Annotated in this window: 52 protein-coding genes (2 of these 52 running past the window's edge); 23 read left to right on the top strand and 29 right to left on the bottom strand. The window is 68.9% G+C overall.

Features of this window, described 5'->3' with window-relative positions:
- The 6 genes in view from ACFYO1_RS17485 to ACFYO1_RS17460 are tightly spaced (at most 6 nt apart) and all read left to right on the top strand, a layout consistent with a single transcriptional unit that may run on beyond the window.
- Positions 1-723, top strand: partial view of an enolase C-terminal domain-like protein gene (locus tag ACFYO1_RS17485; RefSeq protein WP_387231604.1) — the 3' portion only. 615 nt of this gene lie to the left of the window's left edge; 723 of the gene's 1,338 nt are visible here — the last part of the coding sequence; the start codon falls outside the window, past its left edge; it ends in the stop codon at positions 721-723.
- Positions 720-1,817 carry a sugar ABC transporter substrate-binding protein gene (locus ACFYO1_RS17480; protein WP_387231602.1) on the top strand — a complete coding sequence of 366 codons (1,098 nt, stop codon included), beginning with the start codon at positions 720-722 and terminating at the stop codon, positions 1,815-1,817. Before ACFYO1_RS17485 ends, ACFYO1_RS17480 begins: the two co-directional genes overlap by 4 nt.
- A complete protein-coding gene (locus ACFYO1_RS17475) occupies positions 1,814-3,310 on the top strand; it encodes a sugar ABC transporter ATP-binding protein (RefSeq protein ID WP_387231600.1) in 1,497 nt (498 codons plus the stop codon). The genes ACFYO1_RS17480 and ACFYO1_RS17475 overlap by 4 nt, the downstream gene beginning before the upstream one ends.
- Entirely contained in the window at positions 3,307-4,305 is a 999-nt protein-coding gene (locus ACFYO1_RS17470) for an ABC transporter permease (RefSeq protein ID WP_387231599.1), read from the top strand. The genes ACFYO1_RS17475 and ACFYO1_RS17470 overlap by 4 nt, the downstream gene beginning before the upstream one ends.
- Positions 4,306-4,311: 6 nt before the next feature.
- Positions 4,312-4,641: an L-rhamnose mutarotase gene (locus ACFYO1_RS17465; RefSeq protein ID WP_387231597.1), complete on the top strand. Its 330-nt coding sequence runs from the start codon at positions 4,312-4,314 to the stop codon at positions 4,639-4,641.
- The gene (locus ACFYO1_RS17460) at positions 4,634-5,548 is read left to right on the top strand and encodes an aldo/keto reductase (RefSeq protein ID WP_387231595.1); all 915 of its coding nucleotides are present in this window, start codon (positions 4,634-4,636) and stop codon (positions 5,546-5,548) included. The genes ACFYO1_RS17465 and ACFYO1_RS17460 overlap by 8 nt, the downstream gene beginning before the upstream one ends.
- 17 nt (positions 5,549-5,565) lie before the next feature.
- On the opposite strand, the gene ACFYO1_RS17455 is transcribed toward ACFYO1_RS17460, so the two are convergent.
- Positions 5,566-6,234: a FadR/GntR family transcriptional regulator gene (locus ACFYO1_RS17455; protein WP_387231594.1), complete on the bottom strand. Its 669-nt coding sequence runs from the start codon at positions 6,232-6,234 to the stop codon at positions 5,566-5,568.
- A 40-nt stretch (positions 6,235-6,274) separates the two neighbouring features.
- On the opposite strand from ACFYO1_RS17455, the gene ACFYO1_RS17450 reads away from it, so the two are divergent.
- On the top strand, positions 6,275-7,156 hold the full coding sequence (locus ACFYO1_RS17450; protein ID WP_387231593.1) for an amidohydrolase family protein: 882 nt from the start codon (positions 6,275-6,277) through the stop codon (positions 7,154-7,156).
- Entirely contained in the window at positions 7,153-8,013 is an 861-nt protein-coding gene (locus ACFYO1_RS17445; protein ID WP_387231591.1) for a fumarylacetoacetate hydrolase family protein, read from the top strand. Before ACFYO1_RS17450 ends, ACFYO1_RS17445 begins: the two co-directional genes overlap by 4 nt.
- Positions 8,014-8,023: 10 nt before the next feature.
- On the opposite strand, the gene ACFYO1_RS17440 is transcribed toward ACFYO1_RS17445, so the two are convergent.
- Positions 8,024-9,073, bottom strand: coding sequence for an aminotransferase class V-fold PLP-dependent enzyme (locus ACFYO1_RS17440; protein WP_387231589.1), 1,050 nt, complete (start codon positions 9,071-9,073; stop codon positions 8,024-8,026).
- A gap of 75 nt (positions 9,074-9,148) precedes the next feature.
- The gene (locus ACFYO1_RS17435) at positions 9,149-9,631 is read right to left on the bottom strand and encodes a nuclear transport factor 2 family protein (protein WP_387231587.1); all 483 of its coding nucleotides are present in this window, start codon (positions 9,629-9,631) and stop codon (positions 9,149-9,151) included.
- A 171-nt stretch (positions 9,632-9,802) separates the two neighbouring features.
- On the opposite strand from ACFYO1_RS17435, the gene ACFYO1_RS17430 reads away from it, so the two are divergent.
- Together ACFYO1_RS17430 and ACFYO1_RS17425 are read left to right on the top strand one after the other, a co-directional pair.
- Complete coding sequence (locus ACFYO1_RS17430; RefSeq protein ID WP_387231586.1) at positions 9,803-10,060, top strand: three-helix bundle dimerization domain-containing protein; 258 nt, start codon at positions 9,803-9,805, stop codon at positions 10,058-10,060.
- Between the two features lie 145 nt (positions 10,061-10,205).
- Complete coding sequence (locus ACFYO1_RS17425) at positions 10,206-11,048, top strand: IclR family transcriptional regulator (RefSeq protein ID WP_387231584.1); 843 nt, start codon at positions 10,206-10,208, stop codon at positions 11,046-11,048.
- An 8-nt stretch (positions 11,049-11,056) separates the two neighbouring features.
- On the opposite strand, the gene hemC is transcribed toward ACFYO1_RS17425, so the two are convergent.
- Positions 11,057-11,986, bottom strand: a complete 930-nt coding sequence (hemC, locus tag ACFYO1_RS17420) for a hydroxymethylbilane synthase (protein WP_387231582.1) — start codon at positions 11,984-11,986, stop codon at positions 11,057-11,059.
- Positions 11,987-12,144: 158 nt separating this feature from the next.
- Between hemC and ACFYO1_RS17415 the strand changes: the two genes are divergently transcribed.
- Positions 12,145-13,287, top strand: coding sequence for an acyl-CoA dehydrogenase family protein (locus ACFYO1_RS17415; RefSeq protein WP_387231580.1), 1,143 nt, complete (start codon positions 12,145-12,147; stop codon positions 13,285-13,287).
- A gap of 187 nt (positions 13,288-13,474) precedes the next feature.
- Positions 13,475-14,419, top strand: a complete 945-nt coding sequence (locus ACFYO1_RS17410; RefSeq protein WP_387231578.1) for an expansin EXLX1 family cellulose-binding protein — start codon at positions 13,475-13,477, stop codon at positions 14,417-14,419.
- On the opposite strand, the gene ACFYO1_RS17405 is transcribed toward ACFYO1_RS17410, so the two are convergent.
- Positions 14,416-16,095 carry an FAD-binding dehydrogenase gene (locus tag ACFYO1_RS17405; RefSeq protein ID WP_387231576.1) on the bottom strand — a complete coding sequence of 560 codons (1,680 nt, stop codon included), beginning with the start codon at positions 16,093-16,095 and terminating at the stop codon, positions 14,416-14,418. The genes ACFYO1_RS17410 and ACFYO1_RS17405 overlap by 4 nt on opposite strands.
- A gap of 2 nt (positions 16,096-16,097) precedes the next feature.
- On the bottom strand, positions 16,098-16,736 hold the full coding sequence (locus tag ACFYO1_RS17400) for a TetR/AcrR family transcriptional regulator (protein WP_387231574.1): 639 nt from the start codon (positions 16,734-16,736) through the stop codon (positions 16,098-16,100).
- 165 nt (positions 16,737-16,901) lie between these two features.
- On the opposite strand from ACFYO1_RS17400, the gene ACFYO1_RS17395 reads away from it, so the two are divergent.
- The 3 genes from ACFYO1_RS17395 (at position 16,902) to ACFYO1_RS17385 (ending at position 19,196) form a co-directional block, all read left to right on the top strand.
- Complete coding sequence (locus ACFYO1_RS17395; protein ID WP_387231572.1) at positions 16,902-17,957, top strand: zinc-binding alcohol dehydrogenase family protein; 1,056 nt, start codon at positions 16,902-16,904, stop codon at positions 17,955-17,957.
- Between the two features lie 163 nt (positions 17,958-18,120).
- Positions 18,121-18,777 carry a cutinase family protein gene (locus tag ACFYO1_RS17390; protein ID WP_387231570.1) on the top strand — a complete coding sequence of 219 codons (657 nt, stop codon included), beginning with the start codon at positions 18,121-18,123 and terminating at the stop codon, positions 18,775-18,777.
- A 200-nt stretch (positions 18,778-18,977) separates the two neighbouring features.
- Positions 18,978-19,196 carry a hypothetical protein gene (locus tag ACFYO1_RS17385; RefSeq protein WP_387231568.1) on the top strand — a complete coding sequence of 73 codons (219 nt, stop codon included), beginning with the start codon at positions 18,978-18,980 and terminating at the stop codon, positions 19,194-19,196.
- Between the two features lie 115 nt (positions 19,197-19,311).
- On the opposite strand, the gene ACFYO1_RS17380 is transcribed toward ACFYO1_RS17385, so the two are convergent.
- Positions 19,312-21,324 (bottom strand): SDR family oxidoreductase, encoded by a 2,013-nt coding sequence (locus tag ACFYO1_RS17380; RefSeq protein ID WP_387231566.1) that lies wholly within the window; start codon positions 21,322-21,324, stop codon positions 19,312-19,314.
- Between the two features lie 315 nt (positions 21,325-21,639).
- Positions 21,640-23,343 (bottom strand): bifunctional metallophosphatase/5'-nucleotidase, encoded by a 1,704-nt coding sequence (locus ACFYO1_RS17375; RefSeq protein WP_387231564.1) that lies wholly within the window; start codon positions 23,341-23,343, stop codon positions 21,640-21,642.
- 128 nt (positions 23,344-23,471) lie between these two features.
- Between ACFYO1_RS17375 and ACFYO1_RS17370 the strand changes: the two genes are divergently transcribed.
- On the top strand, positions 23,472-23,948 hold the full coding sequence (locus tag ACFYO1_RS17370; RefSeq protein WP_387231562.1) for a hypothetical protein: 477 nt from the start codon (positions 23,472-23,474) through the stop codon (positions 23,946-23,948).
- Positions 23,949-24,044: 96 nt separating this feature from the next.
- On the opposite strand, the gene ACFYO1_RS17365 is transcribed toward ACFYO1_RS17370, so the two are convergent.
- From ACFYO1_RS17365 to ACFYO1_RS17315, 11 genes are all read right to left on the bottom strand, one after another.
- Positions 24,045-25,154, bottom strand: a complete 1,110-nt coding sequence (locus ACFYO1_RS17365; RefSeq protein WP_387231560.1) for a glycosyltransferase — start codon at positions 25,152-25,154, stop codon at positions 24,045-24,047.
- Positions 25,151-26,518, bottom strand: coding sequence for a glutamate-1-semialdehyde 2,1-aminomutase (locus ACFYO1_RS17360; protein ID WP_387231558.1), 1,368 nt, complete (start codon positions 26,516-26,518; stop codon positions 25,151-25,153). Before ACFYO1_RS17360 ends, ACFYO1_RS17365 begins: the two co-directional genes overlap by 4 nt.
- A gap of 181 nt (positions 26,519-26,699) precedes the next feature.
- Entirely contained in the window at positions 26,700-28,079 is a 1,380-nt protein-coding gene (locus ACFYO1_RS17355; RefSeq protein ID WP_387231556.1) for a GNAT family N-acetyltransferase, read from the bottom strand.
- Between the two features lie 6 nt (positions 28,080-28,085).
- Positions 28,086-29,423, bottom strand: a complete 1,338-nt coding sequence (locus ACFYO1_RS17350; RefSeq protein ID WP_387231919.1) for a glycosyl hydrolase family 28-related protein — start codon at positions 29,421-29,423, stop codon at positions 28,086-28,088.
- A gap of 44 nt (positions 29,424-29,467) precedes the next feature.
- Positions 29,468-30,748 (bottom strand): Wzz/FepE/Etk N-terminal domain-containing protein, encoded by a 1,281-nt coding sequence (locus tag ACFYO1_RS17345; protein WP_387231554.1) that lies wholly within the window; start codon positions 30,746-30,748, stop codon positions 29,468-29,470.
- A complete protein-coding gene (locus ACFYO1_RS17340; RefSeq protein ID WP_387231553.1) occupies positions 30,739-32,139 on the bottom strand; it encodes a hypothetical protein in 1,401 nt (466 codons plus the stop codon). Before ACFYO1_RS17340 ends, ACFYO1_RS17345 begins: the two co-directional genes overlap by 10 nt.
- Positions 32,140-32,148: 9 nt before the next feature.
- The gene (locus ACFYO1_RS17335; RefSeq protein WP_387231551.1) at positions 32,149-33,153 is read right to left on the bottom strand and encodes a glycosyltransferase; all 1,005 of its coding nucleotides are present in this window, start codon (positions 33,151-33,153) and stop codon (positions 32,149-32,151) included.
- A complete protein-coding gene (locus ACFYO1_RS17330; protein ID WP_387231917.1) occupies positions 33,150-34,433 on the bottom strand; it encodes a lipopolysaccharide biosynthesis protein in 1,284 nt (427 codons plus the stop codon). Before ACFYO1_RS17330 ends, ACFYO1_RS17335 begins: the two co-directional genes overlap by 4 nt.
- 73 nt (positions 34,434-34,506) lie before the next feature.
- Positions 34,507-35,688: a glycosyltransferase family 4 protein gene (locus ACFYO1_RS17325; protein WP_387231549.1), complete on the bottom strand. Its 1,182-nt coding sequence runs from the start codon at positions 35,686-35,688 to the stop codon at positions 34,507-34,509.
- A complete protein-coding gene (locus ACFYO1_RS17320) occupies positions 35,685-36,752 on the bottom strand; it encodes a glycosyltransferase family 4 protein (RefSeq protein WP_387231915.1) in 1,068 nt (355 codons plus the stop codon). The genes ACFYO1_RS17325 and ACFYO1_RS17320 overlap by 4 nt, the downstream gene beginning before the upstream one ends.
- 150 nt (positions 36,753-36,902) lie before the next feature.
- Positions 36,903-38,708, bottom strand: a complete 1,806-nt coding sequence (locus tag ACFYO1_RS17315; RefSeq protein ID WP_387231547.1) for an FAD-dependent oxidoreductase — start codon at positions 38,706-38,708, stop codon at positions 36,903-36,905.
- Between the two features lie 101 nt (positions 38,709-38,809).
- On the opposite strand from ACFYO1_RS17315, the gene ACFYO1_RS17310 reads away from it, so the two are divergent.
- The 3 genes from ACFYO1_RS17310 (at position 38,810) to ACFYO1_RS17300 (ending at position 41,853) form a co-directional block, all read left to right on the top strand.
- Complete coding sequence (locus ACFYO1_RS17310) at positions 38,810-39,505, top strand: TetR/AcrR family transcriptional regulator (RefSeq protein WP_387231545.1); 696 nt, start codon at positions 38,810-38,812, stop codon at positions 39,503-39,505.
- Between the two features lie 125 nt (positions 39,506-39,630).
- Positions 39,631-41,010, top strand: a complete 1,380-nt coding sequence (locus ACFYO1_RS17305) for a polysaccharide pyruvyl transferase family protein (RefSeq protein WP_387231543.1) — start codon at positions 39,631-39,633, stop codon at positions 41,008-41,010.
- Between the two features lie 3 nt (positions 41,011-41,013).
- A complete protein-coding gene (locus ACFYO1_RS17300) occupies positions 41,014-41,853 on the top strand; it encodes a glycosyltransferase family 2 protein (RefSeq protein ID WP_387231540.1) in 840 nt (279 codons plus the stop codon).
- 68 nt (positions 41,854-41,921) lie between these two features.
- On the opposite strand, the gene ACFYO1_RS17295 is transcribed toward ACFYO1_RS17300, so the two are convergent.
- Complete coding sequence (locus ACFYO1_RS17295; RefSeq protein ID WP_387231539.1) at positions 41,922-42,521, bottom strand: MspA family porin; 600 nt, start codon at positions 42,519-42,521, stop codon at positions 41,922-41,924.
- 233 nt (positions 42,522-42,754) lie between these two features.
- A complete protein-coding gene (locus ACFYO1_RS17290) occupies positions 42,755-43,867 on the bottom strand; it encodes a class I SAM-dependent methyltransferase (RefSeq protein ID WP_387231537.1) in 1,113 nt (370 codons plus the stop codon).
- Positions 43,868-43,923: 56 nt separating this feature from the next.
- Here ACFYO1_RS17290 and ACFYO1_RS17285 point away from each other — a divergent pair, with 56 nt between their 5' ends.
- Positions 43,924-44,475: a dTDP-4-dehydrorhamnose 3,5-epimerase family protein gene (locus ACFYO1_RS17285; protein ID WP_387231536.1), complete on the top strand. Its 552-nt coding sequence runs from the start codon at positions 43,924-43,926 to the stop codon at positions 44,473-44,475.
- A 13-nt stretch (positions 44,476-44,488) separates the two neighbouring features.
- Here ACFYO1_RS17285 and ACFYO1_RS17280 read toward each other — a convergent pair whose 3' ends face one another.
- Genes ACFYO1_RS17280 through ACFYO1_RS17265 form a run of 4 tightly spaced genes read right to left on the bottom strand, consistent with a single transcriptional unit; the run spans position 44,489 to position 48,244 of the window.
- Positions 44,489-45,535, bottom strand: a complete 1,047-nt coding sequence (locus tag ACFYO1_RS17280) for an NAD-dependent epimerase/dehydratase family protein (RefSeq protein ID WP_387231534.1) — start codon at positions 45,533-45,535, stop codon at positions 44,489-44,491.
- A gap of 2 nt (positions 45,536-45,537) precedes the next feature.
- On the bottom strand, positions 45,538-46,188 hold the full coding sequence (locus ACFYO1_RS17275; protein WP_387231532.1) for a PIG-L deacetylase family protein: 651 nt from the start codon (positions 46,186-46,188) through the stop codon (positions 45,538-45,540).
- A complete protein-coding gene (locus ACFYO1_RS17270; RefSeq protein ID WP_387231530.1) occupies positions 46,185-46,961 on the bottom strand; it encodes a glucose-1-phosphate cytidylyltransferase in 777 nt (258 codons plus the stop codon). Before ACFYO1_RS17270 ends, ACFYO1_RS17275 begins: the two co-directional genes overlap by 4 nt.
- A complete protein-coding gene (locus ACFYO1_RS17265) occupies positions 46,958-48,244 on the bottom strand; it encodes a class I SAM-dependent methyltransferase (RefSeq protein WP_387231528.1) in 1,287 nt (428 codons plus the stop codon). The genes ACFYO1_RS17270 and ACFYO1_RS17265 overlap by 4 nt, the downstream gene beginning before the upstream one ends.
- Before the next feature lie 493 nt (positions 48,245-48,737).
- On the opposite strand from ACFYO1_RS17265, the gene ACFYO1_RS17260 reads away from it, so the two are divergent.
- Positions 48,738-50,249 (top strand): sugar transferase, encoded by a 1,512-nt coding sequence (locus ACFYO1_RS17260; protein ID WP_387231527.1) that lies wholly within the window; start codon positions 48,738-48,740, stop codon positions 50,247-50,249.
- Here the strand turns inward: ACFYO1_RS17260 and ACFYO1_RS17255 are convergent.
- The 3 genes from ACFYO1_RS17255 to ACFYO1_RS17245 form a co-directional block, all read right to left on the bottom strand.
- Positions 50,243-50,899 (bottom strand): heme oxygenase (biliverdin-producing), encoded by a 657-nt coding sequence (locus ACFYO1_RS17255; RefSeq protein ID WP_387231526.1) that lies wholly within the window; start codon positions 50,897-50,899, stop codon positions 50,243-50,245. The genes ACFYO1_RS17260 and ACFYO1_RS17255 overlap by 7 nt on opposite strands.
- A 103-nt stretch (positions 50,900-51,002) precedes the next feature.
- Positions 51,003-52,439 (bottom strand): threonine/serine exporter ThrE family protein, encoded by a 1,437-nt coding sequence (locus ACFYO1_RS17250; protein ID WP_387231913.1) that lies wholly within the window; start codon positions 52,437-52,439, stop codon positions 51,003-51,005.
- A 206-nt stretch (positions 52,440-52,645) separates the two neighbouring features.
- The gene (locus ACFYO1_RS17245; protein ID WP_387231524.1) at positions 52,646-54,286 is read right to left on the bottom strand and encodes an FAD-dependent oxidoreductase; all 1,641 of its coding nucleotides are present in this window, start codon (positions 54,284-54,286) and stop codon (positions 52,646-52,648) included.
- A 127-nt stretch (positions 54,287-54,413) separates the two neighbouring features.
- On the opposite strand from ACFYO1_RS17245, the gene ACFYO1_RS17240 reads away from it, so the two are divergent.
- Both ACFYO1_RS17240 and ACFYO1_RS17235 read left to right on the top strand, forming a co-directional pair.
- Positions 54,414-55,046: a TetR/AcrR family transcriptional regulator gene (locus tag ACFYO1_RS17240; RefSeq protein ID WP_387231522.1), complete on the top strand. Its 633-nt coding sequence runs from the start codon at positions 54,414-54,416 to the stop codon at positions 55,044-55,046.
- Between the two features lie 49 nt (positions 55,047-55,095).
- Complete coding sequence (locus ACFYO1_RS17235; RefSeq protein ID WP_387231520.1) at positions 55,096-56,349, top strand: hypothetical protein; 1,254 nt, start codon at positions 55,096-55,098, stop codon at positions 56,347-56,349.
- Here ACFYO1_RS17235 and ACFYO1_RS17230 read toward each other — a convergent pair.
- On the bottom strand, positions 56,339-56,461 hold the final stretch of the coding sequence (locus tag ACFYO1_RS17230) for an LVIVD repeat-containing protein (protein ID WP_387231518.1). The gene runs 1,227 nt beyond the window's last position; the window shows 123 of its 1,350 coding nt (coding positions 1,228-1,350); its start codon lies beyond the right edge, outside the window; it ends in the stop codon at positions 56,339-56,341. The two genes, ACFYO1_RS17235 and ACFYO1_RS17230, sit on opposite strands and share 11 nt — an antisense overlap.

Genomic DNA, 56,461 nt, shown 5'->3' with positions numbered 1-56,461 from the left:
GCGCGGCAGGCGGTGGCCGACGGATTCCGGACGATCAAGATCAAGGTCGGCCGCGACGTCGAAGAGGACGTGCGCCGGGTCAAGGTCGCCAGGGAGGCGATCGGCCCGGACATCGGGCTGGCCGTCGACGCGAACCAGCGCTGGGACGTCGACGTCGCCGTGGACTGGATTTCCCGGCTGGCGCAGGCGAATCCGGCCTGGGTCGAGGAGCCGACCAGCCCGGACGACATCCTCGGCCACGCCGCGATCCGCAAACGCGTTGCGCCGGTGCGAATCTCGACCGGCGAGCACGGCCAGAACCGGATCCTGTTCAAGCAACTGCTGCAGGCCGGTTCGGTCGACATCTTGCAGATCGACGCGGCCAGGGTCGCCGGACTGAACGAGAATCTGGCGATCCTGTTGCTGGCGGCCAAGTTCGGCGTTCCGGTGGTGCCGCACGCGGGCGGCGTCGGACTGTGCGAGCTCGTCCAGCACCTGGCGATGATCGATTACATCGCGATCACCGGCACCACCGAGGGACGCGCGATCGAATTCGTCGACCACCTGCACGAGCATTTCCGGCATCCGGTGCGCGTGGTCCGCGGCCGCTACCTCGCCCCGCGCGAGCCCGGCTTCAGCGCGGAGATGCGGCCGGAATCATTGCGCGACTACACGTATCCGACCGGAGCCGCGTGGCGCGCGGATCCGCAGGCCCGCCCGACCCGACAGCAGGAGAACCCATGAAAACCGCCAGCCTCATCGGCATAGCCCTCGGCGCCACGTTGGTCATTGCCGCCGGCGCCGCCTGTTCCCGGGAGTCCACCGGAACCGGTCCCGGCGCCCCGGCCGTCACCGTCGGCAGCGGCGCGGAAACCGGTGTGCTCGTCGGCGCGGACCAGCCCCGTTCGGACTCCGACTTCTGGAGCGCCTACGCGGGCTATCTAGGCCCGAAAGCGGCTGCCGCCGGGGTGAAGCTGGAGAACACGTCCTCGGACAACGACGCCAACCGGCTCAAATCGAACGTCGACACCCTGCTGTCCAAGAACGTCAAGGCGATCATCATGGCGCCGCAGGACACCGCCGCGGTGAAGCCCGCGCTCAGCGCGGCGGCCGCGAAGAACGTGCCGGTGGTCAGCGTCGACACCCGGCCGGACAGCGGCGGCGTGTACATGGTCGTGCGCGCGGACAATCGGGCCTACGGCACCAAGTCGTGCCTCTATCTCGGTGAAACCCTGAAGGGCACCGGCAAAGTCGTGGAGTTCCAAGGTGACCTGAGTTCGATCAACGGGCGCGATCGGTCCGAGGCGTTCGCCGAATGCATGAAGACGCGGTATCCCGGCATCAAGGTGATCGAGATCCCGACCGACTGGAAGGGCGATCGCGCCGTGTCGGGCCTCCAGGACAAACTGCTGACCGACCCCGACATCAACGGCATCTACATGCAGGCGGGCGGCGTGTTCCTGCAATCGACGATGGCGCTGCTGCGGCGCACTGGAAAACTGGTGAAAGCCGGTGCGCCGGGCCACATCACGATCGTGTCGAACGACGGCATCAAGGCCGAGCTGGACGCGATCGAGGCGGGCGAGATCGACGCGACCATCTCGCAGCCGGCCGACCTGTACGCGCAATACGCGGCGTTCTACGCCAAGGCCGCCGTCGACGGCCGCAAGTTCGCCCCGGGCCCGACCGATCACGGTTCGACGATCATCGACACCGGGGTCGGCGGCACGCTCGAGGACCAGCTGTCCGCGCCCGTGGTCACCCGCGACGGCGGCAAGGTCGGCGAACTCGACACGGTGAACACCACCGCGCCCGGTCTGTGGGGTCACGGCGGATGACCGGCGAGCCGATCGCCGAGGCGATCGAGGTGTCGAAACGGTTCGGCCGCAACGTGGTCGCGCTCGACCGGGTCGGCCTGCGGGTCGAGGCGGGCCGGACGCACGCGCTGGTCGGCCGCAACGGAGCCGGGAAGTCGACGCTGGTGTCGATCCTGACCGGACTAGAGACTCCCGATGCGGGGGAGGTGCGGTTCAACGGTCTTCCGGCGCCGTCACCCGCCGACCGGGACGGCTGGCGGTCCCGGGTGGCGTGCGTGTATCAGAAGTCGACGATCATCCCGGACCTGTCGGTGGCGGAGAACCTGTTCGTCAACAGCCAGGGTTTCGGCGGCCGGATCATCAACTGGCGCACCGTGCGCGGGCGCGCCCGCGAGCTGCTCGAGACCTGGTCGGTGCCGGTCGAGGTGGATACCGTCGCCCGGGATCTGTCGGTGGAGCATCGGCAACTGGTCGAGATCGCGCGATCCCTCTCGCACGGTGCGCGTTTCATCATTCTGGACGAGCCGACGGCGCAACTCGACGGACCGGCGATCAAGCGGCTGTTCGGCCGTATCGAGGATCTGCAGAAGCAGGGTGTCACCTTCCTGTTCATCTCCCACCATCTGGACGAGACCTACGAAATCTGCCAGGACGTCACCGTTTTCCGGGATGCCAGGCACGTGGTGACCGCGCCGGTCGCCGACCTGGGCAAGCGGGAACTCGTCGCCGCGATGACCGGTGACTCGGTCGAGCTCGAGACGCCGGTCGCGCGGCGTGCTCCGGATGCGTCCGCCGCGCCGACGCTGCGGGTCGAAGGGCTCACTCGGGCAGGCGCATTCGATGACGTGACCTTCGAGGTCAGGCCGGGCGAGATCGTCGGTCTGGCTGGGGGCGGCAGCAGCGGCCGGATCGAGGTCGCCGAGACCATCGTCGGATTGCACCGGGCGGCAGCCGGTTCCGTTCTCGTGTCCGGTGATCGATTGCGCCGCAGCGGTGTGCACGCCGCGCTCGACGCGGGCATCGGGTTCGTGCCGCGCGATCGGCACGACGAAGGTCTGATCCCGGAGATGAGCGTCGCCGACAATGCGACGCTGACCGTGCCCCACCGGCTGGGCCGCCTGGGACTGCTGTCGCGGCGGACCCGGAACGTACTGGCGGGCAGGGCCATCGACGATCTGGGCATCAAGACCGAGGGCCCGGATCAGAGTGTCGCCGAGCTGTCCGGCGGCAATCAGCAGAAGGTGGTGTTCGCCCGTGCGCTCGCCACCGAACCCGCGGTCCTGGTGCTGATCACCCCGACCGCGGGCGTCGACATCCGGTCGAAGGAGACGCTGCGTGGCGTCGTGCGTAACGCCGCGGACCGGGGGACCGCCGTCCTGGTCGTCTCCGACGAGCTGGACGATCTGCGCGACTGCGATCGGGTCCTGGTGATGGTGCAGGGCCGGATCGTTCAGGAATTCGAGAAGGGCTGGGGCGACAAGGAACTCGTCGCGGCCATGGAAGGATTGTCATGACCGCGATCGCTGCGACCCGGCGCCGGCCGGCCGCGGTGCGCTGGGGCGCGCTGCGCGACTTCCTGCTCGTGCCGCCGATTCTGCTGGTGCTGGTGGTCGGGTACTTCATCAACACCAACTTCGTCTCCGCGGCCAACCTGACCAATGTGCTGACCTCGATGAGCGGCATCGCGCTGATCGTGCTGGCCGAGGTGCTGGTGCTGGTGGTGGGCCGGATGGACCTGTCGCTGGAGTCGACCTTCGGGCTCGCGCCCGGCGTCGCCATCTGGGCGACCATGGGTACCGCCAAGGTCGGGGCCTACACCTGGACCGCACCGTGGATGGCCATTCCGATCGCGCTGCTGGTCGGCCTCGCGGTCGGCGCGCTGAACGGGGTGCTGATCGTCCGGTTCGGGCTGAACGGCTTCATCGTCACGCTGGCGATGCTCATCGCGCTGCGCGGGCTGCTCACGTTCCTCACCGAGGGGTTCACGCTCACCAAGATCCCGCCGTCGGTCGAATGGCTCGGGAACACACGGATAGTGGGTGTGCCGGTGGATGTGGCGCTCTGCCTGGCGCTGTTCCTCGCCGGCTATCTCGTGCTCACCTATACGACCGCCGGGCGTGCCCTCTACGCCGTCGGCGGCAACGAGGCCGCCGCGCGGGCCGCGGGCATCCGCACCGGCAACGTCGTCATCGCCGTGCTGATCGTCGCGGGCGGGCTCGCCGCGATCGGCGGGCTCATCTACTCGGGGCAGTTCGCCAGCGTGCAGGTGAGCCAGGGCGACGGGATGATCTTCCAGGTGTTCGCGGCCTGTGTGATCGGCGGCGTGGCACTCAACGGCGGGCGCGGTTCGGTGCTCGGCGCGTTCTTCGGCGTCCTGATTCTCACGCTGATCCAGAAGCTGCTGTCCTACGGCGGAGTCAGCGCCGATTCGCTGAAGTTCATCAACGGTGCGCTGATCCTGGTCGCCCTGGTGATCACCCGCATCGCCAGCGGGCGACGGCAGGAGTGAGTGAGGATGCGAATCGCGTTGCACACCAAGCTGAAAGCCGGTGCCGAGGCCGACTACGAGGCCGCGCATCGTGCGGTACCGGCCGAACTCGTCGCCGCGATCACCGACGCCGGGGCCACGTCCTGGACCATCTGGCGCAGCGGAACCGACCTGTTCCACGTGATCGACTGCGCCGCCTACGATCTGCTGTTGAGCCGGTTGGCGGAACTGCCCGTCAACATCGCGTGGCAGGCCCGGATCAACGAGTATCTCGATGCGGTCCACGACTATTCGGCCGTAGACGCGCCGCTGCCGGTGATGTGGGAGCTGCATGCCCCGGGCGGTTCGGGTGAATGACGTAGCCGACATCGTGCTGGGCGGAGCGGGTTACGCGGGTTTGTTCCGTGCGGTGAGCGAGGAGGACGCCCAGGCCGGTCTGGCGGCGGCGTGGGACGCGGGCATTCGGGCGTTCGATACCGCGCCGCACTATGGCGCGGGCAGCAGCGAGGAGCGGCTCGGGCGGTTTCTGCGGTCCAGGTCGGAGTACACGGTGTCGACCAAGGTCGGACGCCTGCTCTACGACGATCCGTCGGCCCCCGACGGTGTGGACGACTTCTACGGAGCGCCGAAACGCGCACGGCTACGGGACTATTCGGCCGCCGGGGTGCGACAGTCCGTCGCGGATTCGCTGGACCGGCTGGGCTTGGACCGGATAGACCTGCTGCTGATCCATGATCCGGACGAGTATCAAGCCGAGGCGCTCGCCGGGGCGATGCCCGAACTGACGCGGATGCGCGCCGCGGGCGTCGTTTCCGGCATCGGCGTCGGCGTCAACGATGTGGATGTGGCGTTGCGCTTCGTCCGCGAGACAGCCATCGATCACGTGCTGATCGCCGGGAGATACACGTTGCTGGATCGGCGCGCCGAGACCGAGTTGCTCCCCGAGTGCGCCCGTCGAGGCATTCGAGTACTCGTCGCCGGCGTCCTGAACAGCGGAATCCTGGCCGACCCGCGACACGGGGCCACCTTCGACTACCGGCCCGCCCAGCGCCACACCATCGAGCGCGCACGAACCATGGACCGGCTCTGCGCGAAGTACGACGTCCCCTTGCGTGCGGCCGCATTGCAGTTCCCGCGCCGCAACCCCGCCGTCGCCGCCACCGTCATCGGCGCGGGCACCGAAACGGAAGTCGAGGACACCATCGCGATGCTGAACATCGCAGTCCCGGAAGACCTCTGGCACGAGTTGGACCGATGCGCATGACCCGCGGCACACCCGGGTCAGAGGGCCGCGCGCCGCAGCCACTCCATCACGCCGGCCACATGGGCCAGGGCGCGCGCGTGTGCCAGCTCCGGATCGCGGGCGGCGATCGCGTCGCAGATCCCGCGGTGCTCGGCGACCGTGCGCTCGAACGCCTTCTCCTCGGTGATGCCCCGCCAGATCCGCGCGCGCATGGTCGGCAGCGACAGCGAATCCAGCAGCGAGGCAAGCACTTTGTTGCCCGAGGCGGCGGCGATCGCGGCATGGAACTCGAGATCGAGCGCGACCAGCTCGGTCACCGAATTGGTCTCCGGCACCACCAGCGTGCGCAGGTGATCGATCCCGTCCTCCGGCATCGATCGCGCGGCAAGCGCGGTGGCGGCCGGCTCGAGGATGCGCCGGATGCCGAGGATGTCCAATACCGAGTCGTCCTGATGGAATTCGAGCAGGAAGCTCATCGCGTCGAGCAGCGACTTGGGCTCCAGGCTCGCCACGTAGGTGCCGTCGCCCTGCCGCACGTCCAGGATCCGGACCAGCGACAGCGCGCGGACCGCTTCGCGCAACGAGTTGCGCGAGACGCCGAGCTGCGCGGCGAGGTCCGCCTCCCTGGGCAGCCGCGCGCCCGGCTCCAGGTCGCCGGAGATGATCATCGCCTTGATCTTCGCTATCGCGTCGTCGGTGACCGACACCTGTTTCCTTCGCCTTCGGGAATGTGAACGTATGCCTCCGATGACTGTAGACTCCCACGTCCATATCTGGCGGATAGACGGCGGAATGTTCAACGTCGAGTACGACTGGTTAACCGAAACATCGGATGTTTTATACCGGAACTACACCCTGGCCGACGTCGCGCCGGAGCTCGCCGAGCACGGCGTCGGGGCCGTCGTGCTGGTGCAGGCGTCCGACTCGCTGGCCGAGAACCGGGCGCTGCTCGCTGCCGCGGCGGCGACGCCGCACCCGGCGGCCGTGGTCGGCTGGCTGCCGTTGCACCGACCGGACGTGGTCGCCGCCGAACTGCCCAGCCTGCGCGCGCGGCCGGAATTCGCCGGCGTCCGGCACATGATCCACCGCGACCCGGATCCGGAATGGCTGCTGCGCCCCGAGGTTTCGGCCAGTCTCGGGCTCCTCGCCGAGGCGGGCCTCACCTTCGACGCGGTCGCCGAACGGCCCGACCTGCTCGCGCAGGTGCCGCGGATCGCCCGCGAGCATCCCGAGCTGACCATCGTCCTCGATCACCTGGGCAAGCCGCCGATCGCGACCGGTGGTTGGCAACCGTGGGCCGATCTGCTCGCCGAGACGGCCGCCCAGCCCAACGTGGTCGCGAAGATCTCCGGACTGGCCACGGTCTCCGGCGCTGAAATCAGCTCCGCCCGTTGGCAACCCTACGTCGACCACGCGGTGGACGTGTTCGGGGCCGGACGGCTGATGGTCGGCGGCGATTGGCCGTTCACGCTCACGGCGGCGTCGTATCGGACCGTGTGGCACACCACGATGGGCACGCTGGCTCAGCTGAGTCCGGCCGACCGCGTCCAAGTACTGACCGAAGTCGCTTGGCGCACTTACCAGTTACCCCTCGCCCCGACCTGGATGACCGAAGGAGTACCCGAATGAAGTTGCAGCGCATCGGCGAACCGGGCGCGGAGCGGCCGATCGTCCTCGACGGCGACCAGGCCTACGATCTGCGCCCGCTCACCGCCGACATCGACGGCGACTTTCTCGCCGCGGACGGCATCGAAGCCGTCGCCGCGGCGCTTGCCGCGCAACGGCTTACCCGCGTCGACATCACGGGTGAACGCATCGGCGCCCCGATCGCCCGCCCGCACGCGGTGTGGTGCATCGGCATGAACTACGCCGCGCACGCCGCCGAATCGGGAGCGGAGCCGCCGCGAACCCCCGTGTTGTTCTTCAAGACCCCGAACACCGTCGTCGGCCCCTACGATGACGTGCTGATCCCGCGCGACTCCCAGCAAACCGACTGGGAGGTGGAACTGGCCGTGGTGATCGGACGCCGCGCACACTACCTCGGCTCCGTGGACGAGGCGCTGAATCACATTGCCGGATACACCATCTCCAACGACGTCTCCGAACGCGCCTTCCAGCTCGAACAATCGGGCGGTCCATGGTCGAAAGGCAAGTGCTGCGCGACGTTCAACCCACTCGGCCCCGCCCTGGTGCCGCGCGATCGGCTCGACGCCGGGAACCTGCGGCTGCGGTCGTTCGTGAACGGCGAACCGCGCCAGGACTCCAGCACCGCCGACCTGATCTTCGACGTCGGCTATCTGGTCTGGCATCTGTCGCAGTACGCGGTGCTCGAACCCGGCGATGTCATCAACACCGGAACGCCGGAGGGCGTAGCGCTTTCCGGTCGCTATCCCTACCTGCGGGACGGTGACGTGGTGGAGGTCGAGATCGAGGGGATCGGCCGGGCCAGGCAGCGCTGCCGCGATGCTGCGCCGGCGTCGCGGTGAAGCCGGTGGATCATTGCGCGGCAAGCACTTCCAGCGCCCGGTCCACCTCTTCGACGGTGTTGTACAGGTGGAACGAGAAGCGCAACCCGCCGTTGCGCGCGGAGGTGATCACGTCGGCCTCCTCCAGTCGTGGCGCCGCGTCGCCCGCGCCGGGCACGCTGACGATCGGTGACCGGTTCGCCACCGAGGACAGGCCGATCTCGGCCAGCCCCGCGCGGAAGCGGTCGGCCAGGTCGAGGTTGTGCGCGCCGATCTTCTCGATGGTCAACTCCTCGATCAGCGAGACGCCCGCGCTGGCGGAGATCACCCCGAGCCAGTCCGGCGTGGAATCGAAACGCCGGGTGGTGGTCGGCAGTTTGGTCGGGTTGTACAGTTCGGCCCACGGATCCGCGGCCGCGTACCAGCCGGGCCCGACCGGGCGCACCGACTCGGTCGCCTCCGGTCCCGCGGCGAAGAAGGCGACGCTGCGCGCGCCGATCAGCCACTTGAACGTGGCGCACACCCAGTAGTCGGCGTCGGCGAAACTCAACGGCAGCCAGCTCGCCGCCTGGGTCGCGTCCACCAGCAGCCGCGCGCCGTGCGCGCGGGTCGCCGCCCGCAGCGTCGGCAGATCGGTCATCCGCCCGTCCGCGGACTGCACCACGCTCACCGCGACCAGCGCGGTCTCCGGGCGCACCTCCTCGGCCAGCCGCTCCAGCGGCACCACCCGCACCGCGAGATCGCCGCGGTGCAGGAAAGGCATGGTGACCGAGGAGAACTCGCCCTCGGCCACCAGCACCTCGGCACCGGGCGGCAGCGCGACCGCGACCGGCCCGATCAACTGCGAGGCCGCGCTGCCGAGTGCGATATCGTCCGCGCTGGCCCCGGCCAGCAGCCCGGCGTAGGACTCGCGCAACTTGGGGATCAGGTAGTCGTTCGACATCGGGCCGCCGCGACCGGCCGCCCATCGGGCGGTCGCCTCGCGATCGGCGGCCAGCGCGCGGGCGGACGGCAGCCCGAACGAGGCGGTGTTGAGGTAGGTGACTTCGGTCGAGAACTCGCCGGGCGCAAGGGAGGACATACTTAGCAGCATCCGCCGCCGCCATGGCCGCGTCCAGCGCCAGCACCCAGAAAGTGGACCGCTCGCGGGTGACGCCTATTTCGGCGTCGGGGTCGCCCACATGTTGGTCAGGAGCTGATAGCTGGGGGTGTCGGCGAGGGACTGCGTCGACTCGTAGATGCGCTGGTAGCTGGTCGAGGTGATGCGCCAGCTGCCGTCGGCGTCGAGGCGGTAGGCGTCGGTGTAGTAGCCGGCGCCGCGGATGAGCACGCCGTATTCGGTGGCGATGACGGTGTCTTCGAAAGCCCATGAGCCGGTGGCAGTTTCGCCGTCGACCGCGATCTCGGGATGGGTCGCGATGTGCACCGTGACGATCGTGGGGCCGAGGTTTTCGCGCATGAACGCGGTGATGGCGTCGCGGCCGTCCAAGGTGAGTGGCTCGCCGAGGGCATGGGTGCCGTAGCGCCCGGCGGCGTCGACGGCGAGGGTGTCGCCGAACTCGTCCCACCGTTTGAGGTCGAGCGTCCGGAAATAGCGGTACTTGAGCTGACGGACGGCTTCGATGGCGACGAGATCCATTCGACCAGCGTGGCACGCCGCCGCCGGACAAACAATAACCTGTTCTACTTTTCTCGACCCGGATCGTCTGTGTGTCCCGGGCGGACCGTTGGGTACTCGACTCGATGAGGCATGCCGAGCCAGCGCATGCGCTCACCGCACCTACTGTCTCGTCACGATCGGGAGTCCGCTGTGCAGAGCCCTGTTACCTCGCCCAACCCCCACGATCCGTCGCTCGACCAAGCGGTCGCGCTGCATGCCGCCGCGGTCCGCCTGGAGGAGGAGTTCGAGGGTGTCGTCGACGACGACGCCATCGAGCAGTTCCTGCGCTCGGCCTACGATCACGTCGCCGACCACGCCACCATCGACACCTTCCTTCCGCTGCTGGCCGAGCGGTACACGCGAGAGTGGTTGTACGCCATGGTCGGCCATCGGGACGGCAGGGCATAGCTGTCAAGTTTCTTTCCCGGCTACCGAGAAGATCCGTAGTGGTCTCCGTAGTTTCCGGGATTCCACCGGGCGCGCGCCGAGGCACTGTGATGGGTGACACAAACGTGATCTAAGCTCTAGGCGAGCGCCACAGTGGAGGTGAGCTATGACAGTCGAGGCGGTGACTCCTCCCGAATCCGGCGAGTTGTGGGCGGGTTCGGCACCGGTGTCCGCCCGGCCGCCACAGCCGCCGGTCTCGATGATCGAGCGAATGACGTTGATACTGGACGCTTTCGACGGCGCGACGCCGACGCTCACCCTGCTCGGCCTGTCCGAGCGCACCGGCCTGCCGCGGTCCACGGTGCATCGCATCCTCGATCAGATGATCCGCCTACGCTGGCTCGCGCACGCCCCCGGCGGCTATCGATTGGGCATGCGCACGCTGGAGCTGGGCGGACTTGCCGCCGACCACAACGAGATTCGCGATGTGGTGAGCCCGCTGCTGCACGATCTCTGCCAGCGAACCGGCATGGTGGGACATCTCGGCGTGCTCGACGGCCGTGAGGTGCTCTATCTGGACAAGGCCGGCGGCCGGTTCGCCGCCACCGTGCCGACCCGGCTCGGCGGCCGGATGCCCGCGCACAGTACGGCTCTCGGCAAAGCGCTGCTCGCGTCGCTGGAACCGAGCATCGTCGAAACGTCCTTCCGCGATCACCTGCCGCAGTTGACCGCCCGAACCATCTGCGACAGAGCCGAATTGCATCGCGAACTCGCCCGCGTCCGGCAACGCCAAGGCGTGGCGGTCGACAACGAGGAATCGGTGTCGGGCATCGCCTGCGTCGCCGTGCCGATCCGCGGTCGTGGCGCCGCGGTGGCCGCGCTCTCGCTGTCCGGTCAGATCGGCGGCGAGCGAACGGCTTTGGACACCGCGCGACTGGCTCGCGTGCTCGTCGAGGTGGCGCACGAAGCCGGTCGTTCCCTGTTCCCGCGCCACGCCCGCTGGCGCTGACTACCCGCTCAGTGCGGGATCGCGTCGATGATCGCCCGGGCGCCCTGCCGCAGCAGATCCGCGCCGACGAAGAAGCCGAGCGCCTGCGGATCCTCCGGAACGCCCCACTGGTGCGAGTCCAGCCACTGCGTGCCGTCCTCGTTGAACACCTTGCCGTGCAGGGTCAACCGGCCGGTCGCCTCGGTGCTCGCGTAACCCGCGATGGGGGAGTTGCAGTGTCCTTGCAGCGCGTGCAGCATGGCCCGTTCCGCGTCGGCCTGCCGGTGGGTGTCCGGATGATCCAGGCGGGCACCGAGTTCCAGGAGCTCGGTGTCGTCGGCGCGGCATTCGAGGGTGATGATGCCCGCGCCGATGGGCGGGCACATGGTGTCGAGATCGAGGGTCTCGGTGATCCGGTGGGCCTGGCCGACGCGGTGCAGGCCGGAGACGGCCGCGATCAGCACGTCGATGTGGCCCTCTTCGAGCCGGGCCAGCCGGGTGTTGACGTTGCCGCGCAACGGTTTCACCGTCAGGTGCGGGTAGTGCAGGAGCAACTGGGCCCGTCGCCGCACCGAACTGGTGCCGACCACGGTGCCGGCGGGCTGCTCGGCGAGCGGAGCGCCGTTGCCGGTGATCACCGCGTCGTGCACGTCGTCGCGCGGCAGGTAGCCGGCGAACTTCAGGCCCTCGGGCACGGGGATGTCGCCGGGGATGTCCTTGAGGCAGTGCACCGCCAGGTCGGCGTCGTCCACCAGCAGCGCGTGGTCGATCTCCTTGACGAAGGCGCCCTTACCACCGAGCTTGGACAGGTCGCCCATCCAGCGATCGCCCGCGGTGGTGACCTTGACCAGCTCGCTGTCCACCCCGAGCTCGCCGAGCAGGGCGGCGACCTGTTCGGCCTGGGCCAATGCCATGGGACTGGACCGAGTGGCGATCCGGATGATGCGGGCACGCGACATGCCCGGCACGTTACTCCTGCCGCCATCGACGAGCCGCACGCCCTCTGATCTCCCCGCACGGAGAGCTGCCGAGATTCGCCCGGTGGAATCGAGAAATAGTGTGACGGGCGGTACTGGCGCAGCGACAATAGGGGCGAGGCAACTCGAAGTAGGAGCGCGTGATGTACAGCGACGAACATCAGGAGTTCCGGGCGATGGTCCGGCGCTACGTCGAGCAGAAGATCAACCCCCACATCGACGAGTGGGAACAGGCGGAGGCGATGCCGCTGCACGAGATCTTCGCCGACCTGGCGAAGCTCGGCGTCCTGGGGCTCGAGTACGACCCGGCCTACTCGGGGCAGGGTGCCGACCATCTGTTCACCGTGGTGCTGTGCCAGGAGCTGGGCCGCGTCGCGCACGGGTCGTTTCCGATGGCGCTCGGGGTGCACGTCGCGATGGCCACGCCGTCGCTGCACGCGCACGGCAGCGAGGAACTCAAGCGGGAGTACCTCGCGCCCGCCATGCGCGGTGAAACCGTGTGCGGCGTAGCGGTTACCGAGCCGGAGGCCGGGTCGGATGTGGCCGGGATCCGGACCAGCGCGCGCCGCGACGGCGACGACTGGGTGATCAACGGCTCGAAGGTGTTCATCACCAACGCCGTTCAGGCGGACTGGCTGTGCACCCTGGTGCGTACCTCGCCGGAGGGCGGGTACCGCGGGATGAGCCAGATCATCGTGCCCACCGACGCGCCCGGCTTCCGCGTCGACCGCAAGCTGGACAAGCTGGGCATGCGGGCCTCCGACACCGGGCTGCTCACCTTCGAGGACGTGCGAGTTCCGGTGCGCAACACCATCGGTGAGATCGGCAAGGGCTTTCAGCAGCAGATGTCGCAGTTCGTCATGGAGCGGATGTTCGCCGCCTACAGCGCGCCGATCAGCTGTGCGAGGCAACTGGAACTGACCCGCGATTACGCCAAGCAGCGCAAGGTGTTCGGCCAGCCGCTGACCGCGAACCAGTACCTGCAATACACCTACGCCGAGCTCGCCGCGAAGGTGGACATGCTGCGCGTCTACACCGAGGCGATCGCCCAGACCTACACCGCCGGAGGCGATGTCACGCGGATGGCCACGATCGCCAAGCTGGACGCGGGCCGGCTCTCGCGTCAGGTGGCGGACTGGTGTCTGCAGATTCACGGCGGCACCGGCTATATGACGGAGACCTGGACCTCGCGCGCGTATCGGGACAGCCGCCTGCTGAGCATAGGCGGCGGCGCGGATGAGGTCATGCTGCGGGTGCTTTCGCTGATGGACGGGTTCAGCTAGCCGGTGAATTTCCGGTGGGCTGCGGAAGTGTCCAGGAGGGTGCTGGGCATTTGCCCCACGCTTGCTGAAGCATGCTCCTTTCACTGCGGAGAATTTACGTTCAGGGCATGCGACGACCGTTCGGCTGCTTTCCTAGGGGCGTCAGGATGGAGAGTCCGTGAGTAGGTAGAGGCGTAGTCGGGGAGCGATGCACCGCATACCGATCAACCAACGACACTTCCGTTCGGGGTGGCTCTGGTCCGCGATCGGCTTGGTCGCCATCGCGGGCGTGGCCGTGTGGCTGACCCGCCCGGAGCCGGTGCGCTGCGATACGGCGAACGGGGGCGCCGCGCCGGCCACGTCGAATGTGCTGGTCCAGTCGGCGACATCGCGAACGCCGGTGGCCACCAACGGTATCGAGGCCACCGCCGCGCCCGCGCAGGAACCGCAGCCCGTCGTGGCGGGGGAGGCCCGCTTCTATTCGTTCAGCCAGGGCGTGTCCTGCTCGTTCCCCGGGCTGCCCATGGACGGCTTCTATGTGGGCATGTCGACTCAGGAGTTCGGCCGGGCCGATCCGTGCGGCGCGTACCTCGACATCCAGGGTCCGCGCGGCGACGTGCGCGCGCTCATCGTCGACCGTTGCCCGGCATGTGCTCCGGGACAACTGGATTTGAGCGTCGCCGCGTTCACCCAGCTCGCCGATCTGTCCGACGGGGTGGCCAAGGTCCGCTACAGCGTGGTGCGCAATCCCGAGCCGGTGCCGGAGCTGTTCTATCAGGTGAAACCGGACTCCAGCAGCGCCTGGTTCGCCATCCTGCTCAGTGGATCCGGAAACCCGTTGCGCGAGGTCGCGATTCGGCCCTACACCGGCGGCGCGTGGCAGAACCTGACCCGGGGCATGGACAACTACTGGTCCATCTCCGGCGCCGGGCCGGGACCGTTCGACGCGCGCGTCACCGACGTGCACGGCGATCAGGCGGAGATCCTCGGCATCACCCTCACCCCGGGCGTGCGCGCCACCGGCGCCCGGCTCTATGCCGGGACACCGCCGTTCACCGTGCCGGAGGCCACGCACGCGCCGGCGATCGCGCCGACCTCCGTGGCCGCCGCGCCGCCGCCCGCGTCGAAGCTGCCCGCGAGCTGCAGGCGCTAACCGAGTTTCGCGGCCAGCGCCATCCCCGCGGCACGCCCGGAGAAGATGCACCCGCCGAGGAAGGTGCCCTCCAGCGCGTTGTATCCGTGCACCCCGCCGCCGCCGAACCCGGCCACCTCGCCCGCCGCGTAGAGGCCGGGGAACGCGGTGCCGTCCGGGCGCATCACCTGCGAGTCGAGGTTGGTCTGCAAGCCGCCCAGCGTCTTTCGGGTGAGAATGTTCAACCGCACCGCGATCAGCGGACCGGCCGCGGGGTCGAGGATGCGGTGCGGCTTGGCCACCCGGCTGAGCTTGTCACCGAGGAACTGGCGCGCGTTGGTGATCGCCATCAGCTGGCTGTCCTTGGAGTACTTGTTCGCCACATCCCGGTCCCTGGCGACGATCTGGCGTTCCAGCGCGTCATGGTCGAGCTGCGGACCCCGCGCGATCTTGTTCATCCCCGCCACCAGCTCGCGCAGGTTGTCCGCGACCACGAAGTCGACGCCGTGCTGTTTGAACGCCTCCACCGGACCCGGAGCGCCCTTGGCCAGCCGGCTCTTGAGCGTGAATTTCAGGTCCTTGCCGGTGATGTCGGGGTTCTGCTCGGAACCCGAGAGCGCGAACTCCTTCTCGATGATCGACTGGGTGAGCACGAACCAGGAGTAGTCGTAGCCGGTGGCCAGGATCTCTTTCATCGTGGACATGGTGTCGAAACCGGGGAAACACGGTGCGGGCAACCGCTTTCCGTTCGCGTCGAACCACAGCGAGGACGGACCGGGGATGATCCGGATGCCGTGATCGGGCCAGATCGAATCCCAGTTGTTGATGCCCTCGGTGTAGTGCCACATGCGATCCCGGTTGACGATGGCACCGCCCGCGGACTCGGTGATGCCGAGCATCCGTCCGTCCACGTGCGCGGGTACGCCGGAGATCATGGTCTCGGGGCACTTGCCCAGTCGTTCGGTGGGCCAGTTGCGGCGGATCAGCTCGTGGTTGTGGCCGATGCCGCCGGAGGTGACGATCACCGCCTTCGCCCGGAACTCGAACTCGCCGACGATGTTTCGCGACGACGCCTTACCGCGCTCGAGGTCGGTCGCTTCGAGCACACTGCCGCGCACGCCGACCACCGCGTCGTCCTCCACGATCAGTTCATCGACCCGATGCCGGAAACCGAAGCCGACCAGACCTTTTCGCTCACCTTCCAGCACCGGCTCGGCGAACACCCGCACCACCTCCGGCCCGGTGCCCCAGGTGAGGTGGAAGCGCGGCACCGAATTGCCGTGCCCGTCCGCGAAGCCGCCGCCGCGCTCGGCCCAGCTGATCAGCGGCGTCACCCGCAGCCCGAGCTCGTGCAGGTAGTCGCGCTTGATGTCGGTCGCGAAGCGCACATAGGCCTCGGCCCACCGCCGGCCCCACAGGTCCTCGTCGTCGCGGTCGAAACCGGCGGAGCCGAGCCAATCCTGCAACGCCAGGTCGTAGGAGTCCTTGATGCCGAGCCGCCGCTGTTCCGGCGTGTCCACCATGAACAGTCCGCCGAGCGACCAGAACGCTTGCCCGCCCAGGTTGTTGCGGTTCTCCTGATCGAGCACGAGCACCTTGCGGCCCGCCTTGACCAGCTCGTGGGTCGCGACCAGGCCGGCCAGCCCGGCGCCGACGACGATGACATCTGCCTGCTCGGCGAATGCGGGATCGGACATGTTCATCCTTCGGTTTCGGTGCTGTAGGCCAGCACGACGTGATAGATGAGGTCGGTGCGCCGGCGCCGGGCGATCCGGCTGCGCGGTTCCATCAGCACCTGCACGCTGGTGCCGTCGTGCACCGCGACCAGCGCCTGCCCGAGCGCCTCGGGATCGGGCACGGTGCGCCCGACCCGGGCCAGTCCGGCGACGACGGTCGGCATGAGGGCGTTCACGATCGCCTCCTCGCGCGCGGCCATCACCCGGCGCAGTTCGGGATTGCGCAGGGCGTGTGTGGTGAACTCCGCGGTGATCCGGTACCAGCCCTCATCGACGGGTACCGCGCGTTCCAGGCGTTCGATCGAGGTGCGTACGTCGTCGGTGCCGACCGGGATCTCGTCGAGCATGCGCCGCACGTCGGCGAGCATGGCCGCCGAGCGCTGTTCCCACATGGCCAGGAACAGCTCGTCGAGCGAGCCGAAGTTGGAGTAGAACGCGCCGCGGGTGAATCCGGCCCGCTCGCAGACCCGTTCCACGGTCGCCTTGCCGAAGCCCTCCTCGGCGAACGCCTCGTACGCTGCGGTGAGCAGCCGATCCCTGGTCTCGGCGCGGCGGCGGGTGACCCGGGTTGCCGAGGTCTTGGCTTCGGCGGACGACGCCAACGGGCACCTCCTCGAGCGCGGCCGACGAGGGTCGGCGCAATGGATACAGAAATGTATTCAATACAAAAATGTATCAGAAGCGGAGCTGTGACGTGGCGAAATCGGACGAGTAGGGTGGGCGCAGCTCGATACGACCGTGCATCCTGACCATGAGGGGAGATCGGTATGAACGAGGTTGCCCGGACCGCATCGATGACCGGCTGGCGGGTGCGCCGCCCCGGGCCGATCGATGCGGCGCCGCTGGATCAACTGCGCGAACCGGTGCCCGAACCGGCCGCCGACGAGTTACTCGTGCGCGTGCTGGCCTGCGGTGTCTGCCGGACCGACCTCCATGTGGCCGAGGGTGACCTGCCGGTGCATCGCGTGGGTGTGGTGCCGGGGCACGAGGTGGTCGGGGAAGTGGTCGCGGTCGGGTCGGCGGTCGGTGCGGTCGCGGAGGACGCACGCTTCACCGAGGAGTTCGCGGTCGGCGATCGCGTCGGCATCGCTTGGCTGCGACACACCTGCGGTGCCTGCAAGTTCTGCCTGCGCGGTGCGGAGAACCTCTGCCCCCGTTCGGAATACACCGGCTGGGACGCCGACGGCGGCTACGCCGAATTCGCCACCGTGCCCGCGGCGTACGCGCTGCGGCTACCGGATGGCTACGCGGACAACGAACTTGCCCCGCTGCTGTGCGCGGGCATCATCGGCTACCGCGCGCTGCAACGCGCCCAGCTGCCGCCCGGCGGACGCCTGGGCCTCTACGGCTTCGGCGGCAGCGCGCACATCGCCGCGCAGGTGGCGCTGGCCCGCGGCGCGGAGCTGCACGTGATGACCCGCGATCCGGCCGCGCAGGAGCTGGCCCGCGAACTCGGCGCCAGCTCCGTGCAGGGCGCGGCGGATCCGCCTCCGGTGCAGCTGGATTCGGCGATCCTGTTCGCGCCCGTCGGCACGCTGGTGCCGCCCGCGCTCGAGGCGCTGGACCGCGGCGGCATCCTGTCCATCGCCGGTATTCATCTCAGCGACCTGCCGGTCCTGAATTATCAGCGGCATCTGTTCCAGGAGCGGGAAATTCGCTCGGTCACCTCGAACACCCGCACCGATGCCCGCGAATTTCTCGCTCTCGCAAGCGAACATCGCATAGAAGTCACCACCCGTGGGTACTCCTTGGGGATGGCAAATCAGGCCCTTGCCGACCTCGCGCACGGACGTTTCACGGGCGCAGCGGTTCTCGTGCCTTAGAAATAGTGCGCCAGGACACGATTCGGCGCTGAGTACGCATCGTTCGGGTCGTTGTGCTTGACGGGTCGCTCCGCCGTTCTTACCTTCGCAGATATAGCCGAGTGGCACTTGTCGCTGACAAGTGTCATTCGGCTTCTCACAACGGCGTGAGCAGGTGATCACAATGGCAGACCGGAAGGTAATTCATTTCGAAAAGCGGCGGGTGGTACGAGCATTCATCGTGCTACTGCTGGTCGCGGGATTCGGAACGACGACAGGATTGAGTGCGTGGGCCTCGCCTTGCACGGCGGTCGAGGTGGTGGTTGCCCGCGGCACGCAGGAACCCGGATACCTCGGCGCCGCGGTCGGTGATCCCCTGTATGGCACGCTGCTACAGGCGCTTCCGGTGAGTTCGAGCGCCTACCGCGTCGATTACCCGGCGGATCTGCTCGATCCGGCGTCGATCAGCCGGGGCACCCAGGACATGACCGCGCACATCGTGTGGCAGGCCTCGGCCTGCCCGGATCAGCGGTTCATCCTGGTCGGCTACTCGCAGGGCGCGGTCGTCACGCACGGCGTGCTCGGCACCGGCATCGTGACCGGCCTCGGCGGCATCGCCACGCTGCCCGGCTATCTCGAATCCCGGGTGGCGGCGGTGCTGCTGTTCGGCGACCCGCTCCGGCCGATCGGCTGGAACGTGCCCGACCGATACGGCTGGCGCACCGGAAACTACTGCACGGGCGGCGATCCCGTCTGCGGCGGTGGCGGCGATCCCGCCCAGCACGGCAACTACGGCTGGGCCATGTGGCCGGCGGCGCAGTTCGCGGCCGCGCGGGTCTGAGTTCCCGGCCGGGGAATCCGCGGCGGGGCCGGCGCAATGCCGGCCCCGCCGATCGCTGTCCGGCGCCGAATTGTGCACCGGCACAGCAAATTCTCTGAAACGACCGTGGTCCTTTTCGATTCGGATACGCTGCGGCGAAATCCTGTGGAACGCGCAGAGTTCGGACGGCGCCGGGCCTGGGTGCGTGATAGGAACAGCGAATGTCCGATGATTCCGACATCGCACAGGCCCGGGTATTTCTGGACTTGCTTGCCACGCACGCACGCACCCTCGCGCGTGCCATCAATACCGCCGAACGAACTTATCAAGCGCAGCGGCTGCGTGAACTCCACGCCGAACTGAGGACGGTGCGGCACTGCATCGAACGAATCCACTGCCGCTATCCCGATATCGCCCCACCGCACCACGCACGAATCTGACCCGACCCGCGACCGATTTGCCCGGCATCCACCGCCGCGCGCTTCCCGTCCCGCCGCGTACGTTATTGCCGGCCGATTTGTGCGCGGGGGGCGAGATGGTGCGCGGCGGTGGGGATCACCACTGGAGCCCGGGCACCACTCTGGCGACGCGGGCGGCGGGGGCGGGCATGGACATGAAGGGCATCAGAACGGGGGCGAGCACTTTCAGCGGACTGCGGCCCGGGTCGGCCGCAGTCTGCTTCAACGGCTTCTTGCCCTGTGCCGCGGTGGATTCGCCGAAGATGCGGAAGCCCTGATGCAGGATCGTCCGCTTCACCGAGGGCATCAGCAGATCGACGGCCTGCGCGAAAGTGCCGACCGGAGTGTCGATCCGGTGCGGGCGGTCTTCCAGCGCGCGCACCACGATGGCGGCGGCCTGATCCGGGTCCGGCACCGGCAGCGACTTGTAGAGATCGGTCGGCGCGATCATCGGGGTGCGCACCAGCGGCATCCGCACCGAGGTGAAAGTGATGCCCGCGTCCCGGTTTTCGACCGCGGCGATCTCGCTGAAGTTGTCCAGCGCCGACTTGCTCGCCACGTAGGCGGCGAACCGGGGCACCTTGGTCTGCACCGCGATCGAGGAGATGTTGACCACGTGGCCGAAGCGCCGGGCCCGCATCGAGGGCAGCAGCGCCAGGATCAACCGGACCGCGCCGAAGTAGTTGACCGCCATGGTCCGCTCGAAATCGTGCATGCGGTCGGTGGAGTTCAGCACCGAGCGGCGGATCGATCGGCCCGCGTTGTTCACCAGGTAGTCCACGTGGCCGTGCTCGGTGAGGATGGTCTGCACCAGCGTCTCGACGCCGTCCGCGTCGGTGATATCGCACGGATAGTCGTATGCCGCACCGCCTTCCGCGCGCACCGAATCGGCCGCGTCGGCCAGATCGTCCTTGCCGCGGGCCACCATCAGCACGGTGGCGCCGCGGCGGGCGACCGCGTGCGCGGTGGCCAGGCCGATGCCCGAGGACGCGCCGGTGATCAGCACGATCCGCCCGTTGAGCGGCTCGCTGGACACCGCGGGCTGCCCGCGATGCGGGTCGAGGTGCGCTCGCCAGTACTGCCACAGCCGGTCGGCGTAGCTGTCGAACGACGGCACCGACAGGCCGGTGCCGCGCAACTGCGCCCGGGTCGAGTCGGAGATGAACTCCGCCGCGAACGAGGTGTGCGGCGCGACGGCGGCCGGGATCCCCAGCTGCTCCAACAGGAAATCGCGCACGGCGGGCACGCCGGGCAGGTGCGACAGTCCGCTGAGGGCGCGGGCGCTGAGCGGCACCACGCCGATCCCGGCGGGCGCGCCGGCGGCCGTGGCGAGCGCCCCGTACACGTCGCTGAACGGCTGCGGCTCGGGGTTCACCAGGTGGAAGGTGCGCCCGTCCAGGCCCGGCTTGCGCACCAGCACGGCCATCGCGGCCGCCACGTAGTCGACCGGCACGATGTTGGTCGCGCCGAGATCGGGCAGCGGCATCGGGAGCTCGGCCGGCAGCGCGGCCAGCTTGGCGATCGCGGAGAAGAAGTAGTACGGGCCATCGATCTTGTCCATCTCGCCGGTGCGCGAGTCGCCTACCACGATCGCGGGCCGGTACACCCGCCAGCGCACGCCCCGCGAATCGCGGACGAGCTGCTCGGCCGCGAACTTGGTCCGGTGGTACGGCGAGGTGAGCTGCTGGCCGAGGTCGAAGTCCTCCTCGAAGAACTTGCCCCGGTGGTCGCCGGCCACCGCGACCGACGAAACATGGTGCAGCACAGCGCCGATCGAGCGGGCCAGGTCGAGTACCGACCGGGTGCCCGCGACGTTGGCCGCGTGCGCGGTGTCCTCGTCGGCGGTCATGTCGTAGACCGCGCCGAGGTGGATGATGTGGTCGGCCCGCGGCGCCTCGCGGGTCAGCCCGAGCCCGTCCGCGGTGAGGTCGCCGACCAGCGAGAACACCCGCTCGCCGCCGTCCCATCCGGTGGCCAGGTCGGCGAACTTCTGCAACGATTCCTCGCGCACGAGGACATGAATGACGGCGTCGGGCTCCCGATCCAGGAGCTCTTGAACGACCCGCCGGCCCAAGAATCCGGTACCGCCCGTCACGATGTAGGTAGCCATCGCCCTCTCCTGCTGTTCATTCGAACCGTGTTGTCGCACAAGTCATCCGGCATGCAACGGTGAATGCGGAGATTTCGGTTCGGCCGCGAGACGCAGACCTGACGCGGTAACAGCGATCGGGCCGAAAGTAGGAACCCCTTCGTCCTGACTTATGCAAAACTGTAATGGGTCCAGATCGACTCCGGCAAGCGTTCCGGACCGGATCACGTTGTGGGACTGGTCACCCATCGGCGCAGGTCAAAGGGTAAGTGTTACAACAATTTCCATATATCCTACTACTGGTCAACCGTCCAATTAAGTTGGGCTACTGCACAGTTATCGCTTCTCCACCCGAGCGGCAGGCAGCTGGACCGGTGACCCGTCCCGGAAGAGAGCCTCGAGGGCGACCAGATCGGTCGGGCCGGGGACGCTGTCGGTGCCCTGGGTGAAGACCGTGAAGCCGTCGCCGCCGGAGGCGAGGAAGCTGTTGGTCGTGATGCGGTAGGCGGCAACGGGATCGAGTGGCAGGCCCGCGATCCGGACGCTGTCGCCGATCACCTTGGCGCCCTTGGGCGCCGAGTCCGAATAGGCGTAGGTGAGGCCCGCGGGGGAGAGCGTCGCGGGCTTGCTGGCGTTGTCCCACTGCTGCTCGAGCAGGCGCAGGACCTGCTGCCCGGTGAGGGTGAGGGTGACGACCTGATTGCCGAACGGCTGGACCGTGTAGATGTCGCCGTAGGTGACCGGCCCCGCCTTGATATCGGCGCGGACGCCGCCGGGGTTCATGAACGCCGCCACCGCGGGAACCGGTCCGGCGGTGGCCGCGAGCATCGAGTCCGCGATGACCGCGCCGAGCGGCGAGACGCCGGCCGCGTCCGGATCGTGCGGCAGCGTCGCGGCGGCCGTGCCGACCACCCTGGCCGTGCGCGGGCGGGCCTGCTCGGTGTAGAAGTTCACCAGGGCGGTGGTGGACGAGTCGGGCGTGACGTCGCGGGTGACCACTCGATTGACCGCCGCGGCCCGCACGCCGCCGGGGGTGAAACTCAGTGTCAGGTCGGTGATCAGCCGGCCGTAGGAGGCCGCCTGGGTGACCGACTTGCCGTCGATGGCGCACACGTAGGACTGGTGGCTGTGCGCGGTGAACAGCGCCGTCACCGCCGGGTCGATGCGCTCGGCCAGATCGGTGACGTTCGGCGTGATGTCGGCGCAGCCGTTGTAGTCGACCTGGGCGCCGGCGGTGGTGCGCTGGCTGCCGCCGTCGTGCATCAGCGCGACGACCGTCTCGGCGCCCGCCGCCTTCAAATCCGGGACATAGCGGTTGATCGCCGCGGCCTCGTCACCGAAGGTGAATCCCCGAATGCCTTCGGGGAAAACAAGGTTCACGGTATCGGGGGTGACCGTGCCGACGAGGCCGATCTTGTGGGCGCCGACCTGCACGATGGTCCACGGCTTCAGCGCCGGCGGCAGCTTGCCCTCGGCGTCGGTGACGTTCGCGGCCAGATACGGGAACTTGGCACCGGTGAACGGTTCGCCGGGCGAACATCCGTCCGGCGCGCAGCCGCCCTGCTGAAGGCGCGCCAATTCCATTACCCCGTGGTCGAATTCGTGATTACCGACCGACGAGGCGGCGACTCCGATGGTGTTCATGAAGGTGACGGTCGGCTCGTCGTGGAAGAGCCCGGACACCAGCGGGCTGGCTCCGATATCGTCACCCGCCGCGACGATCGCGCTCGCCGGATAGGCCGCCTTCAGTCGCGCCAGATGCGTTGCCAGGTAGGCGGCGCCGCCCGCGTCGTAGCCCGCCACCTTTCCGGTCGAGCCCGCGGGCGGCTCCAGATTGCCGTGCAGATCGTTGAGCCCGAACAGGTGCACCTCGTCGGGCTTCGCCGCGGGCAGATCGTTCGTCGAGATGAGCGGGATCACCCCGGGCGCGGTCGAGGTCGTCGGACCGCTGCCCTTGTCGTTCGCGGTGCCGCAGCCCGCGAACAAGGCGACGCTCACGATTCCGGCAACAACAGCGGCAAGCCGACGGCGCGCGTTCATCCTCAGACTGTCCCACGCACGGCCCGCCGCTGTCAGCGGGAAACCGGTCATGCGGCCGTGTGAGTGACATACTGCCTAGTCAAAGGGACAGACATGTGCAGTTCACGACCACATGGAGGGCTCGTTCTTTGACATTCTCCGCCAAAACCGGGCTGGTGACGTGTGCGCTGGCCGCTACCGCGCTGCTGCCAGGAGCCCCAGCTCAGGCCGATGATTCGCTGTTCGGCGTCGCACCGGAGATCTCGCGGCAGATCTGCGACGGTAAGGATCACGACGACCGCTGGTATCAGGAGGTCGGCGAATGGCTGGAGTTGTCTCCGGCCATTTTCGACAAACCGGTGCACAGCGAAACCCGCGCCGAACTCTTTCGGAATCCCGCGTTCGTCCACGACACCCGGCAGGCGACGTGTGACCAGGAAGACGCCTATAACGGGAAACTGAAGGAATTGATCACCAAGTACTACAAACCGGGAAATCTGGCACCGGACTGCGGCACCACCCAGGGGCTGCAACGCTATATCGATCGGCGGCTGGCCGTCTTCCACTGGGTCGCCGCGAATGACTGGAGCGCGCCGAAACCGTCCGCTCCCACCTGCTCGGCCTGAACCGTCGTTCACGGCCGGCGTTGAGCCGCACCGCGTTTCGCCCGGTGCGGCTCAACGGAGGGTATCGCCGCGGCCGCTGGTCGACTGCGTGCTCGGTCAGCGCAGGTACTGGGCGACGGTGTCGGCCATCTGCGAGCGAAACGCGGCAGGGGAGAACGACTCGGCGTGCGCCCGAATCTTCGCGGGGGTGTAGCGGGACGGCTCGAAGTCGCGCATCGCTGCGGCGAGGTGATCGATGACGGCCTCGTCGGACCCGTGCGGGATGTGCTCGCCGGTCACGCCGGGGTCCACCGTGTCCAGCGCACCGCCCTGATCTACGGCGAGAATCGGTGTGCCGCAAGCCATTGCCTCCACCGGGACGATGCCGAAGTCCTCGACGCCGGGCATCAGCAGGGCTCGCGCGCGGCGATAGGTATCGAGCAGCACCTCGTGCGTGGTCGCGCCGAGGAAGGTCGTTTCCGGACCCGCGAGCGTTTCCAGCTGTGCGCGGAACCGGCCGTCGCCGAGGACGACGAGCCGGCAGCCCGCGCGCTGGGCCGCGAGAACGGCCAGATCCGCGCGCTTGTAGGGAACGAGCCGGCCGGCGAAGAGGAAGAAGTCGTCCCGCGGGATGGACAGGTCGGGAGTGAAGCGGTCGATCCGGACCGGAGGATAGGTGACCGTCGAGGCCAGCCCCCACCAGTCGGCGACCCGCCCGGCGACGGCGCGCGAGTTGGCGACCACATGGGAAAGCCGTGGGGCGGCGCGCAATTCATTGCGACGCGCCAAGCTGCCCAGCGCGGCAAGGGCTAGTTGGCCCGCGCGTCCGCCGGCCTCCTGCGCACGGAAGTCCTTGTCCCAGGCCCATCGTGCCGGGCTGTGTACATAGGCGATGACCGGGGCGTCGGTGGCGAGGGCCGCCTGGCTGGCGAAGGCGTGATGACTGACGACGACGGCATCGAAACGGTTCCCGAGGGGCAGGCGCCGCAGCGCGCGCGGAACGAACGGCAGTAGCGGAGCGTGCGAGCGGCGACCGGAGGCGGCGTAGGCCCGGCTGAGCCAGGTGTCGTGCACCGTGGTCAACGGCGGCCGGACGCCCGCGGGATCGACGATCGGCGCGAAAACCTCGGTGCTGGGCCAGGTTTCGGCCAGCTCGCCGACCACCGCCTCGGAACCGCCGAACTCGGTGAACCGCTCGTGCACGATCGCGATGCGCGGCTGGGTCATCGGTGCTCCGAGGCGATCCGGCGCGGCTCGGCGCGGCGGCGGATGGCGGGGGCGACCGGGCGGCCGGCCAGCAGGCCGTCGGCGCTGCCCTGTTCGATCGCCTTGCGGTACACCGCCGCCGCTTCGCCACAGGCGGTGATCGTCTCGTCGACGTCGGCATCGGTGTGCGCGGCCGAGGTGACGAAGGACTGGCCGAGCACGCCGCGGTGCAGCAGCTCTTGGAGGAACAACGTGCGGAACTCTTGCGACGGTTGGCCGTTCGGATCGCGGGTGACGAAGATCAGGCAGGACGGGCGGCCCAGCACCTGCAGGTAGTCGGCGATGCCGAATTCGGCGGCCAGCGCGTTCACCCCGTCCGCGAGCCGACGGCCCGCGTGTTCCATCCGGCCGATCGGGTCGCCGGTCCGATACTCGTGCACGACCGCGCGGAAGGCGGCCAGCGAACCCGATTCCGGGCCGTGTGTGGTGGACAGCAGGAACACTCGGTCCTGATCGGTGCGCAGCCCGCCGAGTTCCATGAACTCACGCTTACCGGCCAGCGCGGACAGCGGAAAACCATTGCCCATCGCCTTGCCCCAGCAGGACAGGTCCGGCCGCACCCCGTACACCGCCTGCGCACCACCCGCCGACCAGCGGAAGCCGGTGATCATCTCGTCGAAGACGAGCAGCGTCCCGTGCCGGTCGCACAGGTCTCGAACGCCTTCCAGGAAGCCGGGTTGGGGCTCGGACAGCGCGGTAGCGGCCTCCAGGACGACGGCGGCCACCGTTCCCGGTTCGAGCGCGGCGGCCAGCGAAGACAGGTCGTTGTAGCGGAATCGAACAGTGCTCGAAGCGATTTCGGCGGGGATGCCGCTGTCCATCGCGGTGGTGCCGATGAACCAGTCGTCCACCGAGAAGAACGGCTGATCGCACACGGCGATGACGCTGCGCCCGGTCGCGGCCCGGGCGAGGCGCACGGCGGCGGTGGTGGCATCGGAACCGTTCTTGGCGAACTTCACCATGTCGGCGCCGGGCACCAAGGTCAGAAAGTCTTGGGCGGCAAGCAGTTCCAGCTCGGTCGGCCGGCTGAAGCTGATGCCGTCGGCAAGCGCGCGGTGCACGGCGTCGAGCACCGGGCGGCAGGCGTGGCCGAGGGTGACCGAACGCAGCCCCATGCCGTACTCGATGTAGCGGTTGCCGTCCGCGTCCCAGACGTGACAGCCGTTGCCGCGCACCAGGATCGGCGCCATGAACTCGGGATACTGGTCCGCGCCCCTGGCGTAGGTGTGCGCGCCACCCGGAACCAGGTCGTGCAGGCGGGCTTGGAGCTCGTTGCTGCGGGTGAAGCGGCGGGCGCCCGCCGGTTCGGCGGAAAGAGGCTCCATGGTCTGGCTCCTGGCGGGATGGTCTGGCGCCTGGCGGGTCGGGTCGCACTCGCAGCGGAACCGCCTGGGCGAATCCTCCCTGCGCGCACCGGGTTCTGCGCACAACTGTACGTCGGCCGGATCGGCTTGTCCGCGCAACCGGGTCGCCTGTCGGTCGTTTGGTATACAGCCCCGCGCGTGGTCACTGATGCTCGGTGGAACCCGGCGTCCGTTGCGCGGACGGCGCCGAGGACTCGATGTCCGATCCGGGGACCGGGCACGACGTGATCGCCCACAGGTCGTGGTCGTTCCGGCGGCCGGTCGCGCCGACGTAGCAGCGCATGCGACCCTCCCTGGTCATGCCCACCCGAGCGGCGATGTCGGCGGAGCGGGTGTCCGCCGGCTCGACCGCGGTGGATACCCGGCACAGACCGAGCGGCCCGAAGGCGTGCCCGAGCAGGAGGCGGGTGGCCGTGGCCTGGACGTCGTCGGGGTGCCCCGGTTCGGTCCAGACGAACATGCGGGCGTTGCGGTCGAACATGTCGAGGTCGAACAGCCGGGCCTCGCCGGCGTACGCGCCGTCCACCTCGATCGCCAGCACCAGTCCGCTCGGGGAACGCAAACCCGGACGGGCACGGACGAATTGGCGCAGCCAGCGGACTCGGCTGTGCTGCTGGACCCACGTGTCGTCGGCCGCCACCGGGTACGGGTCCAGCGTGGTCCGGCCGCGCAACCGCGCGTCGCGCCACCGGCGCCAGTCGGACAGTCGCCGGCTGCGGACGACGATCCGCGCGCCGTCAGCCTGCTCGAGCCGGACCGGCCGGGCGGCGCGCAGCGGGTCGAGCAGATGCAGGACCCGGCCCGCGTAGAAGCGCGCGGCGGCGGCGACCACGGCGGTCCTGGGGAAGGCGCCGGTCGCGTCCGGCTGCGCGTCCGGCGCGTGCGGGGCGTGCCGGTCGTGGCGGTCGAGCCAGGACCGGGCGAATCCGCCGGCCGGAACGTCGGCCCTGGTGACCGCCCACAGTTCGTGGTCGCGCCGCGCGCCACCCACGTCGAAGTAGCGCCCCATCAGGGCTTCTCGCTGGAACCCCAGCTCGGCGGCGCCGTGCGCGGCGGCGACGTTCTCCGGCGAGATCGGTGCGGTGATGCGTTCCAGGCCGATCTGCTCGAGGCCGTAGTCCATCAGCAGCGCCGCCGCCATGCCGCCGATCCCGTGCCGGGCGACCTCGGCGTCGACCCAGATGCCGAGTTCGGCCGAACCGGTGGCGGTGTCGATCGAGCCGAGTTCGACCTGGCCGGCGAACCGGCCGTCCATCTCGATCACCGTGGCCAGCCTGCGGCCCGCGTTCGCCTCCGCCCGGCTGGTCAAACACTCACGCACCCAATGGGTTCCGCAATGGCGCGCGGCCCAGTCCAGCGTGGAGCTGTACCAGAACGGCTCGATGAAGCGCCGGTCCCGTAGCCGGATCCGCCGCCAGTGTGGGTAGTCCGCGATGCGCGGTGGGCGCAGCACGACGGTATTGCCGTGCAGTGACACCGGGCCGAGACTGATGCGCGCCAACGATTTCGGACTGGTCGACATCGGCGCCTACTCGCGAGGTCGGTTTTTGCCCAGTGACATCGTCTTGAGCACGCCCTCGGTGGAGACGGACAGCCGCCAATATGTCCCTGACGCGTCTTTGAGTACGATGCCGCCCTCGGTTTGCTCGGAAAGCCAAGTCCCGCTGGACAGTACCGCCGACCGCAGTGCGCCGTCGGCCGATTGGGTCTGGAAGACGTCGGTGTCGCCGCGTCCGGCCTTGCCGACCATGGTCCCGGTGAACGTCGGCGCGTGCATGCTGGTCCGGCCGAGCACGTGCCAGTGCGGTGGGAACAGCGTCGGGTTGAGATCGTCCGCCGCCGTGGAGATCAGGTTCACCGCGGTGCCCTCGGGGCAGCCGTTCGGATCGATCCGCAGCTCGATCGGCGGCTTCTCCAGGTCCTTGTCGAACTGGACGTTGGCGAGATAGGGCTGGCGGCAATAGATCAGGTCGAGGCCGACGGTGCGCGCGGCGACCTTGCAGTTGATCATGCCGAACTGCGCGGGCCCGCCGCCGCCCGCCTTGCCGACGGACAGCGCGATGTCGGCGCCCTCGAACCAGACGTTGGTGAGCCACCAGTCGTTGGCCGCCCCGTCGATCAGGATGTGCTTGTCGGTGGTCTTCGGATCGGAGTCGGAGACGAATTCGACGTTGGTGAGCGCCAATCCGGCATTGTGGTCGTTACCGGTGCCGAGCACGCCGACATAGTTGCTGGTGAGCTTGCACGCGGTGACGTAGTTCTGGATGCAGGAGGTGACGATGCCGATGCCGAAATTGTTGATGTCACAGTTGAGGAATGCGGTGCCGCCGGTGTTGCCCTCCAGCACCACGCCGCGTTGCTGCAGATAGCGCGGATGGTTCTCGGCGATGTGGTTGCCGCGGATCACCACCGAATCGAACGAGCAGCGAAAGCATTCCGAGAGCAGGACCGCGGTCGCTTTCGGCCCGGCTAGGTAGAAGCCGAGCCGGGCGAACCGCACGCGGCTGCGCCGGCGCAGCGCGATGAGCGTGGTGTCGGCCATGCAGTTGACCACCGTGACGTCGGCGCCGTCGCCGAGAACCGTGGCGTAGTCGCCCAATTCGGGCCAGGCGGTCACGTTGTAGTGACCCGCGGGCAGGTACATCACCAGTGGCGCGTCCTTGACCGCGGCCGCGGCGGCGATGGCCGCCGTGTCGTCGGCGATGCCGTCGCCGACCGCGCCGAAGTCGCGCACGTTGCGCGCGGCGGGTGCGTCGGTGACGTGCGGGGAACGGAATTCGATGTCCGGCGCCGCCGGGGACTCGGTGGAGCTACAGGACGCCAGGACCGGTACCGCACCCACCGCGCCGAGCGCGGCGGCGAGCATGCTCCGCCGAGCGACCGTCTCGTTGCGACGAACCAATTCGTTGCTCAAAGCCGCAGCCTCCCGGTCAGTCGCTGCAACCGGTTGCCCGGCTGGCTGTACGCTACCGCGCCGGTCAGCTTGTTGTCGCCGAATGTGGCCAGGGCGCCGCGTAATTGCGGCGCGCTGGTGCTGCCGAGCAGCACGACGGCGATGGTCTGTTCGCACAGCGGGGCGAGTGCGATGGCGTCGGCGGCGTGGGTGATCGGTGCGGTCTGCACCACGACATGGTCGTAGTCGGTGCGGAGTTTCGCGACGATCGCCGCGAATCGGTCCGACGCGAGCAGGTCCGGAGTCTGGTTGTCGGCCTCGCCCAAGGGCAGCACGGAAACACCGGTCTCGGCCCATCCGGTCAACGCGTCGTGCACCGGCGTGGTCCCGCGCAGCACCGCGGCGAGACCGGCGCCGGTGTTCGCCAAGGCACGCGAACTGCCGTTGCCGGTGGTATCGGCGTCGATGAGCACCACGTTGCTGCCCATGTCGGCGAACGATTTGGCCAGGGTCATCGCCACGTCCGGCTCGGATCGTGCCGAAAGACTGGTCAGCAGAATGGTTCTGGCTTCTCCCTCGCGCAGTAGCCGGGTGCGCAACCTGCGGGTCTCGTCGGGTGCGCCGGGGCGGCCCGCGTCGATGATGCCCAGGATCGGCACCGGCAGAATGGCTTCCAGGCTGTTGGAGGTGCGCAGCGTGCGGTCGGTGCGGTCGCGGACGAAGGCGCCCGCGCAGCCCAGCACGAGACCCGCCAGCAACCCGAGGAACAGGATGCGCTTGGACTGCGGCCCGCTCGGCCCGGACGGCACCTCGGCGCGGTCGACCACGGTGATCCGGGCGGCCGGTGCGGCGTCGCGCTCGATGGTCTCCAATTCGTCGATGAGCCTGCGGAATTGGGCGACCACCGAGTTGGCGAAGTCACGCGCGCCCTCGGCGGTCGAGGCCTGCACGGTGAGCACGATGTTGGTGGTGGCCGGCGGCGAGTACGCCTTGATCTTGCTCTGCACCTCGGCGACCGGCATCTTCAGTCCGAGGTCGTCGATCACCCGCTTGGCGACGGTGGTGCTGGTGGCCAGGTCCAGGTAGGAGCGCACGCGCTGCTGGGCGGCCAGGCCGCCCTGGTAGGAGTCGTTGACCGAGGTGCCGGTCGCCATCGAGACATACATGCTGCTGGTGGCGACGTAGGTGGTGGGCAAGGTGCTCAGGTATCCGGCCGACGCGCCTAGGCACAGCACCACCACCGCGACGATGATGACCCAGCGCCGGCGCGCGATATGCCAATAGTCGATCAACCCCATGGGGACTCTCTCTTTTCGATGGTGGATGCCCCGACGAATTGCGCGCTGCGCGCGTCTTGCCTTGCGGTAGAAACTGTTTCGATCCGGGTGCGCCGCCGGTATTCGCGGACCACCAGTGCGATGAGCCAGGCCAGCACGGCGGCCTGCAGGAATTTGCCGAGATTCTCCATACTGCCGAGGATTCCGCGTTCGAACAGCGCCGAGGCGCCGGTCATGGCGAGCCCGAGCACCACGACGGGGAAGAAACGCGAGTACAACGCCTTGGCCCAGGCGAGCAGCAGCAGGAAGGTGAACGCGGCGCAGACGACCACGCCCGGATAGCCGCCGAGCACGAAGCCCTCGTTGAGATTGCCCTCGGCCAGCGACACCGACACCTTGGTCATGTCGACCGAGGCGCCGCGCACCTCCATCGCCCACTCGGTGCCGGACTGGAACTTGGTCGTGCCGAGCAGCTGGCTCGGGATCAGGCTGTAGGTGGCGTGTTGCAGCGCCTCGGCGGGCGTCAGCCAGAACCCCGGCTGGTGGAAGTAGGCGTCGGTGGCGGCCTCGAGCAGGTCGAAGCGGCGCAGGATGCTGAGGAACGGTTGCACGGTCGGCGGATAGCCGGAATCGGTCAGCGACGACTCGGCCTTCGCGTACTGGGTCTGCTTCAGCGATTGCAGCCAGCCGAACCCGCCGATGCCGAGCACGGCGATGGCGGCGACCGAGACCGCCTTGCGCCTGGTCCAGCCGAGGATGGCGAACCGGACCGCGATGGCCATGGCCGCGCCGATGATCGGGGTCTTCGATTCGACGATCGCGGTCCAGGCCAGCTCGCCGAGCAGCAGCCCGCCGATGATCAGCCAGGTCGTGCGCGGGCGCTCGGTGCGGACGAAGATGATCAGGCCGAGGGCGGCGATGGTGGCCAGGATGGCGACGAAGGCCAGGATCGGATTGGCGCTTTCCACATCGCCCGCGCTGCCGATGGAACCGGAGACGTAGGACGCGGCCCGGCCGAGCAGGCCGACGCCGTACATCGCGGCGAGGGTCGGCACGAAATCCGGGTCGCCGGTGAGCGACGGCAGTTCGAGGGGCGGGTGCCGTCGCGCCCAGAGGGCATAGGCGACAACGAATCCCGCGTACACCCAGAGGCCGAAGACGACGTGCTGCAGCACCAGCGCGATGCCCCGGTCGTAGCCGAGCTGGGCCAGGCGCGGGTCCGGCACGTTGTCGCCGAAATGCGGTGCCGGCTGCACCCACAGCAGTACCACGGGCCGCGCGACGTAGGACAGCGACCAGAATGCCGCCTGCGCGATCAGGAACACCCGGGCGACGCCCGGAACCCGGGTGCCCGCCACCGCGATGGTGACGAGCGCGAGGGCGATCAGCAGCACCTCGGTGGTCGCCGTCATGACCGGGGCTCAGCTGATCGCATGGATGATCTCCCGCGCCCGGTCGACATAGCGGTGATCGCCCGCCAGGATCCGCTGATAGCCGGCCTCGGCCACGGCGGCGGCCTTGTCGGGATGCGCCGCGCACCAGTCGAGGATCGCGGACAGCTCGTCGGCGGTGCTGAACAGGAAGCATTCACCGGTGTCCTGCAACAGCTCCGCGTGCTCGTCGGTGCGCTCGCCGACGAACAGGCCACCGGCCGCGGGCACTTCGAACGTGCGGCAGGTGTGGGTGTCGCGGTTGTCGGAGTTGAGCAGGACCAGGTTGGCGGTGACGCTCGCGACGACCTCGGAGTACCGCTCGCCGTAGACCGCGCCGCCGATTTCGGCTCCGGTGGAACGCAATTCGGGGACGCGACGCCATCCGGGTCCGCGCACGAGCATGCGGGAGCCGTGCGTGCGGGCGAGGGCGACCAGATCGGCGCGACGGTCCGGGCGGCACACGCCGATGAAACCGACCAGGAACTGGCGGGTTCCGCGCCGTGCGGCCGGATGATGCCACGCCGGATCGTAGGCGCTGCGCACGAAGGTGACCGCGCGGGCGCCGCGGTCGCGCAGCTCGGCCACATTGTGCCGCTTCGTGGTGACGATGTGATCCCATTCCGCCTCGTGCGCAAGATATTCCGCGCTGGTGTTCGCGGGATTGGCGACATCGTCGGGGCTGTAGTGCACGTGCAGTGCGGCGGGCAGCTCGAGCAGCCTGCGCTGATCGAGGTGAATGCTCTTGAACGCGAACACCATATCCGGCCGGAATGCCGCGGCCGCCTGCTCGAGCTCGGCGTGCAGGCCGTTGACATTCCACGGCGCGCGCCGCCGGGCGAGCTTCGAATAGACCCAGGGCGGAGACAGCCTGGCCGGCAAGGTGACTCGGGTGGTGTCGATGACTACCACGTCGTGCCCGGCCTGTCGGAAGCCGTCGGCGAGCGAATGCGCGTTGCTGCCGACCCAGTCGTCTCCCAGATAGAGAATTCTCATGTCCCGCCCTCCTCGCGCATCAGCACAATCGCGGGGCCGGGGGCGGGTGTTACGCGCTCGCGGTTGATCAACGTGCGGATTCGCAGCAGATACCAAGCGGCGACGGTGAATTCGACGACCACGGTGCCGTAGACCAGCGTCCACACCGAGTGTGTGCGGAACGCGATGCCCAGCGCCACGGCGGCCACGCAGGTGCCGAGCACGGCGCCGATGAGCACGCCGGTGGTGTCCTGGCGCACGGGCAGTACCGCGGTGGTGACGAACGAGGTGATCGCGGTCGCGGGCAGCACGAAGATCTCGACTCGCAGCAGTCCGGTCGCGGCGGCGAAGTCCTCGCCGAACACCAGGTGGATGAGCCAGGGCGCGGTCAGCCACACCCCGGCGGCCGCCACGGCCGCGGTGCAGACGCAGGCGAGCAGGGCCTGCAGGGCGTGCCGCCAGAAGTTGTCGTCGGCGCTCTTGCGCGCCATCCGCGGTAGGAGCGCGAAACCGATGGGGTCCAAGGTGGATTGGATGGCCCGGACCAAGCGGTCCCCGGCGGAGTACAAACCGAGCGATACCGCGTCGAGGACCGCGGAGTAGACCGCCGCCGCGCCCTGCCCGTAGGTCGTCACCAATAGTCGGGAGATGAAAACCGGTGCGCCGGTACGCAACACGGTCCGCACGCCGCGCGGCCGGGTCGGCGGCCCGAAGGTGCGCAACGAGTCCCACCAGGTGAGCACGACGGTGGGAATGGACGACACCAGCAGGCACAGCACCGCGACCTGGGCGTTGGGCATGCGCGGCAGCACCGCGACCAGCAGCACGAGATAGCCGATCCGGCCGACGCCCTGGTAGGCGGTGGAGGCGCCGAAGCGGCCCTGCCCGATGAGCAGCCAGTCCTCGGAGGCCGACCAGAAACCGCCCGCGAACAGGCCGAGCAGGATCATCTCCAAGTGAATGGGCGCGCCCACCGCGTAGCTGAACAGCAGCGCCAGCCCGAGCACGCCGAGCGAACTGGCGCGGATGGCGAGGTAGTCGCCGCGCAACTGGTTGATGTGCTGGACGCGGTCCCCGCCCAGGCTCGCGTCGTGCACCCGGGCGGCCAGATACGAGGTGATGCCCAGGTCGACGAGCAGCGAGCCGATGAAGTAGGCCGACATGCCGATCGCGAGCAGGCCGAGGCCGTGCGTGCCGAGCACCCTGGCGGTGAGCGGAACGGTCACTATCGTGACGACGTACTGCCCGTACTTGCCGAAGCTGACGTAGCCGATATCGCGGATGATGCCGAGAAAGCCCATGCGGTGCTGCGGAGTTCGGCGCTCGGGGGCGCTCGGCGCCTGCGATCGGTCGGGGATCTCGGGGGCGGGGTGTTCAGCCATGCGGGGCTCTCTCCGATGCATGTGATGTGCCCGCGGCGTCGTTGCGTTGTGCGATGTCGTCGAGGAAGGCGGCGACCGTGCGCGCCGTTGCGGTGATGTCGAAGTCCTTGGCGCGCAGGCGGGCCGCCGTGGCCAGGCTGCGGCGCAGGGCCGGGTCGCCGATGAGGGTGTCGAGTGCGGTGCTGAGCTGGTGTTCGTCGCCGCCGGTGACCAGCAGTCCGTGCACGCCGTCCGCGACGATCTCGGCGGGACCGCCGGGGCCGGAGGCGATCACGGCGCAGCCCGCGTGCATGCCTTCGACCACGACCTGCCCGAACGGCTCGGGCAGCACCGAGCAGTGCACGAGAATGTCGCTGGCGCGCAGGTATTCGCCGGGGTCGTCGACGTGGCCGGTGAAGGTCACCGGCAGCGCCAGTTCGCGGGCCAGCTGCTCGAGTCGGGCGCGGTAGGGCTCCTCGTCGAAGAACGTGCCGCCGATCAGGAAGACCTGGCGTGGGCGCACTTTCGTGGCCGCGAGGGCGCGGAGCAGGACGTCCTGTCCCTTCCACGGGGACAGCCTGCCGACCACGGCGACGACGGTGTCGGCGGGCTCGCGCTGGTCGGCACGGGGGAGTTCGGTGCCGAGTTCGACGCCCGGATAGGCGACGATCGCGGGCGTGCGCCCGATCGGCAAGGTAGCCAAGGTCGTTCGGCTGTTGGCCAGATATCCGCGGCTGCACAGCCGGCCGAGCAGGCGCAGCACGAGCGTGGGCAGCCGTCCGAAGTAGTCGGCGGCGATGCGATCGTGCACCTGCCAGACCAGGGGAATCCGGGCGCGGCGGGCGGCGACCGCGCCCATCACCATGGCCTTGCTGCTCTCCGCCACCAGGACGTCGGCGCCGAGTTCCGCCGCGGTGCCACCGAGTGCCCAGCCCAGCCGCAGCAGGGCGGCGAACCCGGCGACCAGGCGCAGCGGCCCGGAGCCGATGGTCATCGCCCGGCTGTCGAATTGCCCGCGCACCACACGGGTTTCGACGCCGCGGGCGCGCATCCGCTCCACCATCGGACCGTCCTCCGTGTAGACCATGGCGACCTCCGTGCGCCCCTGCTCGCGCAGGGCCGAGACCAGCCGCAGCGTGGCCAGCTCGGCACCGGACGGCGCCGCGGTGTGTGCGAGGAACAGCGCGGTACTCATCGCCTGATTGCCCGGTACATCGCGAGATGTCGCTCGGCTGTGACATCCCAGGAGAAAGTTTCCGCGTGCGCCCGGCAGTGCGCGGGGCTCGGCACGGCGCCGTGCAGCGCGGCGGCGAGGCGCGCGCCGAGCGCGTCGGCATCGCCGGCCGGCACGATGAGCGAGGGATCCAGCCCGCGCACCGAATCCGGCAGTCCGCCACAGTCGGTGACGATGGGCGCGCGGCCGGCGGCGAGCGATTCGAGCGCGATCAGACCGAATCCTTCGAGGGCGGTGGTCGGCACGACGGTCAGTTCCGCCTGTTCGTAGAGTTCGGTCAGACGCTGATCGGGGATGTGCCCGGCGAAGGTGACGGTATCACCGAGCGACGCTGCGGTGGAGCGTAATTCGGCTTCCGCGGTGCCGGTGCCGACGATCACCAGGCGGGCCGCGGGGTGTTCGGCGAGCACGGCGGGCCAGGCGCGGAGCAGAATGTCGATGCCCATCCGGCGTTCGAGCCGGCGAACACACAGCACCGTGCGGGTTTGCGCCTCGGGTATGGGTGCGGCGTGGAAGCGGTGGAGATCGACGCCGGGCGGGATGACCGCGACGCGATCCGGGGAAACCCGGTAGTCGGTATGTAGTACATCGCGAAAGTGGTTGGACAACACCACGAATCGGTCCGCACCCGAATAGCGGACGCGTTCGAGCAGATACTTCGCGCGCACGGCCGTTTCACTCTGTCCGGTGAGCCGGCTCTCGGCGGCCCACGGTCCGTGGAAATGGATGACGAGCGGCAGCCGTCCGCGCCGGGCGACGGCGGCCGGACCGTAGAGGCAGAAGTGCCGATCGAGCACGGTGTCGCGGTGCAGTTCGCTCCGGTCCAGGAAGGCGGTGCGCGCCCGGCGCAGCGTGGAACCGCCTAAGCCGCCCCATGATTGGGCTCCAGGCGCCGCGGGGGAGTCCGTGCCGAAAGCCGCGGCCGATACCTCGGCCGCCGGCTGTCTGGTGAGCGCGTGGAAGAGCTCGGTGAAGTACCGATTGAGGCCGCCGGGCGCGGACGCGAACCACTCGGAACCCGTCATGTGCACCCGGACCGTGTCGGTAAAACCCGTCACCCATGCCCCCTACTGGCGGTGATGGCGGACGAGTCGCTGTCGGTGAACTCGCCTCTCCCGCAGAAGTCTAGGGGACTGTGGCACTTCTGGTCGGGCAGTCGGCGAGCTACCGACGGGTCACCCCAAATCGAACAGATTCGGCTGCCCGGCGCGGAAGCGCTCGGCGTCCAGCTGACGCAGCGGTTCGAACGCGGGAATCGACTCGCGGGTGAACATCTGGACCCGCGGGGCGGACGAGCCCGCGGCCTCGAGCAGTGCGTTGACCGCGGTGCGGCCGGCCTCGTTGGCGCCCTCCATGGTGGCCAGGTCGAAGTTGGTGCGCACGTAGTCCGCGGCGAGGAACAGGTTGGGAATCGCGGTATGCGCTTCGGGCCGCGCCGCCCAGGAGCCGATCGTGTTGATCAGCAACGGCTCATCGCTCTGGTTGCGCCCGTTCTGCCAGGTGATGCCCGGGTCGAGCAGCCATTCCCGGACGATGCCGTCCTTCAGCTGGATCTTGCCGTCGTCGTTGAGCGCGGCGGTCAGCTGTGCCCAGGTCTCCTGGTAGATCTCGTCGTGGGTGCAGTTCTTGGCGGTCTTGCCGAACAGGATGCCCGGGGTGTCCCAGTCGGAGATGTCGATGGTGAGGCCGTCATGGATGGTGCCGTCGCCGTACTTCGCGGCGTAGTCGACGTCCCAGAACGCGCGCTGGGAGTAGGAGGTCAGCCGCCACGGCGCGTCGAGGTAGATGTTGTATCCCGCGCCGAGTTCCAGCTTTTCGGTGACGAACATCTGCAGGCCGCTCATCCAGTCGACGGTCAGTTCGTCCATTCGTGCGAGAGCCGGGTCCAGCCCGCGGATTTCGGGCGTCCAGAGCTGTCTGGCCCGATCCGTCGGCACGGCGCAGACATACCAGTCGGCTTGATGTAGCCGAGTTGACCCGTCCGGCATACGAATTCGCGCCCCGCCGAGCTGCCCGCCGGCGATCTCGAACCCGTCCAGCGCGTGTCCGGGCCGGAACTGCACGCCCATGCCGCGCAAGTGGGTGAGCCACGGATCCAGCCAGGCCTCGTTGGTCGGGCCGTTGAGCACCTCGTACACCTTGGGCCCGCCGGTGAGCTCTCGCAGCAGGGCGAGGAAGAAGCCCTCCATCATGTTGCCCATCGTCCTGGTGCTGGCCACGTACTCCTTCGCGGCGACCAGCGCGCGTGTCAAACCCGTTGCGGCCAGGGCCTGGAACTGGGGCGACCGGCTCGCCGCGCCGACGAAGTCCCACCAGCTGACGTGCTCCCACTGGCCGGAGCGGCGGTCCTCGCTGGAGGTCAGATAGGTGACGACCCGGCCGGCCATGTGGATCGCCTCGGGCAGCGGAATGAGATTGTTCTTCAGGAATCCCTCGATCAGGATGCGCTGCAAGCCTTCCGGAGTGAGCGCCTGCCGCGGATCGAAGTAGAACCCGAACATCAGCGGGAAGCCGTCGGGGAGACCGTGCGCGCGGGGATAGCGCGGGTCGTTGACCGAGAACGGAACCAGGTTGTCGTGCACCGTGTTCCGGGTGCCCGGCAGTGGGATACGGCGCATGGTGTCGTGCACGTGGTGATAGAACGAGGTGAAACCGCGCGCACCGTGCTCGCCGGGCAGCGGCGCGCGGCCGTCACCGCCGGTGCCGGGCAGGGGGATGGTGCGGGACTTACCGCCGAGCTCCTTGCGGTCGAAGACGGTCACCTCGAAACCGCGCTCCGCGAGTTCGTGCGCCGCGGTGAGCCCGCCGATGCCCGCGCCCAATACCGCCACCGTGTTGCGGGCCGGGCCGTTTCGCCTGCGTGCCACCTGTGCGGTCGCCGGGCCCGCGGTCGCCGCCAAACCGGCGGCCCCGGCCAGACCGGCCGCTCCACGCAGTACCGCTCGCCGGCTGACCGTGCTGTCCCGATATTGAGCTGTCACTGTCCGACCTCGTTCGCATTTCTGACTATCCTGATAGTCATATTTAGCAGATAGGCGGCCGAGATGGGAGACAATGCGGAGATGACGAGTGGGGACCGCCGATGAGCGGTGACGCCAAGCAGCGGCGACCGATCCGGCCGTACGGCGGGGTCGGCGCGGCGGATCGGGTGGCGGCGCGGCGGGCCAAGCTGCTGGAGGCCGGTCTCGAACTGTTCGGGACGCGGGGCTACTCGGCGACCGGGGTCAAGGATCTGTGCCGTGCGGCCGGACTGACCGACCGGTACTTCTACGAATCGTTCGGTGGCACCAAGGAACTGTTCGCCGCCGTGTTCGATCACGTCATCGACGAACTGTTCGCGGCGGTGGCGGTCGCCGTGGACGCGCAGCCGCCCGAGGGAACCCGCAAGCTGCGGGCGGGCATCGGCACCTACCTCTTCGCGCTGGCCGAGGATCCGCGCACCCTCCGGATCGTCTTCGTCGAACCCACCGGGGCGGGCGCGGAACACCGCATGCGCGAGGCGCTGTGGCGGTTCGCGCGGCTGGTCGCCGCGACCGCGACCGGCGCGCGCCCGGAAACGCCGCCGCCGGCCGAACTGGTCGACATCTACGCGCTGTCGGTCGTCGGCATGCTCGAGCGCGTGCTGGTGGAGAAGCAGGGCGGTCGCCTGACCGTCCCGATGGACGAACTCGTGGACTATTGCACGGCATTCGCCGGCGCATCGCTCAGCGCGCTCTACGCCGGGCGGATCAGCAAACAATCCGGTCGGCACGAAGTGCGTTCGCGCGCAATGGAGTAAGTTGCCCGGAGCTGGCGGGTAACTCCGCGAGCGGTAGCCGCGATGCATAGCGTGGGGTAGATTTCAGGACGGGTTCGTGCTCGGCACGGACCGACCCGCGGGGGGCTGGCGGGAGGGTATGGACAGTGGGGACCGTAGGTTCCGAGGCCGAGCGCGCCGACATCGCCGAGGGTGATATCCGGGTGCTCGTCGAGAACGGCGAATATTGGCTGCGCAACCGCGGCGATATCGCGATGATGGCCGTGACGGTCGAGCGGCTGCGAGCACGCTGGCCGCGGGCGCGCATCGGGGTGCTCACGCACCAGCCGGGCATTCTGCGGGCGCTGCTACCCGAGGCGGAGCCGCTGTGCGGACCCGGCTGGAGCTGGGGCGGCGACGGCTGGTCCGGACGCCTATCCCGCACGGCCGGAACAAGGTTGGCCGGCCCGGCAGCACTGCGCTGGCGGGCGGCGACCGACGGGCCGAAGGACCGGCTACGGGCGCTGCGCTCCGCGGCCCGGCGCCGGGCCAACGGTCCCGGCATCGCCGAGCACGTCGCGACGCCGGAAGAGACCGAGTTCCCGGTCGAGATACCGGCCGCGGTCGAGCAGGCGTCGCTGGTGCTCGCGCTCGGCGGCGGATACATGACCGACGTGGACCGCTACCAGGCGCACCGCACCTTGAACCTGCTCGAACACGCTCGCGCGCGGGGCATTCCGACCGCACTGGTCGGCCAGGGCCTCGGACCGCTACGGGATCCGGCGCTGGTGCGGCGCGCGGCCGAGGTGCTGCCCGGCGTGGACTTCGTGGCGCTGCGCGAGGGACGGCGCGGGCCGGAGCTGCTCTCGCGGTTCGGTGTCGCGCCGGAACGGGTGCTGGTCACCGGCGACGACGCGGTCGAATTCGCCTACCGCCTGCGCAAAGCCACGATCGGCGCGGACCTCGGGCTGTGCCTGCGGGTGGCGGACTACTCGCGGGTCAGCGCGGCCGCGCAGGCCACGCTGGGCCGGGTCGTCCGGACCTGCGCGCGGCAACTCCAGGCGGGCGTGGTGCCGCTGATCATCTCCGAATATGCCTCGGAGGACCGGCTTTCCACGCTGCCGCTGCTGGCGGGGGCGGCCGAAGCGCGACCGGCGGTCGGGCGGGGCGGCACGCCGCACGATGTCGCCCGCCAGGTGGCGGGCTGCCGGGTGCTGGTCACCAGCGCCTACCACCTCGCGGTTTTCGCTCTGTCCCAAGGGATTCCGGCGATCGGCATCACCGCCTCGGAGTACTACGACGACAAGTTCCACGGGCTGTCGCAGATGTTCGGCACCGGACTGCGTGTGGTGCACCTGAACGATCCCGCGCTGGAGCAGGCGCTGACCACGGCCGTGCGCGAGTCCTGGTCGGAAGCTCCGGAGCTTCGAGAAAGCTTGCAGCAGAAGGCTATCGAACAGATCGAAGCCAGCCGGGCCGGACTCGAACGAGTCTTCCGCCTGGTGGAGAGCGGCCCGGTGCGACCGGGCCATCATCGAGGTGGATAAGTCATGACACGACTGTCGGTCTGCGTACCGGCCTACAATTCGGGCCGCACGCTGGCCACCACACTGCGTTCGGTGCTGGACCAGGACGTCGATTTCGAACTCGTCGTGCTGGACAACGCGAGCACCGACGACACCGGCGAGATCGCGCACGCGGTGAACGACTCGCGAATCCGGGTGCTGCGCAACGAGATCGTGCTACCGATCGGGGACAACTGGAACAAGGTGATCGCCGCGTCCACCGGCGACCTGATCAAGGTGGTCTGCGCCGACGACGTGCTGCGTCCCGGTGCGCTGGCCGCGCAGCTGGCGGTGATGGCGGACGACCCGTCGATCACCATCTCGTCCAGCCGGTTCGAGGTGATCGACGAGGACGGCGCGCTACTCGAGTCCGGACTCGGCCTGGCCGGGCTGCTCGGCAGGCAGAGCGCGCGGGCACTGGCGCGGGTCATCGTGCGGCGCGGCCCCGCCGATTTCGGGCCGACCGCGGCGGCGATGTTCTACCGCAAGCACTTCGATCAGGTCGGCGGGTTGCGCGGCGATCTGGTGTTTCCGATGGACGTCGACCTGTTCGCCAGGGTCGCGTCCTTCGGAGCGTTCTTCGGAATGTCGGAAACGCTTGCGGCGTGGCGCAATTCGTCGTTCAACCTGTGCAGCCGCACCTCGACGGTGAGCAAGCTGACCGACATGTACCGGTTCCATCACCGCATCGCGGGCGACTACCCGCATCTGGTCAGTCGCGGCGACGTGCTGGCCGGGGACACCCGGTTGGCCCGGGCGGCGCTGTACCGCCTGCGGGTTCGCACGGTGGCGACCGTACGCAACCGGCCGGATCTGCTGGTCTGAGCGGCCTGTTACGCGACGAAGCCGCCCCGGACCGATCTCCGGGGCGGCTTCGTCGCGTTCGGCAGCGCTCAGATGCTCCAGAGCCGCCCGTAGGTGTACACGGTGTCGCCGCTACCGCTGACCAGCTTCACGAACGGCCGGATCGTGGTCTGGCCCACCACACCCGTGACGGTGCCGTGGAAGCCGCCGATCCGGATGAAGCCGCCGGTGCCGGCGACATCGCCGCCCGCGAATTCGACCGTCTGGATCCCGGGGCCGAGGCCGACCTCGAGCTCGATGCCCGCCCGCGGGATCAGGCCGTTGAGCTTGAGCAGCGCGCCGCTGTCCCCGCCGAGATCGACGCCGAGATCCGGGGTCGAGTAGCCGAACTTCAACCGCCCGCTCAGCGTCGCCGGATAGCCGACCTGGTAGCCGACGGTGATGTGCCCGCGCCAGTCGTCGGCGCCGGGGCCGCTGACCTTGAACGCGGCCTCGCCCATGTGGAACCACTCACGGGTGAACGGATTTCCATCCAACGGCGGCACGAAGTCGATCCGCGTGTCGGATTGGATCGCCTCGATCGAACGATCCTTCCGATCGACGATCTGGTTACTGCTGTCGACGACCGCTCCCGCGGTGCCGGTCCCGAACGCCAGCCCCGACGCCAACACCGTGGCGATCGCGAACATACGGACGCTTCGGCCGCATTGCTGCGGTATTTCCCTCATCAGGTTGTCCCCTCTGCACACACACCTGGCCGAGCGTGGTGGTTCGCTCGACGCCCGCTCCCCGGCACGCAGGAGCGAAGAAACTCAACGACAATCAAGGGCAATCAGGTGTTCGGTCAACGAAATCATGTCAGATCAAGCGCATCGAGCAAACGGACAACAAAGGGGCTGGGGGACAGCGAATTCGAGGCAACTCATCCTCCCTTGACGGCCGAGTCGGCGGGGTCGTCGACGATCCAGCAACCGTCGAGTTCGGGGTAGCGGGCGCGCACCTCGGGTAGCAGGTCGGGCAGCGTCAGCAGCACCAGATCCGGCCGGGCCGCGACGAGTTCGGCGGGCGCGATGATCGGCACGTCGGTACCCGGCATCCGGCGGCCCTGCTTGGCCGGCGACGCGTCGGCGACGGCGGTGATCAGCCCGCGATCGACGCCCGCCAGGCTGAACAGGGCCACCGCCCGCGAGGCCGCGCCGTAGGCGAAGACCCGATCGCCCTGCGCCGCATGCCTGATCAGCCAGCGGCGCAGCACCTCGGCGTGCCCGTCGGCGGACTGCTGGAGGCTGCCGACCGCGAGCGGATCGGTGTAGTCGGCCTCTCGCGCGCGGATCTCGCGGACCGAGTCGTCGGATGGACGGGTGCCGTGCCGCGCGGCCACGAGCACGGTGCCGCCGTACAGGTCGAACTGCCACGCGGTGGTGATGCTCATCCCGGCGGCGGTCAGCAGCCGGCTGAGCGCCGACAGCGAATAGTAGGCAAAGTGGCCGTGCCGCAGCGCGTTCCACTGACCCGCCGCGACAATCGTGGCCAGCGAGTGGAATTGGATCAGCAGCAGGCCGTCCGGCGCGGTCGCCGCGGCCCGCTCGGCGAAGGCCGCGCGCTGATCGGGCTCGTGCATCAGGCCGAAGCAGTCCAGCACCACATCGGCGACGCCGTCGGTGGCGGTGTACCCGCGTTCGGTGAGCAAGGGCACCCAGGTGCCGCCGTGCGGGCTGCCGAACTCGCGCACGGTCTTGCCCTGGAGCAGACCGGCTTTCGCGACCCGGCCGACCGCGTCCGCGGCCTGCTCGCGCAGTGCCGCGGGTTCGATGCCGCGGGGTTCCTCGGCGCGGGTGTCGTCCTCGGCCAGTTGTGCGAGACCGCAGGGCGTGCACAGGTCCATGCGCAGCGGATGCGCGGTCTCGGCCAGTCCGACCGGGGAGGCGGCGGGCGGAAAGTAGTCGGCGGCCGGGACCATGCCCAGATCGAGCACCGGGCCGAGATCGATGCTGCCGCAGCCTCGGCAGCGCGGCGCGCCGGCGGGAATGGTCACGGTGAGCCCTTTCCACGGCGCGCCGCGGACCCGGTCGCGCGTGGCACCATGGCCTGGTGCGCATCGAGCAGACCGAGCTCGCCGACGTTCTCGTCCTGGTCCCCGAACCGTTCCGCGACGACCGCGGCCTGTTCACCAGAACGTTCGACGCGGCCGAGTTCGACACCTACCTCGGCAGGCCGGGAGCCGCGGCCGCCTTCCAGCAGGACTCCCAATCCCGTTCGCGCGGTGGCGTTGTCCGCGGCATGCACGGACGATCCGGGCGCGGCGAGGCGAAGCTGGTCCGCTGCGCGCACGGCGCGGTGCACGACGTGCTGGTCGACGCGCGGCCCGATTCGCCGACGTTCGGCAGGCAGCAGGCGTTCCTGCTCGACGACCAGACGTTCCGGCACCTGTACGTGCCGCCCGGCTTCCTGCACGGTTTCCAGGCGCTCACCGACAGCGCGGACGTGTGCTACCGCATCGATCGCCCGCACGACCCCGCCGAGGACGTCGGCGTCGCCTACCACGACCCCGACCTGGCCATCGCCTGGCCGCGGCCGGTCTCCCTGGTGTCCGCCCGTGACGCCGCCGCGGGCAGCTGGCAGCAGCTGCTCGCGGCGCGGTGACGACGGCCGGGGCCTAGCCGGCCGGAACACGAGCGGTGCCGGGCTGGATCCGGCGCATGGATTCGTCGAGCAGCCCGGAGCCGCGCAGCCGTTCCAGGTGCGGCAGCCGGGTGAACCTCTGGAAGAAGTCGTCGTAGGTGAGGCCGCGCGCGGTGTACTCCTGGAACAGCTCGTCCGCGCCGGCCTGCACGGTCCACAACGCGCGAAAACCGATGGCGGAGCGGGCCGCCGAGAAGTCGACCCGATAGGAACGCGGGTCGGCGCCGCTCTCGCCGGTGATGTTCAGCCTGGATCCGGGCACCGCCTCCACCACCGCGCGGGCGATGTCGGCGACGGTCAGGTTGTTGGCCTCGGTGCCGATGTTGAACGCGCGGCAGTGAATGGCGGCCGGCGGCGCGGTGAGGCAATTGGCGAACGCCCACGCGATATCGCGGGCATGCACCAGCGGCCGCCACGGGGTGCCGTCGGAGAGCACCTTCACCTCGCCGGTCAGCGTGGCGTAACCGACCAGGTTGTTCAGCACGATGTCCGCGCGTAATCGCGGCGAGAAGCCGAATGCCGTTGCGTTGCGCAGGAATACGGGGGAGAAGCCGGAATCGGCCAGCACCGCCACATCGTCCTCGACGCGCACCTTGCTCTCCGCGTACGGGGTGATCGGGCGCAGCGGCGCGTCCTCGGTGACCAGATCGGCCCCCGCGGCGCCGTAGACCGAGCAGGTGGAGGCGTACAGGAATCGCCGCACGCCCGCCTCCTTGGCCAGCCGGGCCAGGCGAACCGACGCGTGATGATTGATGTCGTAGGTGATTTCCGGCGCCAGCGCGCCGAGCGGATCGTTGGACAGCGCGGCGAGGTGGACGACCGCGTCGAAACCACGTAAGTGTTCGACGGTCACGTCGCGCAGGTCCATGGCCAGGCCGGGCGGATCGCCGGGCAGGTCGCCGAGCACGCAGTCGGCGAAGAAGCCGGCGTCCAAGCCGACCACCTCGTGCGCGTTGGCCCGCAGGATCGGCGCCATCACGGTGCCGAGATATCCCTGATGACCGGTGAGCAGGACGCGCATGGCTAGGAACCTCCGAAATCGATGACAGCCTTGTCGAGCACGAACGCCTCGGCGTGCGCGGTGTGGCACTGCACGCCGCGTAGCCGGGTCAGGCCGGTGAAGGCCTGCTCGTCGAACCAGTCCCGGTGGGCCTGGGACGGATAGTGCTTCAGCAATAGCCGCGACTTCTCTTCGGCGAGTTCCGCGGTGAGCCGGTGATAGAAGTTGGGCGCGGGAGTGTCGGTCTCCCACTTGAGGATTTCGTAGCCGAGTATCAGATGATCGCGGAACTCGGTGGGCACCAGCTCGGCGAGCAACCGGTGATCCTGGTGCGCGTCGCCGCGCTGCGGGGCGAAGACCAGACCGGGATCGACCCGGGCGCGAAAAGCGTTGAGTTCGTTTTTGATTCGGTCCCAGTGCGCGGGCGCCCGGCCATCGGGCAGGTCCAGCACGGTGAGGTCGACCTCGGCGCCGGGGCAGAACGCGTCCAGCGCAAGGATTTCCTCGTCCGCGCGGGCGGTGCCGCCGCCGGAGAGCACCAGCGCGCGCACCCGCAGCCCCGGGCGCGCGCGGGTCAGGGTCAGCAGCGTGGCCCCCATCCCGATGGCGATGTCGTCGCAATGCGCACCGAGCACGGCGATCTCGTCGACCGCCCCGACGTTCAGCCGGATCACGCGTTCTCCCAGACCATCCACGGGCGCTTACCGGACTGGTAGCCGGCGTCGAGTTCGGCCCGCTCCTTGAACGTGTCGGCGGGCTTCCAGAATCCGAGGTGCTGGTAGCCGAAGAGCCGGCCCTGCCCGGCCAGCGTGCCGCACGCGTCCGCGACCAGGTCGCCGCCGGGCGGCAGCAGATCGAAGATCTCCTGGCTCAGCACGAAGTAGCCGCCGTTCTCCCACAACGGCATTCGCGACACCGGCATGATCTCCTTGACCTCACCGGTCGGCTTCAGGTCGACGCAGTGGAACGAGGACTGCGGCGGTACCACCATCATCGAGGCGGCCGCGCCGGAGGCGGTGAACTTGTCGATCATCTCGTCCAGCGGGGCATCGGTGAGCACGTCGGCGTAGTTGGCCAGGAACGGCTCGTCGCCGGCGACGTGCTCGCGGACCCGGCGCAGCCGCTCGCCGATCGGCGATTCCAGGCCGGTGTCGACGAAGGTGATCTTCCAGTCGCTGATGTCGGAGCGCAGCATCTCCACCCGGCCGTCACGGATGACGAAGTCGTTCGACACCGATTCCTGATAGGTCAGGAAGAAGTTCTTGATGTGCAGCCCGCCGTAGCCGAGGCACAGGACGAATTCCTTGTGGCCGTAGTGCGCGTAGTAACGCATCACGTGCCAGAGCAGCGGTCGCGGGCCGACCATTTGCATGGGCTTCGGGATCATGTCATCGGTGCCGTCACGCATCCGCATGCCGTATCCGCCGCAGAACAGCACAACTTTCATCGTGCTCCCCTCCCTGTCATTTCTTTATGTCGTGCGCTGTTCACGTCGTTGTGACTGGTGAGGTCGGCACTGTGCAGTGCCGGAAGCGGGTAGACCAGGCGGCCGCCCCACGAGGCGATATGGCGGAGCTGCTCGGTGATCTCGGCCTCGAGATTCCACGGCAGCACCAGGACGACATCGGGCTGATCCAGCTCGATCCGATCCGGTGAATAGATCGGGATCCGGGTGCCCGGGGTGAATCGCCCGTGCTTATACGGGTTTCGGTCGACGGTGTATTCGAGCAGGTCGGTGCGGATGCCGCAGTAGTTGAGCAGCGTGTTGCCCTTGCCCGGTGCGCCGTACCCGACCACCCGCTTGCCCGCGGCGCGCTGGTCGAGCAGGAAGCGCAGCAGATCGTGCCGGACCGCCTCGGTGCGGGTGCGCAGCGCGTCGTAGCCCTCGACGTGGTGCAGGCCCGCATCCTTTTCCAGCCGAAGGACTTCCCGGACACGAGTACTGGGTACGGCACCCACTTCGGCCGGCCGGGCCCACACGCGGATCGAGCCCCCGTGGGTGTCCAGCAGTTCGACGTCGACCACCGCGAGGTTCGCCGTCGCCAGCGCGCGTTGTGCGGAATGCACGGTGTAGTACTGGAAATGCTCGTGGTAGATCGTGTCGAACTGGCCGAGGCGCATCAGGTTCAGCGCGTGGTGCACCTCGATGGAGAGCCAGCCGTCGTCGGCCATCAGCGTGCGCAGCGACCTGGTGAAGCCGCGCAGGTCGGGCACGTGGGCGTAGACGTTGTTGGCCACCACCAGGTCTGCCGGTCGGTGCGTCGCGCGGATCTTCGCCGCGGACCGCTCGTCGAGGAAGGTGGTCTCGGTGGGCACGCCGGCCGCGCGGGCGGCGTCGCCGACGTTCACCGACGGTTCGATGCCCAGGCAGGGGATGCCCGCCGCCACCGCGTGCCGCAGCAGGTAGCCGTCGTTGCTGGCCACCTCCACCACGAACGAGTCCTGGTTCAGTCCGAGTCGTTCGATCGACTGTGCGACAAAGGTTTCGGCGTGCCGCACCCAGCTGTCGGAGTACGAGGAGAAGTAGGCGTACTCGGTGAACGTCTCCTCCGGTGTGATCAATGCCGGAATCTGCAGGAGCAGACAGTCCGCACACAACCGTAGGTGTAGCGGGTAGGTTGGTTCCGCGAGATCGAGTTCGTCTGCCGCGAGGAACTTTTCGCACGGTGGCGTCGCGCCCAGATCGAGCACACTTGTCAGTCGTTCGGAATCACACAATCGACACTGCAACGCAGCCCACCTTCTGCCTGGGTTCGCCCTCCGGCGCATTGCCGGCGCACCCCTGACGTCGACTCGATCCAGTGAGACGTTACAACGAAAGCCCCGCGTGTCGTAGCTGAAACCGGCTGGCCAGGAAGTAATTTCCGGTACTTTTCAACTGTTTCCGGCGAGTAGCTTCCCTGCGGCTATCGACGAGCTTGGTGGTTCGGTCTTGATGGGATGAATTCGCCTGGGGGCAGCGAAAGTTCGCGACCTGGTCGCATATGGTCGCCGGCACCGAAAACATACCTGGGTGGCAAACCGACCGTTCCCTTATCGGCTACCGCGTGGAACACTCTGCCGCCCTGATGATTCGACATGTGAAACGGATTGTGTTCTGTAACAATCGGCATCTGACCGCCGAAGGACGGGACACCCGAGGCGGTCAGGTTTGTGCCGTGGGGACCGATCAGTGCAGATCGGGGGGCTACTTTTCTTCTCTCCCATGGGGAGGTGCGTTTCCATGAGCTTCGAGCTCGCTGACGACGACGATCTGGACTATCGCCGGTCGTCGCACACCCTGCCGCGCTCGGAGCGCGAGCGATGGCAGGGTGAGTATGTAAGGCGCTTAGGCGCAACGGATTTCGGCGTGATCGTCGCGGCCATGGTGCTCGCGCAGGTCATCCGATTCGGCGGACCCGCCGCGCCACCGCTGGCCTGGCAGCTGCCCTATGAAGTGGGGTACACGGTCGTCTCCGGCGCGCTCGCGCTGGCCTGGGCCGCGTTCCTGGCGATCGGTCACACCCGGTCGCCGCAGGTCGTGGGCAGCGGCAGCGAGGAGTACCGGCGCCTGGTCTCGGCGACGCTGCGGCTGTTCGGCGTGCTCGCGATCGTCTCGCTGGTCTTCCAGATCGAGTTCGCCCGTGGCTATCTGGCTATCGCGCTACCGCTCGGGCTTTTCGGCCTGATGCTGAGCAGATTGCTATGGCGGATCCACGCGCGGCAGCTCCGGGCGCAGGGGGAGTACCGCACCTCGGTGCTCGTCGTGGGCTGCGCGGAGGCGGCGCAGGCGATGGCGAACGCGTTCGCCGGCGACCCGGCGTCCGGCTACCGGGTGGTCGGTGTGTGTATACCGAACGGGCTCAACGAGATCACCGAGTACGTCCGCGAACCGTCGGGGCACACGTTCTCGGTGGTCGGCAGCGACCGCACCGTGCTCGACGCGGTGCGCCGCAGCGGCGCCGACACGGTCGCGGTCACCGCGACCGACCATCTGGGCCCGCGGGAATTGCGCCGCATGGCCTGGGAGCTCGATCCACTCGGCGTCGAATTGATCGTCGCGCCCGGCGTGGTCGACATCGCGGGCACCCGGTTGACGAATCGTTTCGTCGCCGGAGTTCCGATGCTGCACATCGCCAAACCGCAGTACGACCGCGCCAAGTCGACCGGCAAGGCGGTGTTCGACGTGCTCTTCGCCGCCGCGGTGCTGGTGCTGATCGCGCCGACCATGCTCGGCATCGCACTGGCGGTGAAGCTGACCAGTCCGGGTCCGGTGTTCTATCTGTCGGAGCGAATCGGGCGGGGCGGCAAGCCGTTCCGGATGATCAAGTTCCGCAGCATGTATACCGAGGCCGAGGCGGGCGTGGACGCGCTCATCGAACGCAACGGGGGCAATCCGGTCTTCTTCAAAATGAAGGACGACCCGCGAATCACCCCGATCGGCAAGGTGATCCGCAAGTTCAGCCTGGACGAGCTACCGCAGTTCTTCAACGTGCTGCGCGGGGAGATGAGCGTGGTCGGGCCGCGCCCGCAGGTGCAGCGCGAGGTGGACAGTTACGACGGCGAGATGCGGCGCAGGCTGCTGGTGAAGCCGGGGGTCACCGGGCTGTGGCAGGTGAGCGGACGATCGGATCTTTCGCTGGAAGATTCGGTGCGACTTGATCTTTCCTACGTGGAGAACTGGTCGATGGTGCTGGACCTGCTGCTCATCGCGCGGACCATCGGCGCGGTGACCCGCGGCGCGGGCGCCTACTGAGCCGCCGGGAACTCCTGTGCCAGTTCGTGGAACACCGCGGTGTTCATGGCGAAGGCCTGCTTGCCCTCGTCGAGCACGCGGCGGCGTTCGAGATCGTCGATCGGCAGCCGGTCGAGCAGGGCGCGGTATTCGCGCTTGAACGCGGCCGGGTTGGTGACGGCGTCGAAGACGTAGAAGCGGACGCCGTCGCCGCGGTGGGTCAGGTTCCACAGCTGCGCGGCCGTCTTGCCGATGATCTGTCCGCCGGACAGGTCGCCGAGGTAGCGGGTGTAGTGATGCACGACGTAACCGGCCGGCCAGTCGCGGGCGCACTCGTCGATCCGGGCGGCGTAGGCGGCGGTCGCCGGGAGCGGCTCGAGCTCGGTGCGCCAGCGCGGGCCGACGAGATGGTCGAGGTCGCGCTCGAGCTCGGCGGTGCGGGCCAGTTCGGGACGGATGAACGGTCCGGCGATCGGGTCCGCGGCGAGGGTATCCCAGCGGTGTTCGAGCGCGCGGTAGACGAACAGGAGCTGTCCGGTGTAGCGGCGATACGAGTCGACCCCGAGCGCGCCGCCGAGCATGTCCGTCATGAACCGCGAGGTGTTGGCGGCCACGTGCTGTTCGGTGGTGGCACTGCGGATCTGCGTAGAGAACGGTGCTGCCTCTGACATGTCCGAACCACCTCACCTGAGCATCGGCGGGCCGCCCAGTATGGGTACCCTAACTAACTCACCTGACGATACAGGTTTCCGGTGTGGGACGCACGTACCTCGCTCACTGAATGGGCGGCGGCCTGCGGCGGCTGCGCGGCCGGATGCGCCGGACGGTCGGGCGGCGCAGTGCACCGAAGCGGCGCAGGATGCGCGGTCGTCGAACGGTACGGTCGAACCATTCGCCGAGGGTGACGCCGGCGGCCAGCGCGCAACCGACGCCGAACGCGGCGAGCAACTGGTTCGCGCCGATCACCAACTGGTCGTTGAGCAAGGCGTTGAGGCCGCGGTAGAGCTTGAGGCCGGGCAGCAGCGGGGTGATGCCGGCGACCGCGACGACGAGCGGGGGCGTCAGCGCGCGGCGGGCCATCAGGCCACCGGCCATGCCGATCACGGTCGCCGCGACGCCGGAGGAGAGCACCGGGCCGAAGCCGGCCTGCTGCACCATCAGGTAGCAGATCGTGCCCGCCGCGCCGCTGCCCGCGGCCGCGGCGAGCGCTCGCTTCTCCGCGTAGCAGGCGAGCGCGAACGCGAGCGCGGCGACGGCGCCGGCCACGATCTTGACCGGCAGGTCGGTCATGTCGCGGGTGGTCAGCAGGAATGGCGGCACGACGGCGCCCAGGGTCCAGCCGACGCGCAACGCGATCGCGATGCCGGCGATGATGCCGCCGGTCATCATCATCACCTCGAGCATGCGTGCGGTCGCGGTGATCGGGGCGCCGGTTATGCCGTCCTGGACCGCGCCGACCAGCTGTAATCCACTGAGCAGCACGGTGATTCCGGCCGCGATGATCAGCGACGGGTCCACATCGATGCCGAGCGGGCCGGCCAGGGTGGCCAGCACGACGGCCGGTGTCGCGGCGATCGCGCCGCCGACCATGTGCTGGAAGAAGAACGGCAGGCCGTAGCGATTGAGCACCCGGTTGGACCGGTCGATCGCGAGCGTGGTGGCGAAACTGACCGCGGCGACGACGACGCCGCCGCCGAGCAGCGCGGCGATGGCGGCGGCCAGCAGCGACCAGCCGAAGGTGGCGGTCCAGCGGTGGTAGGGATGCGGAGCCGTGGTGATCGCGTCGAGCGCGGCGTGCGCGTCCTCGGGCGCGACCACCTCGTTGCGGATGCGGCGGGTCAGGCGGTCGACCGCGGCGAGGCGGGTGAAATCCAAGGATCGGTAGTTGACGATGCGCATGGTGCTGGCCGGCGGCAGTCGCGGGCCGCGGTCGGCGAAGATCCGGATGGCGTCGTAGGTGACGTCGACATCGCAGCGGGCCAGGCCGTAGGTGGCGGCGATGAAACGGACCTGTGCGGTCGTGTCGTTCACGCCGGTGCCCGAGGCGAGCACCACCTCGCCGACCCGGACGGCGAGATCCAGCACCTCGGTGACGGCGGCGTCGTCGGTGAGGTCGATCGGCTGCAGCGGCGAGGGTGCCGCGACGATCGTGTCCGCGGTCGCCGGGCGATCGGCCACCAGTTTGCCGACCGCCTGGCTCACCACCGGCATCCGCCGGCCGCGCCGGAACAGGCGCCGCCGGCCCAGATGATCGACCCGCGTCTGCGTGCTGTCGCCTCCCGGAAGCGTGTCTGAATCCATGCACGCGAACGTAGTCACCTTCCGGCGACCTTCGCATCCGGGCTGGCCCAACGGCCCGCCGGCCGCGTGTCGAGCGGGCAGTCGGGCCGGTGGGCGGCGGCCGTCCGGGCCGGAACCTAGTGCGCGTAACCGGCTTCGCGGTCGAGCAGTCGGCTCAGCGCGAGGAGCAGTTCGTGCTCCGGATTAGCGGGCAGATCGGGGGCGCGCCAGGCGACGAATCCGTCCGGGCGGATGAGGGCGGCGCCGGTGGCGGTGAGGCCGTATGCCGCGCCGAACTTGTCGTCTATGTCGTCGAAATCGGTACCGACGCAGTAGGTGCTCAGGTCGAGACCCATTGTGGCGACAGCCTTTTCCGCCGCGGTGCGCCACTGCGTGCCGGCCGCGCCGGTCAGCAGCGTGAAGCCGCCGTCGAACAGGTCGAGGGTGGACAGGGCCGTGGTGTCCTGACGCAGCCAGACGTGGGGTGCGCGCAGGCCCGGGCGGCCGCTGGGGTGGTGCGGGTCTTCGACGGGCTCGTCCGGGGTGCCGGTTTCGGTGTGGACGGCGGCCGAACGGTAGCGGTAGCCGAGGATCATGGTGAGGTCGTCGATGGTGGCGGCGTCGTCACCGGTGCCGCTGTGCCTGCCGTGCAGGCGCTGCATCGCCTGGTCGAGGGTGATCAGTGCGACCGGGCGGCGTTCGTCGGCATAGCTGTTCAGAAGCGACTGGCCCGCTTGGCCTTTGAGCACCGCGGCGAGCTTCCAGGCGAGGTTGCCGGCGTCGGCGATGCCGGTGTTCGCGCCGAAGGAGCCGGTGGGCGGGAAGACGTGGGCGGCGTCGCCGGCGAAGAAGATCCGCCCGGCTCGGTACTCGTCCGCGACCCAGGCGCCGATGCGGGTGGTGGCGACCAACTGGTCCGATCCGGTCATCAGCGGGACGAGGGTGATGTCCAGGCCGGGGTCGCCGATCGCGCGGCGGGTCAGTTCGACGCAGCGCGCCTCGGTGAAATCCGCGGCGCTGCGGCCGGTCTCGGGGCCGAACGGGATGCCGAGGGCCCAGCGGCCGAGCTTCCGGCCGGGGACGAGCGCGGTGCCGGTCGTCGGCTGATCGAAGTAGCCGAGCAGGAATCGGCGGTCGCGCAGGGCAGCGCTGAGGTCGGCGTCGAAGACGAAGCTTGCGGCGTTGATCAGTTCGCCCGGTCCCGCGGCGCCGATGCCGAGTTTCGTGCGGATGCCCGCGCGATTGCCGTCGGCGGCGACCAGGTAGTCCGCGCGAATGTGGTGTTCGGTTCCGCCGGTGAGGTCGCGGATCAGGGCGGTGACACCGTCCGCGGCGTGCTCGAAGGAGATCAGCTCGGTGCCGAAGCGGATGTCCGCGCCGCAGTTCTCGGCGTCGGCGCGCACGACGCGTTCGAGTTCGTCCTGGTCGATCATCGTCCAGTCGGTGGGGCTGAGGGTGGCCGGCGGCCGGACCCGGCTGAGGATGTCGACCCGGAATCGCTCCGGCCCGGCCAGGGTGTCCGCGCCGATCATCTCCGGGAAGCCGGCCAGGATCGAGGTCCGGTCGCGGATCGCCGGTTCCAGGCCCAGCGCCCGGAAGATCTCCATCGAGCGCGGATTGAACGCCCGGGCCTGTGGTTGCAGCGCGGTCGACGCGTGCCGCTCGACCAGGGTCGGGCGGATCCCGGCCCTGGCCAGGAACAGCGCGGCGGACAGGCCGGTGATGCCGCCGCCCGCGATGAGGACCTCGGTCTGCTGGATGTCTGACTGTGCGTTCACGGCGAACTTCTCCTGGCTGCGGGGACGGTGCACCCATCGTTCAATCGATTGAACTACTTTGTCAATCAATTGATTGATTCTTTTGTACTGCTGCCTGAAATTGCTATGTGTATGTAGGATGGGCGGCGTGACGTCGTCGAAGCCCCGCAGGTCACCCAAGCCGCAGGAGCGTCAGCGCGACCCCGAGCGCACCCGTCAGCTGATCCTGGACGCGGCCGAAGCCGAGTTCGCCGCGCACGGATTCCAGGGCGCGCGGACCGCCGCGATCGCCGCCCGCGCGGGCGTCAACCAGCAGCTGATCTCCTACTACTTCGACGGCAAAGAGGGCCTGTATCAGGCCATGTCGCAGCGTTGGCAAGCCCGCCGCCGCGACCTGGTTCCCCCGGAAACCCCACTGCCGGAACAGTTCCGCCGCTATGCCCTCGAAGCGCGCGACAACCCAAACGGCGTCCGGCTGCTGGCCTGGGGCGGACTCGAATACTCCGGCCCAGGCAGCGACCCGGACCACGCGCCCCGCGCGAAGATGCTCGAGCACAGCGTCGAGGAACTACGCGTCCTGCAAGCCGCGGGCCGCCTCCCCGCCGAACTGGACCCGGCCGCGCTGCTCGTCATGCTGATGGCCGCCGCCATGGCGCCCACCACGCTGCCGCACGTGCTCGAGGGCGTCTGCGGAACCGACCCGCGCGCACCGGAATTCATCGATCACTTCGCCGGCCAGGTCGCGCTGCTCGTGGAATTGCTCGGTCGCGCGGGCGATTAGCGCTCGAACCCCTTTGACGCCGGGGCGTGCCTGACGCTAGACAGAGACCGTGGGAGCGGTGTCTTGGATGGCTTTTCGCGGCAAGGACTTCGATGAGGTTTGCGCGGAGTTGGGGTTGCGGCGGACGGGGGAGCGGGTCGAGTATCCGCGGCCGCATGCGGTCGCGACCGAACTCGCGAGTGGCTGGCTGATTGTCGTGCTGACCGACGATTCGTCGGAGTTCGCCGAGGAAGAGGCGAAAGCGCTTGCTTTGGAACGGCTTTCGGCGGGCTGCGAGGTTGTGTCCTGCACGCTGGACAACTACTCGATGTATGCCGACGTCGCCGGGTGGCGAGACGGGGCGCGGGTGTGGTCGGTGGTGCGGGACAGCCCGGTGAACGGCGAATACGACGATCTCCGGGTAGAAGGGCAACTTCCCCCGCACCTCTGGGATGACCTCGACGAACTGCTGGCCGAACAGCGCGGGGCCGACGATCGTGACGAGGTCGACTATCTCTTCGACGCGCCCGAACAGTTGGGCTGGTCGCTGACCGGATTCCGGCACAGCCCGCGTTTCGGTGAACCGCGGCCCGAGTTCTTCGAGGTGCTCGATCGTCCCGCGATCGGCGATCTCCTGGCGCTCACCTCCGATGCGATCGGGTATGCGCTTGCGGCGCAAGGCTTCCGGGCGGTGGATGAACTCGATATCCCCTGGGCCGAGGAGTATGTGCCGACCGGTCGCGCGTCCGGGTTGGTCGTGCCCACGGTGCGGGTGTTCCTCGAGCGGAGCCAGGGCGGCGAGGTCGCGGTTTCGGCGGCCGCGACGGTGATCTCGCCCGCGGCCCGCGAGGTGCTGCTGACCCTGCCGCCGCATGCGTGGCTGGAGTACGACACCGAGGAGTTCGTGCGACGGAGCACCATCGACTCGATCGGCTTCGGCAGGTTCGAGGACTCGTGGCATTTCCCCGGCGCGCTGTCGGAGCAGGAATTCGTGACCGACGGCGGGCACGGCGTCGAATGGGTACTGGGTTACGTTGCGGGGCCGGTCGTGCGGTGGCATGCCGAACGGGACACCGTGGCAAAACTGGCGCACCTGGCGCGGGTGCAGAACGAAGGCGGTTACGTCGATGCGGAACGGTTGCGCGGAACGGTAGTGCTCTGCCTGCTCGACGGCGCGGCGCGCACCGCCGCCGATCTGATGGCGTGGTACCTGTCCCTCGAGCGGTATTACGCGCGTGAATCACGTGAGCGTGCAGCGGCTTTCGATCAAGCGCTGCGCGACCGGTTCCCCGGTTACGCGCGGCTGCGCGGCGTCAGCGGGTGAGCTGGAGGATGTCGATGCCGCGGGTGTTGTCGGCCACGTAGACGAAGCCGCGGTGCCAGTACGGCGCCCAGGCGGCGGCGTCGGCCGGACGGTAGTAGGCGATCTGCTTCGG

The organism is Nocardia sp. NPDC006044, from assembly GCF_042871115.1.
Taxonomy (GTDB): Bacteria; Actinomycetota; Actinomycetes; order Mycobacteriales; family Mycobacteriaceae; genus Nocardia.
Note: the sequence above shows the minus strand (reverse complement) of the source record. Positions and strands in the feature narration are given on the sequence as shown.

Bases quoted from the DNA above. Each gene is read 5' to 3' on its own strand.
- ACFYO1_RS17390 (WP_387231570.1), top strand. From the start codon at position 18,121: ATGGCAGACCGGAAGGTAATTCATTTCGAAAAGCGGCGGGTGGTACGA.
- ACFYO1_RS17395 (WP_387231572.1), top strand. From the start codon at position 16,902: ATGAACGAGGTTGCCCGGACCGCATCGATGACCGGCTGGCGGGTGCGC.
- ACFYO1_RS17295 (WP_387231539.1), bottom strand. From the start codon at position 42,521: ATGTTCGCGATCGCCACGGTGTTGGCGTCGGGGCTGGCGTTCGGGACC.
- ACFYO1_RS17405 (WP_387231576.1), bottom strand. From the start codon at position 16,095: ATGTCCGATCCCGCATTCGCCGAGCAGGCAGATGTCATCGTCGTCGGC.
- ACFYO1_RS17350 (WP_387231919.1), bottom strand. From the start codon at position 29,423: ATGCTCGCCGCCGCGCTCGGCGCGGTGGGTGCGGTACCGGTCCTGGCG.
- ACFYO1_RS17355 (WP_387231556.1), bottom strand. From the start codon at position 28,079: ATGTCGACCAGTCCGAAATCGTTGGCGCGCATCAGTCTCGGCCCGGTG.
- ACFYO1_RS17330 (WP_387231917.1), bottom strand. From the start codon at position 34,433: ATGGGCTTTCTCGGCATCATCCGCGATATCGGCTACGTCAGCTTCGGC.
- ACFYO1_RS17280 (WP_387231534.1), bottom strand. From the start codon at position 45,535: ATGCGCGTCCTGCTCACCGGTCATCAGGGATATCTCGGCACCGTGATG.
- ACFYO1_RS17250 (WP_387231913.1), bottom strand. From the start codon at position 52,439: ATGCCGGTGGTGAGCCAGGCGGTCGGCAAACTGGTGGCCGATCGCCCG.
- ACFYO1_RS17270 (WP_387231530.1), bottom strand. From the start codon at position 46,961: ATGAAAGTTGTGCTGTTCTGCGGCGGATACGGCATGCGGATGCGTGAC.
- hemC (WP_387231582.1), bottom strand. From the start codon at position 11,986: ATGTCGCGTGCCCGCATCATCCGGATCGCCACTCGGTCCAGTCCCATG.
- ACFYO1_RS17445 (WP_387231591.1), top strand. From the start codon at position 7,153: ATGAAGTTGCAGCGCATCGGCGAACCGGGCGCGGAGCGGCCGATCGTC.
- ACFYO1_RS17450 (WP_387231593.1), top strand. From the start codon at position 6,275: ATGACTGTAGACTCCCACGTCCATATCTGGCGGATAGACGGCGGAATG.
- ACFYO1_RS17335 (WP_387231551.1), bottom strand. From the start codon at position 33,153: ATGAGAATTCTCTATCTGGGAGACGACTGGGTCGGCAGCAACGCGCAT.
- ACFYO1_RS17475 (WP_387231600.1), top strand. From the start codon at position 1,814: ATGACCGGCGAGCCGATCGCCGAGGCGATCGAGGTGTCGAAACGGTTC.
- ACFYO1_RS17255 (WP_387231526.1), bottom strand. From the start codon at position 50,899: ATGTCAGAGGCAGCACCGTTCTCTACGCAGATCCGCAGTGCCACCACC.
- ACFYO1_RS17440 (WP_387231589.1), bottom strand. From the start codon at position 9,073: ATGTCCTCCCTTGCGCCCGGCGAGTTCTCGACCGAAGTCACCTACCTC.
- ACFYO1_RS17340 (WP_387231553.1), bottom strand. From the start codon at position 32,139: ATGACGGCGACCACCGAGGTGCTGCTGATCGCCCTCGCGCTCGTCACC.
- ACFYO1_RS17380 (WP_387231566.1), bottom strand. From the start codon at position 21,324: ATGGCTACCTACATCGTGACGGGCGGTACCGGATTCTTGGGCCGGCGG.
- ACFYO1_RS17480 (WP_387231602.1), top strand. From the start codon at position 720: ATGAAAACCGCCAGCCTCATCGGCATAGCCCTCGGCGCCACGTTGGTC.
- ACFYO1_RS17435 (WP_387231587.1), bottom strand. From the start codon at position 9,631: ATGGATCTCGTCGCCATCGAAGCCGTCCGTCAGCTCAAGTACCGCTAT.
- ACFYO1_RS17310 (WP_387231545.1), top strand. From the start codon at position 38,810: ATGAGCGGTGACGCCAAGCAGCGGCGACCGATCCGGCCGTACGGCGGG.
- ACFYO1_RS17465 (WP_387231597.1), top strand. From the start codon at position 4,312: ATGCGAATCGCGTTGCACACCAAGCTGAAAGCCGGTGCCGAGGCCGAC.
- ACFYO1_RS17300 (WP_387231540.1), top strand. From the start codon at position 41,014: ATGACACGACTGTCGGTCTGCGTACCGGCCTACAATTCGGGCCGCACG.
- ACFYO1_RS17365 (WP_387231560.1), bottom strand. From the start codon at position 25,154: ATGACCCAGCCGCGCATCGCGATCGTGCACGAGCGGTTCACCGAGTTC.
- ACFYO1_RS17385 (WP_387231568.1), top strand. From the start codon at position 18,978: ATGTCCGATGATTCCGACATCGCACAGGCCCGGGTATTTCTGGACTTG.
- ACFYO1_RS17375 (WP_387231564.1), bottom strand. From the start codon at position 23,343: ATGAACGCGCGCCGTCGGCTTGCCGCTGTTGTTGCCGGAATCGTGAGC.
- ACFYO1_RS17425 (WP_387231584.1), top strand. From the start codon at position 10,206: ATGACAGTCGAGGCGGTGACTCCTCCCGAATCCGGCGAGTTGTGGGCG.
- ACFYO1_RS17320 (WP_387231915.1), bottom strand. From the start codon at position 36,752: ATGACGGGTTCCGAGTGGTTCGCGTCCGCGCCCGGCGGCCTCAATCGG.
- ACFYO1_RS17260 (WP_387231527.1), top strand. From the start codon at position 48,738: ATGAGCTTCGAGCTCGCTGACGACGACGATCTGGACTATCGCCGGTCG.
- ACFYO1_RS17360 (WP_387231558.1), bottom strand. From the start codon at position 26,518: ATGGAGCCTCTTTCCGCCGAACCGGCGGGCGCCCGCCGCTTCACCCGC.
- ACFYO1_RS17325 (WP_387231549.1), bottom strand. From the start codon at position 35,688: ATGAGTACCGCGCTGTTCCTCGCACACACCGCGGCGCCGTCCGGTGCC.
- ACFYO1_RS17470 (WP_387231599.1), top strand. From the start codon at position 3,307: ATGACCGCGATCGCTGCGACCCGGCGCCGGCCGGCCGCGGTGCGCTGG.
- ACFYO1_RS17410 (WP_387231578.1), top strand. From the start codon at position 13,475: ATGCACCGCATACCGATCAACCAACGACACTTCCGTTCGGGGTGGCTC.
- ACFYO1_RS17345 (WP_387231554.1), bottom strand. From the start codon at position 30,748: ATGGGGTTGATCGACTATTGGCATATCGCGCGCCGGCGCTGGGTCATC.